At 69.9% G+C, this 54575-nt stretch carries 59 protein-coding genes and 3 pseudogenes (1 of these 62 cut by a window edge); 25 read left to right on the top strand and 37 right to left on the bottom strand.

Features of this window, described 5'->3' with window-relative positions:
• The 7 genes from ACWC21_RS08605 to ACWC21_RS08635 form a co-directional block, all read right to left on the bottom strand.
• Nucleotides 1-574: SMI1/KNR4 family protein (locus ACWC21_RS08605; RefSeq protein WP_450879496.1), on the bottom strand; the 574-nt coding region annotated here is incomplete at its 3' end.
• A 150-nt stretch (nucleotides 575-724) separates the two neighbouring features.
• Entirely contained in the window at nucleotides 725-2578 is a 1854-nt protein-coding gene (locus ACWC21_RS08610) for an RICIN domain-containing protein (protein WP_450879498.1), read from the bottom strand.
• Nucleotides 2575-4323 carry an amylo-alpha-1,6-glucosidase gene (locus tag ACWC21_RS08615; protein WP_450879500.1) on the bottom strand — a complete coding sequence of 583 codons (1749 nt, stop codon included), beginning with the start codon at nucleotides 4321-4323 and terminating at the stop codon, nucleotides 2575-2577. Before ACWC21_RS08615 ends, ACWC21_RS08610 begins: the two co-directional genes overlap by 4 nt.
• Before the next feature lie 110 nt (nucleotides 4324-4433).
• Nucleotides 4434-5276, bottom strand: coding sequence for a carbohydrate ABC transporter permease (locus ACWC21_RS08620; protein WP_450879502.1), 843 nt, complete (start codon nucleotides 5274-5276; stop codon nucleotides 4434-4436).
• A complete protein-coding gene (locus tag ACWC21_RS08625) occupies nucleotides 5273-6256 on the bottom strand; it encodes a carbohydrate ABC transporter permease (RefSeq protein ID WP_450879504.1) in 984 nt (327 codons plus the stop codon). The genes ACWC21_RS08620 and ACWC21_RS08625 overlap by 4 nt, the downstream gene beginning before the upstream one ends.
• Nucleotides 6257-6278: 22 nt before the next feature.
• Entirely contained in the window at nucleotides 6279-7520 is a 1242-nt protein-coding gene (locus ACWC21_RS08630) for a sugar ABC transporter substrate-binding protein (RefSeq protein ID WP_450879506.1), read from the bottom strand.
• 129 nt (nucleotides 7521-7649) lie between these two features.
• Complete coding sequence (locus ACWC21_RS08635) at nucleotides 7650-8687, bottom strand: LacI family DNA-binding transcriptional regulator (RefSeq protein ID WP_450879508.1); 1038 nt, start codon at nucleotides 8685-8687, stop codon at nucleotides 7650-7652.
• 319 nt (nucleotides 8688-9006) lie between these two features.
• On the opposite strand from ACWC21_RS08635, the gene ACWC21_RS08640 reads away from it, so the two are divergent.
• Nucleotides 9007-10008, top strand: a complete 1002-nt coding sequence (locus tag ACWC21_RS08640; protein ID WP_450879510.1) for a DUF6215 domain-containing protein — start codon at nucleotides 9007-9009, stop codon at nucleotides 10006-10008.
• A gap of 101 nt (nucleotides 10009-10109) precedes the next feature.
• On the opposite strand, the gene ACWC21_RS08645 is transcribed toward ACWC21_RS08640, so the two are convergent.
• Nucleotides 10110-11465, bottom strand: a complete 1356-nt coding sequence (locus ACWC21_RS08645) for a mucin-1 (protein ID WP_450879512.1) — start codon at nucleotides 11463-11465, stop codon at nucleotides 10110-10112.
• Nucleotides 11466-11646: 181 nt separating this feature from the next.
• Between ACWC21_RS08645 and ACWC21_RS08650 the strand changes: the two genes are divergently transcribed.
• The 4 genes from ACWC21_RS08650 (at nucleotide 11647) to ACWC21_RS08665 (ending at nucleotide 15997) form a co-directional block, all read left to right on the top strand.
• Nucleotides 11647-12666 (top strand): LacI family DNA-binding transcriptional regulator, encoded by a 1020-nt coding sequence (locus tag ACWC21_RS08650; RefSeq protein WP_450879514.1) that lies wholly within the window; start codon nucleotides 11647-11649, stop codon nucleotides 12664-12666.
• Between the two features lie 76 nt (nucleotides 12667-12742).
• Complete coding sequence (locus tag ACWC21_RS08655; RefSeq protein ID WP_450879516.1) at nucleotides 12743-14086, top strand: ABC transporter substrate-binding protein; 1344 nt, start codon at nucleotides 12743-12745, stop codon at nucleotides 14084-14086.
• A 64-nt stretch (nucleotides 14087-14150) separates the two neighbouring features.
• A complete protein-coding gene (locus ACWC21_RS08660; protein WP_450879518.1) occupies nucleotides 14151-15152 on the top strand; it encodes a carbohydrate ABC transporter permease in 1002 nt (333 codons plus the stop codon).
• Between the two features lie 2 nt (nucleotides 15153-15154).
• Nucleotides 15155-15997, top strand: a complete 843-nt coding sequence (locus ACWC21_RS08665; RefSeq protein WP_450879520.1) for a carbohydrate ABC transporter permease — start codon at nucleotides 15155-15157, stop codon at nucleotides 15995-15997.
• A gap of 134 nt (nucleotides 15998-16131) precedes the next feature.
• On the opposite strand, the gene ACWC21_RS08670 is transcribed toward ACWC21_RS08665, so the two are convergent.
• On the bottom strand, nucleotides 16132-16698 hold the full coding sequence (locus tag ACWC21_RS08670) for an isochorismatase family protein (RefSeq protein ID WP_450879522.1): 567 nt from the start codon (nucleotides 16696-16698) through the stop codon (nucleotides 16132-16134).
• Nucleotides 16699-16799: 101 nt separating this feature from the next.
• On the bottom strand, nucleotides 16800-18044 hold the full coding sequence (locus tag ACWC21_RS08675; protein WP_450879524.1) for an MFS transporter: 1245 nt from the start codon (nucleotides 18042-18044) through the stop codon (nucleotides 16800-16802).
• Nucleotides 18045-18185: 141 nt separating this feature from the next.
• On the opposite strand from ACWC21_RS08675, the gene ACWC21_RS08680 reads away from it, so the two are divergent.
• A complete protein-coding gene (locus tag ACWC21_RS08680) occupies nucleotides 18186-19121 on the top strand; it encodes a LysR family transcriptional regulator (RefSeq protein WP_450879526.1) in 936 nt (311 codons plus the stop codon).
• 71 nt (nucleotides 19122-19192) lie between these two features.
• On the opposite strand, the gene ACWC21_RS08685 is transcribed toward ACWC21_RS08680, so the two are convergent.
• Nucleotides 19193-19855 (bottom strand): response regulator, encoded by a 663-nt coding sequence (locus ACWC21_RS08685; RefSeq protein ID WP_450879528.1) that lies wholly within the window; start codon nucleotides 19853-19855, stop codon nucleotides 19193-19195.
• Nucleotides 19852-21027: a sensor histidine kinase gene (locus tag ACWC21_RS08690; RefSeq protein ID WP_450879530.1), complete on the bottom strand. Its 1176-nt coding sequence runs from the start codon at nucleotides 21025-21027 to the stop codon at nucleotides 19852-19854. Before ACWC21_RS08690 ends, ACWC21_RS08685 begins: the two co-directional genes overlap by 4 nt.
• Nucleotides 21028-21236: 209 nt before the next feature.
• Between ACWC21_RS08690 and ACWC21_RS08695 the strand changes: the two genes are divergently transcribed.
• Both ACWC21_RS08695 and ACWC21_RS08700 read left to right on the top strand, forming a co-directional pair.
• Nucleotides 21237-22157, top strand: a complete 921-nt coding sequence (locus tag ACWC21_RS08695) for an ABC transporter ATP-binding protein (protein ID WP_450879532.1) — start codon at nucleotides 21237-21239, stop codon at nucleotides 22155-22157.
• Entirely contained in the window at nucleotides 22154-22978 is an 825-nt protein-coding gene (locus ACWC21_RS08700) for an ABC transporter permease (RefSeq protein ID WP_450879534.1), read from the top strand. Before ACWC21_RS08695 ends, ACWC21_RS08700 begins: the two co-directional genes overlap by 4 nt.
• Before the next feature lie 232 nt (nucleotides 22979-23210).
• On the opposite strand, the gene ACWC21_RS08705 is transcribed toward ACWC21_RS08700, so the two are convergent.
• Complete coding sequence (locus ACWC21_RS08705) at nucleotides 23211-23960, bottom strand: TioE family transcriptional regulator (RefSeq protein ID WP_450879536.1); 750 nt, start codon at nucleotides 23958-23960, stop codon at nucleotides 23211-23213.
• Nucleotides 23961-24006: 46 nt separating this feature from the next.
• Between ACWC21_RS08705 and ACWC21_RS08710 the strand changes: the two genes are divergently transcribed.
• Both ACWC21_RS08710 and ACWC21_RS08715 read left to right on the top strand, forming a co-directional pair.
• Nucleotides 24007-25272, top strand: a complete 1266-nt coding sequence (locus ACWC21_RS08710; RefSeq protein WP_450879538.1) for an erythromycin esterase family protein — start codon at nucleotides 24007-24009, stop codon at nucleotides 25270-25272.
• A 4-nt stretch (nucleotides 25273-25276) separates the two neighbouring features.
• Nucleotides 25277-25566, top strand: a pseudogene (locus tag ACWC21_RS08715) (hypothetical protein); the annotation flags it as partial.
• 11 nt (nucleotides 25567-25577) lie between these two features.
• Here the strand turns inward: ACWC21_RS08715 and ACWC21_RS08720 are convergent.
• A complete protein-coding gene (locus ACWC21_RS08720) occupies nucleotides 25578-26180 on the bottom strand; it encodes a peptidase inhibitor family I36 protein (RefSeq protein WP_450879540.1) in 603 nt (200 codons plus the stop codon).
• Between the two features lie 195 nt (nucleotides 26181-26375).
• Here ACWC21_RS08720 and ACWC21_RS08725 point away from each other — a divergent pair, with 195 nt between their 5' ends.
• Together ACWC21_RS08725 and ACWC21_RS08730 are read left to right on the top strand one after the other, a co-directional pair.
• Complete coding sequence (locus ACWC21_RS08725; RefSeq protein ID WP_450879542.1) at nucleotides 26376-27251, top strand: helix-turn-helix domain-containing protein; 876 nt, start codon at nucleotides 26376-26378, stop codon at nucleotides 27249-27251.
• 7 nt (nucleotides 27252-27258) lie between these two features.
• Nucleotides 27259-27441, top strand: a complete 183-nt coding sequence (locus tag ACWC21_RS08730; protein ID WP_450879544.1) for a hypothetical protein — start codon at nucleotides 27259-27261, stop codon at nucleotides 27439-27441.
• A 31-nt stretch (nucleotides 27442-27472) separates the two neighbouring features.
• Here ACWC21_RS08730 and ACWC21_RS08735 read toward each other — a convergent pair whose 3' ends face one another.
• Nucleotides 27473-28066, bottom strand: a complete 594-nt coding sequence (locus ACWC21_RS08735; RefSeq protein ID WP_450879546.1) for an Rv1733c family protein — start codon at nucleotides 28064-28066, stop codon at nucleotides 27473-27475.
• A 95-nt stretch (nucleotides 28067-28161) separates the two neighbouring features.
• Nucleotides 28162-28710, bottom strand: coding sequence for a TerD family protein (locus ACWC21_RS08740; protein WP_450879842.1), 549 nt, complete (start codon nucleotides 28708-28710; stop codon nucleotides 28162-28164).
• A 226-nt stretch (nucleotides 28711-28936) separates the two neighbouring features.
• Here ACWC21_RS08740 and ACWC21_RS08745 point away from each other — a divergent pair, with 226 nt between their 5' ends.
• Nucleotides 28937-29650, top strand: a complete 714-nt coding sequence (locus tag ACWC21_RS08745; RefSeq protein ID WP_450879548.1) for an LmeA family phospholipid-binding protein — start codon at nucleotides 28937-28939, stop codon at nucleotides 29648-29650.
• A gap of 121 nt (nucleotides 29651-29771) precedes the next feature.
• Nucleotides 29772-30104 (top strand): cupin domain-containing protein, encoded by a 333-nt coding sequence (locus tag ACWC21_RS08750; protein WP_450879550.1) that lies wholly within the window; start codon nucleotides 29772-29774, stop codon nucleotides 30102-30104.
• Nucleotides 30105-30352: 248 nt separating this feature from the next.
• Here ACWC21_RS08750 and ACWC21_RS08755 read toward each other — a convergent pair whose 3' ends face one another.
• Nucleotides 30353-31282 (bottom strand): PhzF family phenazine biosynthesis protein, encoded by a 930-nt coding sequence (locus ACWC21_RS08755; protein ID WP_450879552.1) that lies wholly within the window; start codon nucleotides 31280-31282, stop codon nucleotides 30353-30355.
• 188 nt (nucleotides 31283-31470) lie between these two features.
• A complete protein-coding gene (locus ACWC21_RS08760) occupies nucleotides 31471-31764 on the bottom strand; it encodes a DUF1330 domain-containing protein (RefSeq protein ID WP_450879554.1) in 294 nt (97 codons plus the stop codon).
• Between the two features lie 207 nt (nucleotides 31765-31971).
• Here ACWC21_RS08760 and ACWC21_RS08765 point away from each other — a divergent pair.
• A pseudogene (locus ACWC21_RS08765) lies at nucleotides 31972-32073 on the top strand (IS5/IS1182 family transposase); the annotation flags it as partial.
• 107 nt (nucleotides 32074-32180) lie between these two features.
• Here ACWC21_RS08765 and ACWC21_RS08770 read toward each other — a convergent pair.
• Both ACWC21_RS08770 and ACWC21_RS08775 read right to left on the bottom strand, forming a co-directional pair.
• A complete protein-coding gene (locus ACWC21_RS08770; protein WP_450879556.1) occupies nucleotides 32181-32972 on the bottom strand; it encodes a class I SAM-dependent methyltransferase in 792 nt (263 codons plus the stop codon).
• 34 nt (nucleotides 32973-33006) lie between these two features.
• Nucleotides 33007-33420, bottom strand: a complete 414-nt coding sequence (locus ACWC21_RS08775) for a hypothetical protein (protein WP_450879558.1) — start codon at nucleotides 33418-33420, stop codon at nucleotides 33007-33009.
• On the opposite strand from ACWC21_RS08775, the pseudogene ACWC21_RS08780 reads away from it, so the two are divergent.
• Nucleotides 33379-33582: pseudogene (locus ACWC21_RS08780) on the top strand (PadR family transcriptional regulator); the annotation flags it as partial. The gene ACWC21_RS08775 and the pseudogene ACWC21_RS08780 overlap by 42 nt on opposite strands.
• Nucleotides 33583-33631: 49 nt before the next feature.
• Here ACWC21_RS08780 and ACWC21_RS08785 read toward each other — a convergent pair.
• Nucleotides 33632-34072, bottom strand: coding sequence for a tetratricopeptide repeat protein (locus ACWC21_RS08785; protein WP_450879560.1), 441 nt, complete (start codon nucleotides 34070-34072; stop codon nucleotides 33632-33634).
• A gap of 209 nt (nucleotides 34073-34281) precedes the next feature.
• A complete protein-coding gene (locus ACWC21_RS08790) occupies nucleotides 34282-34779 on the bottom strand; it encodes an ATP-binding protein (RefSeq protein ID WP_450879562.1) in 498 nt (165 codons plus the stop codon).
• 153 nt (nucleotides 34780-34932) lie between these two features.
• Between ACWC21_RS08790 and ACWC21_RS08795 the strand changes: the two genes are divergently transcribed.
• Nucleotides 34933-35298: an STAS domain-containing protein gene (locus ACWC21_RS08795; protein WP_450879564.1), complete on the top strand. Its 366-nt coding sequence runs from the start codon at nucleotides 34933-34935 to the stop codon at nucleotides 35296-35298.
• Nucleotides 35299-35355: 57 nt separating this feature from the next.
• Here the strand turns inward: ACWC21_RS08795 and ACWC21_RS08800 are convergent, their stop codons facing one another.
• The 6 genes from ACWC21_RS08800 to ACWC21_RS08825 form a co-directional block, all read right to left on the bottom strand.
• On the bottom strand, nucleotides 35356-35703 hold the full coding sequence (locus ACWC21_RS08800) for an STAS domain-containing protein (protein ID WP_450879566.1): 348 nt from the start codon (nucleotides 35701-35703) through the stop codon (nucleotides 35356-35358).
• Between the two features lie 283 nt (nucleotides 35704-35986).
• Nucleotides 35987-36328: an STAS domain-containing protein gene (locus ACWC21_RS08805; protein WP_450879568.1), complete on the bottom strand. Its 342-nt coding sequence runs from the start codon at nucleotides 36326-36328 to the stop codon at nucleotides 35987-35989.
• The gene (locus ACWC21_RS08810) at nucleotides 36325-37665 is read right to left on the bottom strand and encodes a PP2C family protein-serine/threonine phosphatase (RefSeq protein ID WP_450879570.1); all 1341 of its coding nucleotides are present in this window, start codon (nucleotides 37663-37665) and stop codon (nucleotides 36325-36327) included. The genes ACWC21_RS08805 and ACWC21_RS08810 overlap by 4 nt, the downstream gene beginning before the upstream one ends.
• Entirely contained in the window at nucleotides 37665-38468 is an 804-nt protein-coding gene (locus tag ACWC21_RS08815) for an alpha/beta fold hydrolase (RefSeq protein WP_450879572.1), read from the bottom strand. Before ACWC21_RS08815 ends, ACWC21_RS08810 begins: the two co-directional genes overlap by 1 nt.
• A 43-nt stretch (nucleotides 38469-38511) precedes the next feature.
• On the bottom strand, nucleotides 38512-38922 hold the full coding sequence (locus ACWC21_RS08820) for a (R)-mandelonitrile lyase (protein ID WP_450879574.1): 411 nt from the start codon (nucleotides 38920-38922) through the stop codon (nucleotides 38512-38514).
• 20 nt (nucleotides 38923-38942) lie between these two features.
• Nucleotides 38943-39959, bottom strand: coding sequence for a zinc-dependent alcohol dehydrogenase family protein (locus tag ACWC21_RS08825; protein ID WP_450879576.1), 1017 nt, complete (start codon nucleotides 39957-39959; stop codon nucleotides 38943-38945).
• A gap of 256 nt (nucleotides 39960-40215) precedes the next feature.
• On the opposite strand from ACWC21_RS08825, the gene ACWC21_RS08830 reads away from it, so the two are divergent.
• Both ACWC21_RS08830 and ACWC21_RS08835 read left to right on the top strand, forming a co-directional pair.
• Entirely contained in the window at nucleotides 40216-41100 is an 885-nt protein-coding gene (locus ACWC21_RS08830; RefSeq protein WP_450879578.1) for a helix-turn-helix transcriptional regulator, read from the top strand.
• A gap of 71 nt (nucleotides 41101-41171) precedes the next feature.
• A complete protein-coding gene (locus tag ACWC21_RS08835; RefSeq protein ID WP_450879580.1) occupies nucleotides 41172-41900 on the top strand; it encodes an SDR family NAD(P)-dependent oxidoreductase in 729 nt (242 codons plus the stop codon).
• 161 nt (nucleotides 41901-42061) lie between these two features.
• On the opposite strand, the gene ACWC21_RS08840 is transcribed toward ACWC21_RS08835, so the two are convergent.
• On the bottom strand, nucleotides 42062-42814 hold the full coding sequence (locus ACWC21_RS08840; protein WP_450879582.1) for a helix-turn-helix transcriptional regulator: 753 nt from the start codon (nucleotides 42812-42814) through the stop codon (nucleotides 42062-42064).
• A gap of 122 nt (nucleotides 42815-42936) precedes the next feature.
• Here ACWC21_RS08840 and ACWC21_RS08845 point away from each other — a divergent pair, with 122 nt between their 5' ends.
• The 5 genes from ACWC21_RS08845 (at nucleotide 42937) to ACWC21_RS08865 (ending at nucleotide 46926) form a co-directional block, all read left to right on the top strand.
• Nucleotides 42937-43485 carry a DUF2231 domain-containing protein gene (locus tag ACWC21_RS08845; RefSeq protein WP_450879584.1) on the top strand — a complete coding sequence of 183 codons (549 nt, stop codon included), beginning with the start codon at nucleotides 42937-42939 and terminating at the stop codon, nucleotides 43483-43485.
• Nucleotides 43486-43559: 74 nt separating this feature from the next.
• Complete coding sequence (locus ACWC21_RS08850) at nucleotides 43560-44018, top strand: hypothetical protein (protein WP_450879586.1); 459 nt, start codon at nucleotides 43560-43562, stop codon at nucleotides 44016-44018.
• 1 nt (nucleotide 44019) lies between these two features.
• A complete protein-coding gene (gene folE / locus ACWC21_RS08855; RefSeq protein WP_450879588.1) occupies nucleotides 44020-44673 on the top strand; it encodes a GTP cyclohydrolase I FolE in 654 nt (217 codons plus the stop codon).
• Nucleotides 44674-44840: 167 nt separating this feature from the next.
• Complete coding sequence (locus ACWC21_RS08860; RefSeq protein WP_450879590.1) at nucleotides 44841-45377, top strand: hypothetical protein; 537 nt, start codon at nucleotides 44841-44843, stop codon at nucleotides 45375-45377.
• A gap of 370 nt (nucleotides 45378-45747) precedes the next feature.
• Entirely contained in the window at nucleotides 45748-46926 is a 1179-nt protein-coding gene (locus ACWC21_RS08865) for a serine hydrolase domain-containing protein (RefSeq protein ID WP_450879592.1), read from the top strand.
• Nucleotides 46927-47007: 81 nt separating this feature from the next.
• Here ACWC21_RS08865 and ACWC21_RS08870 read toward each other — a convergent pair whose 3' ends face one another.
• The 8 genes from ACWC21_RS08870 to ACWC21_RS08905 all read right to left on the bottom strand — a co-directional run bounded on the left by ACWC21_RS08870 (nucleotide 47008) and on the right by ACWC21_RS08905 (nucleotide 53712).
• Nucleotides 47008-47160 carry a hypothetical protein gene (locus tag ACWC21_RS08870; protein ID WP_450879594.1) on the bottom strand — a complete coding sequence of 51 codons (153 nt, stop codon included), beginning with the start codon at nucleotides 47158-47160 and terminating at the stop codon, nucleotides 47008-47010.
• A gap of 93 nt (nucleotides 47161-47253) precedes the next feature.
• Nucleotides 47254-47964, bottom strand: coding sequence for an enoyl-CoA hydratase/isomerase family protein (locus ACWC21_RS08875; protein ID WP_450879596.1), 711 nt, complete (start codon nucleotides 47962-47964; stop codon nucleotides 47254-47256).
• A gap of 92 nt (nucleotides 47965-48056) precedes the next feature.
• Nucleotides 48057-49322, bottom strand: coding sequence for a cytochrome P450 (locus ACWC21_RS08880; RefSeq protein ID WP_450879598.1), 1266 nt, complete (start codon nucleotides 49320-49322; stop codon nucleotides 48057-48059).
• Between the two features lie 466 nt (nucleotides 49323-49788).
• On the bottom strand, nucleotides 49789-51132 hold the full coding sequence (locus tag ACWC21_RS08885; RefSeq protein WP_450879600.1) for a cytochrome P450: 1344 nt from the start codon (nucleotides 51130-51132) through the stop codon (nucleotides 49789-49791).
• A 52-nt stretch (nucleotides 51133-51184) separates the two neighbouring features.
• Nucleotides 51185-51793, bottom strand: a complete 609-nt coding sequence (locus ACWC21_RS08890; RefSeq protein WP_450879602.1) for a GTP-binding protein — start codon at nucleotides 51791-51793, stop codon at nucleotides 51185-51187.
• Entirely contained in the window at nucleotides 51765-52142 is a 378-nt protein-coding gene (locus ACWC21_RS08895) for a DUF742 domain-containing protein (RefSeq protein WP_450879604.1), read from the bottom strand. Before ACWC21_RS08895 ends, ACWC21_RS08890 begins: the two co-directional genes overlap by 29 nt.
• A complete protein-coding gene (locus ACWC21_RS08900; protein WP_450879606.1) occupies nucleotides 52139-52540 on the bottom strand; it encodes a roadblock/LC7 domain-containing protein in 402 nt (133 codons plus the stop codon). The genes ACWC21_RS08895 and ACWC21_RS08900 overlap by 4 nt, the downstream gene beginning before the upstream one ends.
• Nucleotides 52537-53712 (bottom strand): ATP-binding protein, encoded by a 1176-nt coding sequence (locus ACWC21_RS08905; protein ID WP_450879608.1) that lies wholly within the window; start codon nucleotides 53710-53712, stop codon nucleotides 52537-52539. Before ACWC21_RS08905 ends, ACWC21_RS08900 begins: the two co-directional genes overlap by 4 nt.
• 400 nt (nucleotides 53713-54112) lie before the next feature.
• Here ACWC21_RS08905 and ACWC21_RS08910 point away from each other — a divergent pair, with 400 nt between their 5' ends.
• Nucleotides 54113-54575: the 5' portion of an AAA family ATPase gene (locus tag ACWC21_RS08910; protein WP_450879610.1), read on the top strand. The gene runs 206 nt beyond the window's last position; only the first 463 of its 669 coding nucleotides appear in the window; the start codon lies at nucleotides 54113-54115; the stop codon falls past the right edge of the window.

A 54575-nucleotide genomic window follows, 5' to 3' on the forward strand; every position in this document is an offset into this window, starting at 1 on the left:
GGATGGTCGCGTTCACGAAGTCGGGGCTCCGCGCCCGGTCGGCGTGGAAGCGGCGGTACATGGCCTCCATGTACGCGCGGAACGACGGGTAGCGGTCCGGTGGTTCACCGCTCCAGCCCTTGTAGACGTAGAGCGCCCACTCGCCGTCCCGGTCGCTGTCGCCGGGGTCGAGCAGGGCGTGCGACATGTCGGAGTCGGTCTCCAGCCGCAGGGCCCGCTGCCACATCCCGGCCAGCAGGACGTCCTCCTCGCGCGGGTCGTCACCCAGATCCTCCTCGTACAGCGGGGTCATGCCGTACGGATCCCGGAACCAGTCGATGTCCGCGGCACCGCCGAGCCGGTAGACCGCGGCGGTCTGGTCCACGTGCCACCCGTCGCTCACGGCCAGGAACTCCCGGTACGAGGTCGGCAGTCGTCGCCCCAGCCGCTCCTCGGCCGCGGCGATCGCCGCCTCGTCCGCCCCCGGGCCGCCCAGGGGAACGGCGGGCCGTTCGCCGTCCTCGCCCGCGCGCGGAACCCATTCCTGTTGCCAACGCCCCAGGAACTCCTGCCAGTTGAAAGACTCTTCGCTCATGGCCGCATGGTGGCACCCGGCACTGACAACGACGCCCCACCTCTGTCTCCGCCCATCCCCGGCGACGGCTTGGGCACACGGACGGCCCCGAGCCCTCCGGACAGACGGGGGCACGGGGCCGTCCATGACCACGCGTGGCGGCGGGTCGGTTCAGTCCCTGCCGGTCAGCCTCCAGATCTGGTTCTTCTTGGTGCTCAGTGCGCTCGCGGAGTCGCAGGTCCACTGGTGGAGCTTCGCGCCGGCGGTGGTCGAGACGTTGCTGACGTCCACGCACTTGCCGCTGTGGACCGCGACCAGCTGGTAGTCCTGGCTGTTGCCGAGCGCGCTGACGGGGTTGAGGGTGAACTGCTGGTTCGTGGCGCCGTTGCAGGTGTACTGGATGATCGCGGCACCGTCCGCGGTGGAGGCCTGGGACACGTCCAGGCACTTGCCGCTGAGCTCGTTGACCACGGTGTACGTGTCGGTCTTGCCGCTCACCGGCTTGAGGTCGAGCATCTGCTGGTAGCCGCCCTCGCAGTAGTACTGCTGGTACTGCGTGCCGTTGGCGGTGCTGAGGTTGGTGTCGTCCAGGCACTGGCCGCTGTTCTCACTGACCGCGACCGTGGAAACGGTGGCGTCGGACGGCGGCAGGAGAGTGACGGTGTAGCCGTCCTTGGCGCTCGTCCACGGGAGGGAGACCGAGGCGGCGTTGTTGCTGACCGTCAGGGTGGTGTCGGAGACGGTCGTCGGTCCGGTGACGGCGGCGCCGCCGTTGTACGGGATGCGCTGGACGACGGCGCGAACCCGGCTGTTCTGCACCACCGACGTGGTGTTCAGGCCGGTCAGGTTCACGGTGACCGTACCGGTGTTGCCGCTGCTGCCGAGCAGCACCTTGGCGTTCTCGGCGGTGTTGTCCTTGGTCGCGAGGCCGTCGGTGCCGGTGCCGGGTGTGAGTTTGACGATGTTGCCGGTCTGGGAGCCGTAGTAGCGGTACATGAACCACTCCCCCAGCGGCAGGTACTGGCCGGCGCTGTTCTTGGTGAGCAGGTTCGCCTCGTAGTCGTGCAGGTTGGTGCCGGAGGCCCAGTTGCCGCGCAGGCCGTCGGCGCCGGCCCGCTCCAGGCGGCCGATGAACCAGGCACCGCCGCCCGGGGACTGCATGGAGAGAGTCGCGTACTCGTTGATCTGATACGCCCGGGTGCGGGTCAGCCCCGCGGCGGCGAGGGTGGAGTCGGCCCGGCCCACGTCGGTCGCCGGGTCCCCCGGCTCGTCGTGCCAGCTGTAGATGTCGGGGGCGACGTTGTTGGCCTTGACGTAGTTGAGGTAGGTGGTCCACCAGCTGTTGGAGGAGTTCGGCTGGCCGGCGATACTGGGGCCGACGATGAGCTGGGAGGGGAAGGCGGCGCGCACCCTGGCGTAGAAACGCGACCACATCTGCAGGTACTGCGCCTGCGAGGGTTTCCAGAAGCCGCTGCCGTCGGGCTCGTTCCACAGGTCCCACTCGACGGTCATGTTGTTGGCTTTGACATCGCTGATGAGCTGGGTGACGAAGTCGTCGAACTGCGTCCAGTCACCGTTGTCCCCGGGCCAGCCCTGGCTGGTGGTGCCGTCCGCGCCCCACAGGTCGTGGGGCAGCAGCACGAAGGTGCCGCCGAGGGCGGTGGTGCGCTTGTACTGGGCCAGGGTGGAGGCCCATCGGGTCTGGTAGTCGGCGAGGCTGGTGGCGTAGCCGCCGCTGTTGAGCTGTGCGCCTCCGGCCCGCATGAAGTGCCACTTGATGTCCTTGAAGAAGTGGTCCTGCGGGAGGGTGCCGTCCGGCGTCATCCCGTAGATCATGCCTGAGGCGTGGTACGCGGGGGCGCCTCCGGCGGTGGCGAAGTCGACGGTGACACTTGTGTCGGCGGCCTGCGACGGGGTGGCGGGCAGCAGCGTGGTGGCCAGTGCGGCCGTCAGCGCCGCGAGGCACGACGCCGCTCGGCGTCCGGTGCGGTTTCGCGTTCTGGGGAGTGTCCGGGGCGGGTTCATGCGCGGCTCCTTGATGAGTGGCGGTGGACGTGTGCTTCGGCGAGGAGGAGATAGCTGCTGGCGGTCCAGGTGTAGGCACGGTCGCGCTGGCCGGTGCCGGTGAGGGCGTCGAAGTTCTCGGCGAATCCGTTGGTCTCGCACAGGCCGCGGAAGCGGGCGCTGACGTCGTCCGCGAGGCGCTGGTGGCCGGCGCGGCGCAGGCCGTCCTCGATGAGGACCGTGGCGGGAGCCCAGATGGGGCCGCGCCAGTAGCCGTCGGAGAGGTAGTGAGGTGAAGTGGGGTGTTCGGTGGCCAGGCCGTGCGGGGTCAGGTGGGCTTCGATCCGTTCGGCCAGTACGGCGCCGATGTCCTCGGGCAGGTACTCGCCCAGCACCATGGGCATCAGGTCGAGGAGGCCGGCACTGGTCCAGGTGTCCGAGCCGCCGGCCGAGCGGGCGGCGAACCGGTCGCCGGTCCACAGCGTCTCCAGCATCGCGGCCTGCGTCGCGTCGGCCGTTCGTGTCCACCGTCGGGCCTCGTCGGGCTTCCCCAACTCGTTCGCCAGGGTGGCGAGCTCGTGCAGCTGCAGGGTGAGGAAAGCGGCCAGGTCGGCGGTGACGACCACGCGTTCGGGATCGAAGGTGGTGGCGTTGTCCCAGCCGCTGTCGTTGCCGTGCTGGTAATGGGGCAGGGCGGCGCCGGGCGCGCGCCGTGCGGTGAGCCAGAAGTCCGTCCAGCGCGCCAGTCTGTCGTACGCCTCGGCCAGTTGGGTTCCGCCGAGGGGTTCGGGGAGCCGATGGCGCAGGTGGCGAAGGGCCCAGCCGTGGATGGGTGGTTTGACGAAGTTGTACAGGACTTCGGAATGCGTGACCGAGTCGGGCAGGGCTCCGGCCTCGTCCTGGTGGTCGAAGGGCAGTGAGAACTGGTCCCAGGCCAGCCCGGGGGATCCGGGGGCCAGGGCGAGGGCGTTGAAGCAGTGGTCCCAGCTCCAGACCTTGTCCATCCAGTGCTTGGACATCAGCACCGCGCGACGGGTGACCAGGCCGGCCGGGCGTACCGTGGCGGACCACACCACGTACGCGGCGAGTTCGGCGGCGGGGGTGTCGGCGGAGCGCCACGGGGCGACCGCGTCGGCGAAGCCGGCGAACGATCGCCGTGCGGCTTCCGTGACCTCGCCGAACGACGTCGACCGCCGGTAGGGCTGTCGCGCGCTGTCGAGTTCCTCGACCGCGACCTCCCACGGTCCGTCGTCTGTGGCGGTGACCGTGAGACCGCGGTCACCGGCACCGAGGGCCTGGGCGCCGGACACCTCGGCGACCGTGCCGGACAGCACGGTGATCCGGTAGCGGCGGCCGGTCTCGTAGGAGGTGAAGGTGTGGGCGCCGTCCACCGGGTCGCGGTAGAAGTAGGTCCCGCTGAAGGGGGTGAGGGTCTTCGCGGCCGCGGTGACGTGCAGGTCCAGCCCTTGGCCCTGCACGCGTACGGTGTCCGGTGACTCGTAGGCGAGGTCGATGCGGCCGTCCGCGCCGGTCCAGCTGAGCAGGCCGGCTGTCGCCCGTACGACGGTCTCCGCCCGCTCGCCCGTCGCCGCGCCGAGGGGGACGAGACGCAGGACGGCGTGCATGCCGTTCTGGTGGGAGACGAGGTGGAGGTCCTCGGAACGTGTCTTCTCCGCCAGTACGGGAGAGATGCCGAACCAGGATCCGTACGTGCTGAACGGGATGTCGTGGACGGAGAAGGCCGGGCCGGGCGGGGCAGCGGTCATGAAGGCGGCACTCATTTCTTGGGCGGAGTGTTCGGCGGTCTGCCGGTCCGGGGCGCCGGTGCTCGCGCGGCGGCTCGCGCAGAGCGCCACCGCACCCGGGCGCTGCGGTGTCAGTCCTTGACGGCTCCGGCGGACACGCCGGCGGCGACGTAACGCTGGGCGAGGACGAGGATGACCGCGGCCGGAGCTGAGGCAACGACGGCGGTGGCCATGATGGCGTTCCACTCCTGGTTGTTGTTGCCGATGTAGTGGTAGATGCCGAGGGTGATCGGCTCGTGCGCGCCGCCGTTGACCAGGGTGTTGGCGAACACGAAGTCGGACCACGACCACAGGAACGCGAACAGGGACACCGTGACGACGGCGTTGCGGCTCATGGGCAGCACGATCGACCGGAAGGTGCGCCAGGTTCCGGCGCCGTCCACCCTCGCGGCCTGGAGCAGTTCGCCGGGAATGCCGGACATGAAGGCGGTGAAGATCAGCACCGCGAAGGGAACGGCCAGTGTGGAGTCGGCGACGATCAGGCCGGGCACGGACTGGAGCAGGCCGAGGCTGAGGTAGACGGCGTAGAAGCCCATCGCCATGATGATGCCGGGGATCATCTGGGCAGCCAGCAGGACGAAGCTGAGGATGCCGCCGCCACGCGGCCGGAGCTTGGCCAGGGCGTAGCCGGCCGGCGCGGACAGGGCGACGGTGAGGAGGACCGTGCCCAGGGCGACGACCAGGCTGGTGCCGAGGTAGGGCAACTGCTCGTGGAGGACGGTGCGGTAGCCGGTCAGCGTGCCGTGCGTCGGCAGCAGGTCCGGTGGGCTCTTGCGCATGTCCTGGTCGCGGGTGAAGGACACGTTGATCATCCAGTAGACCGGGAACAGCATGACCGCGGTCAGCAGGACGCCTGCGGTCGTTTTCCCCCAGGCACGGCGCCGGCGGTTCAGGACCCATGGTGAACTCGTCATGACAGCGCCTGCTTTCGCTGGGCCCGGACGTGGACCAGGCCGAAGACCAGGGCCGCGACCACGAGCAGGTTCCCGACGGCCGCGCCGGGGCCGAAGGCCGGGAGAAGATTGCCGAAGCCGAGCCGGTAGGACCAGGTGGCGAAGGTGGTCGACGAGTCCGCCGGACCCCCCTTGGTCATGATCCAGATGATGTCGAAGACCTTGAGCGTGTAGACCAGGCCGAGGAGCAGCGTGATGGCGGACACCGGGCGCAGCAGCGGGAAGGTGATGCGCCAGAAGCGGTGCCAGGCGTTCGCTCCGTCGAGGGCGGCCGCCTCGTACAGGCTCGCGGGGATGGACTGCAGGCCGCTGTGGAGCACGACCAGGTTGAACGGGACACCGATCCAGATGTTCGCGATGATGACCGAGGCCAGTGACCACGAGGGTGAGGTCAGCCAGTTCACCGGGCCGATGCCCAGGACGTGCAGGGCGGCGTTGACGATTCCGGAGTCGCTGTTGAGCATCCACGACCAGGTGGACGCCGAGACGATCAGCGGCAGCAGCCACGGCACCAGGAACAGGGCACGCAGGGTCGCCGACAGCCGGAAGTGCTGGTTGAAGAAGACCGCGAGTGCCAGGCCGATGGCGTACTGGAAGACCAGGCACACGGCGGTGAACACCACGGTGTGCAGCAGCGCCGGGGCGAAGGTCGGGTCGTCGAAGACGGTCCGGTAGTTCTTCAGGCCTGTGAAGGGCGCGTTGCCCTGGACGAAGGAGCGGACGGTGTAGTTGCGCAGGCTGAGGTCGATGTTCCGGTAGAGCGGATAGGCGTAGAAGAGGACGAGGTAGAGGGCAACCGGGGCGAGGAATCCCCAGGCGGCCCACTGCGGCGAGGTCGGACGGCGCCGTGCTCGCGCACGTTCCGGGGACGGGGCGGCGGTGGCCACCCCGTTCCGGGCCGGCGCGGGCCGGCGGTCCGGCAGTTGTGTCGTGTGGTTCATCTGCGGACCGGAAACTTCCTGGCTACTGTGCGGCCGACTGGGCCTTGGCGAACGCGTCCTTGGGTGACTCGGCCCCGCTGAGGGCGGACTGGACCGCCTTCCACATCTGCTCGGAGATCTTCGGGTACTTGGTGCCCAGGTTGTCACTGGTGCGTCCCTTGGCCGACTTGACCGCGTCCACCCAGGGCTTCAGCTTGGGGTTCGCCGCGACCTGCTTGTCCTGGACCTCGCTGGTGGGTGCCACATAAGAGAGCGTGGTGTCGGTGTCGTACAGGTTCCGGGTGCTGGTCAGGCAGTCCGTCAGCTTCTGGGAGGTGGCGTAGCGGCCCGTGTCGCCCTGGACGGGGATGGTGACGAACTCGCCGCCGGTGGGAGCCGCGGCATTCCCGCCCGAGGCGCCGGGGATGGGCAGGACGCCGTAGTCGAAGCCGGCCTTTTCGGCGTTGGCGAGCTGCCAGGTGCCGTTCTCCGCGAAGGCGTAGTCGCCGGTCGCGAACTCCTGCCAGCTGGTCGTCTGGGTGTTGTTGAGCACCGAGTTGGGGGCGTAGCCCTTCTTCAGCCAGTCCTTCCACAGCGACAGCGCCGAAACACCCTGGGGCGAGTCGAGTTCGGTCAGCTTCGCGCCCGCTCCCCAGAACCACGGCAGGAACTGGAAGCTGCCCTCCTCCGTGCCGATCGCGGAGAAGGTGATGCCTTTCTTGCCCGCCTTCTTCACCTTCGCCAGCGCCGTCGTCAGCGACTTCCAGTCCTTGACCGAGGCGACGTCCACGCCGGATGCCGCGAGGACCTTCTTGTTGTAGTAGAGGGCGAGGGTGTTGGCGCCGATGGGCGTTCCGTACGTCTTCCCGCCCGACTGTCCGGCCGCGAGGAGGTTGGGGTCCACCTTCGAGGTGTCCAGCTTGTTGTCGCCGGTCGTGGTGAGCACTCCCGCCTCGGCCAGCGTCGACACCACGGGGTTGTCGACGATGAGGACGTCCGCGGAGTTGTCCTGCTGCGCGGCCAGGAGCGCCTTGTTGCCCAGGTCGCTGGTGTCGAAGGCGGTCCGCTTGATCTTCACTCCGGCCTTGGCGCCGCACTCGTCCAGCAGCTTCACCCAGGCCGAGGTCTTGTCGAACTGCGGGTACGGGTCCCAGATCGTGTACGTGCCGCTGCCGGCGCCCTTGCTGTCGGTGCTGCCCGAGCCGGAGGAGCAGGCGGTGCCGACGACGGCGACGACGGTCGACACGGCCACGGCGGCGAGGAGTCGTCTGGAGGAGCTGTGCATGGCGGGTCCTTCGTTCTTGGCACGAGGGTGCCGTGGGAGGGGTGGCGTGGGGGAAGCGGGCACGCCGAAGGGCGGCGGGGGCCGGGTGCCCGGTACAAAGGAGAGAAGCGGCGGGGTGGTGACGTGCGGTCAGAGGTGCGGGGTACGGGCGGAACGGTTGTCACCGGCGGGCCCGGTGCTGGCCCGCAACGAGATCGGCGGCGTGAGGAGATGGTGCCGGGGGGAGGCGCCGGGATGGTCGAGCCGTTCGACGAGCAGGTCGACGGCTCGGCGGCCCATCTCCTCCGCCGGCACGTCGGCCGCCGTGAGCTGCGGGGTCACCGTCTCCGCCCACCTGCCGGCCACGACTCCGGTGACGGAGAAGTCGCGCGGCACATGGCGGTCCGCCTGGGCGAGTCCGCGGTAGAGGCCGCCCAGGGCGGCCTCGTTCAGCGTGACCAGGGCGGTGGTGGCCGGGTTGTCGTGCAGGATCCGCTCCACGCAGAGCTGGCCGGACGCCGCGTCGTCCCCGCAGCAGTACGTCCTCACGGCCAGCCCGCGCTCGGCCGCGGCCTTGGTGAAGCCCTCGAGTCCCCGGTGCGCGGACTCGTACCCCGCCCGCAGGAGCTGCTCGGGCCGGTTGACGAAGGCGACCTTGCTGTGGCCCAGGTCCGCGAGGTGGTGGACGCACGCCTCCACCAGCGCTGTGTGGTCCAGGCCGACCCACCAGCCGCCTTCCGGGTGGGCGGTGCGTCCGATGGCGACGGAGGGGAAGTCCAGCTCGGCCAGGTGGTCGACCCGGTCGTCCGCCAGCCTGATCTCCATCAGGATCGCGCCGTCGACGCGCCGCTCCCCCAGCAGCCGCTGGAACGAACGATCGCTGTCCACGCCGCTCGGGGACAGCAGCACGTCGTAGTCGTGCGCCGCGGCGGCCTCCACGACGCTGCCGATGAAGTCCAGCTGCATCCCGGTGTAGTGGTTCCCGGCCGGCGGGAAGACCAGACCGATGGTGCTGGTCCGCCCGTTGGCCAGGGCCCGCGCACTCGCGTTGGGCCGGTAACCCAGCTCGTCGATGACCCGCTGGATCTTCCGGCGGGTGTCCTCGGACACGGGCCGCTTGCCGCTGAGCGCGTACGACACGGTGCTCCGCGAGACACCAGCTCGCTTTGCGATCTCACCGATGTTCACGAGCACTCCTTGCTGTGAGCGGTCGAAGCGATCCAAGCCGTGAGCGGTCGAAGCGGTTCGACTTCTGCCTGCAGTCGATCAGGTACTGGCCATCGAACCGGTTCGCGTGCAGTGAAATTAGGAGCTGCCCGGACGGGTGTCAACGGCTCCTACCGAATTTTTCGCGGCGACCGTCGTCCGGCACGGTGCGGGGCCGGGGCCCGGCCCACCCGGGTTCACCGCCGCCTGCTCGCGTCCTGGCTTCGGCAGCCCTCGAAAGGTGCCCGGAACTGTGGCTTCCACCACGGCGGTTGCGGGCTTGTCCTGGTGAGATCACCAGGTGCTCGGATTACTCCTCCGTCTCCTGCCGCTCTGGGTCCGCGAGCCCCTGTTCATCGTGCTCGGATCGGTTCTCGGGGTACGCATCATGTATCTCGCCTTCCGCGACGACGACCTGGTCGCGGCCGGTCTCGGCGTGGTGTTCCTCGTGTTCACCGCCATACGCGTCCACATGGTGGTCCGGGCCCTGCGCGCACGCCGGAACCCGGGTCCGGCTCCCTTCGCGGACGAGGTGGCGCCCGATGCCGCCGGCCCGTCCGCGGAGGCCGGAACCGGGCCGCGTCCCGGCCCGCTCACCGCGGAGAAGGAGCCCAACGCGTGGGGCCAGGCCGTCGCTGCCGTGGCCGTGTTCGGGGCACTCGCGGGGGCACTGTGGGTCGCGCCGCACCTGATGCCGTCCGGCGACAGCACCTCGCGGCCGGCCTCGTGTACGGGCGGGGGTCACGAGGCACTGCCGAAGGTCTACATGAAGAAGCCCCGGCCTGCGACCGGTGAAGAGCTGTGCAAGGCGCTCAACCGGCCGGACCTGGCCAGGCTCCTCGGAACGCCCGAAGAGAGCGCGCACGGCGCTACGGGCACCAGCGACACCGCACCCCTGACCGATGGGAAGGTCGCCCGGCCGGAGGCCGAGGTCACGTTCGACACGTACACCGTGAACGTCTCGGCCACTTACAACGAGCTCTCGACCGGCCAGTACGTGAAACTGATGAAGTACGGTGACGAGACGGACGTCAGGACACTCACGGTTCTCGGCCGGCCGGCGGTCTTCTCCTCGGACCACACCATGAAGTTCGAGATCAATCTCGGCAGCGGCGGATCGGGCGGACCCGTCCAAGAAGGCCCCCTGGCCAGGACGCTGTCCGTGGCCCTCGACCGTCATGACCGGGGCGGCTACTACGACGTCACCGTATGGAGCACCTCCGGAGCCCTCCCCGACGACGGCGTCGTCCTCGGCATCGCCGAGAAGGTTCTGCCGACGATTCCCGAACGGGCTGTCCGGTGAGACGCCGAGGGCCGCATTCACTCCTGTGACGGAACGCGGTCGGCTTCTCCCTCACCCGGCAGGCGGCGCGGCCCGGGGCCGGACCCCCGGGCCGCGAACGGTCATGCCTCGCCGTGCCGTGGCCCCGGCCAGACGGCCGAGGCGTCGTCCCGTTCCGGTGAGGGGAGGCGTACCGGGCGTACCGGCACCGACCGGGTGCGGCCCTCACTGAGCACCGTCCAGGGCATGGGGTGGCCGGAGTAGCAGGTGGCGGTCAGCACGAAGACGCCGTCGGCGTACACCTCCACGTACTCACCCACGGTGAGGACGCGCAGAGCGGCGACCGGCTCGGCCAACCGGGCTTCCGCGACGCGCTTTCCGCCGGGACCCGCGACCCACACCTCCTCGCCGTCGTAGCCGACGGCGAGGGCCGTGCCGCCACCGTCCGGTCGTTCAGCGCGCAGGGCGATGTCCACTGGGCCCGAGACGGTGAGGTCGCCGACCGCGTGCAGTGAAGCCTCGCCGCCCGGCTCTCCGAGCCAGCGGTCCAGCCCGGGCCACCATTCGAGGCGCGGTGCCCCTTGTGCGGGCGTGACCAGGAGCTTGGGCTGGGCGAGCATGCCGCGGCACGGGGCGCCGTCGTCGGTCAGGCCGACCCGGCGGGGGGCCGTGTGCAGGACGACACGTGAACCATCGGGTGCGCCGATGACCCGGGGGGCGTACGAGCCCGTGGGGCCCAGGGGGCCGCGCCGGGTCCAGGGGCCGCGCAGCCGCGGGGCGGTCCATGCCTCGAAGCCGCGGGTCGCGCCGATGGACCCCAGCAGCAGCCAACTGCCGTCGGCGAGACGTTCGAGCACCGGGCACTCCAGCTCGTCGACGTCTCCGGGCGCGATGAGCGGCGGGTGGACCGTCCAGTGCTCCAGATCGTCGGAGGTCGCCCAGGCGACGCAGCCGCTGACGCCGACCGGGAGCGAGGCGTCACTGGCGCAGACCACCATCACCCAGCCGTCCGACTCGTCGTCGGGTACCACGAACGGGTCGCGCCAGCCCATGCGTTCACCGGTGCGGTACCAGCGCGCGTCGGCTTCGGCCACCGGGCCGGTGCCGTGCCGCCGCCAGCCGGTGCCGTCCGTGCGGACCGAGTACGCGAGGCCGACGGACTGCAGGGGCCAGCCGCCCGGGGTGAGACCGGAGACGCCGGTGTAGAACATCGCCATGCCGCTCCCGTGCCGGATGGGGTGCATGGTCCACACGGCCTGCTGGTCGAAGCGTCCGGGCAGGCCGTTGCCGAAGGCGACGCCCTGCGGTTGCCAGCCGACCAGGTCGGAGGAGGTGGCCCGGCCGTACGACGTCTCCATCCGCAGGTGGTCGAACTCGTCCGTCCACGGACCCTGCAGATGCAGCACCACATAGGCGCCGTCGTCGTCACGGAGCAGGGCGAAGTCGTTCACGCAGAGGCCGGGCGGGGCGTATCGCATGCGCACTTCCTGTCGGCTGGGCAGCGCTCAAACGCGTGCGCTGTTCAAAGATACAGAACGTCTCGGTTGAGAATCGGCCCAAGTAAATCTGAACGCAAACGCTTGCGCAACGACGAGGGCGGGTCTACGGTCGCGTCACCCACAGACAACACCGAGGTGAAACAACGGGAGGTAGTGCGCCTTGACGGTCAGCATCACCGACGTCGCCCGCGCCGCCGGCGTCTCCGCGTCCACCGTGTCCCGCGCGCTGCGCGGAAGGCCGGGCGTGTCGGACGAGGTACGGGCCCAGATCGCGGCCGTCGCCGCCTCGCTCGGCTACACCGCCTCCCGGTCGGCCTCCAGCCTGGCCAGCGGCCGCACCTACACCATCGGCGTGATCGCGCCCTACATCGGTCGCTGGTTCTTCGGCACGGTGCTGGACGCCGCCGAGAAGGAGTTCAGCGCCGCCGGTTACGACGTACTGCTGTACAACCTCGGAACGCCGGAGACACGCAAGCGTTTCTTCACCAAGCTGCCCGTGCGCAAGCGGGTGGACGCGGTGCTGTCCCTGCTGATCCCCGACGAGGACGAGGCGGCGGTGCTGCGTTCGCTCGGGGCGCCCTTGGCGACGACCGTGGGCGGCCCCCGGGACGGCTTCGGGGTCGTCGGCATCGACGACCACGCCGGCGCCACCAGCGCCGTGCGGCACCTGGTCAACCTCGGTCACCGCCGGATCGGCATGATCTCGGGAGCCAGTGAGCCGCTGCACTGGACGACCCCGGTCGAGCGCCGCCAGGCGTTCCTGGACGTCCTGGCCGACGCCGGTATCGCGCACGACCCGGCGCTCGAGGCGGACGGGGGCTACACGGTCGATGGCGGCGAGCGGGCCATGACCGAGCTGCTGAGCGCGTCCCGGCCGCCGACAGCCGTGTTCGCCCAGTCCGACGAGATGGCGATGGGCGCGCTGCGCGCACTGCGCCGGCATCGTCTGAAGGTCCCGGACGACGTGTCCGTCGTCGGTTTCGACGACCACGAACTCGCCGAGGTGATCGGGCTGACGACCGTCGCCCAGCCTGTCGCGGGCCAGGGAGCGCAGGCCGCCCGGCTGCTGCTCCGGCAACTCGACGACCCCGGCACCGAACCGGAGGGCCACGTGCAGATGCCCATCCGGCTGGTGCTCCGCGACACCACCGCCCCGCCCCGCCCCCGCGGCCCCCAGTGATCCGCGGCGCTCACCACGCCCGTTCCGCCACCACCACCCTCATCTGAAACCGACGCACGTACGGAGGCAGCCCCCTATGAACGCCCGACGCAGAAAGTTCCGTCACGCGGCCTGTACGAGCCTCGCCCTCGCCCTGCCCCTGGCGGCACTGACCGCCTGCGGCGGGAGCGGCGGTGCCGAGGCATCCGCCGAGGCCGGCAGCGGAAAGGGCACCGTCAGGGTCTGGGCTCACCAGGGGCAGAAGAGCGAGGACGCCGCCCTGCAGAACGCGGTGAAGTCCTTCAACTCCGCCCAGAAGGACATCAAGGTCCAGCTGAGGCTCATACCTGCCAACGACTACACCAAGACCATCACCGCCACGGACGCCTCCCAGCTGCCGGACGTGCTGGAGTTCGACGGCCCGACCATGGCGAACTTCGTCTACAACAAGAAGCTGGCCCCGCTGGACTCCTACGTCTCCGGGAAGACCCTTGCCAACGCCACCGATGCCGCCAAGGCCCAGGGGGCGATCGGCGGCAAGCACTACGGCCTGGGCATGTACGACTCCGGACTGGGTGTCTACGGCAACAAGAAGCTGCTGGACGCCGCCGGGGTGAAGTACCCGACGGGTCTGTCCGACGACTGGACCGCCGCGCAGTTCACCGCCGCGCTCAAGGCCCTCAAGGCCAAGGACGCCGACGGCAAGGTCCTCGACATCCAGGAGGGCAACGGCCTGGCCACCGAGTGGGGCACGTACGGCTTCGCACCGGTCGTCTGGTCCGCCGGTGGCGCCCTGCTGAAGGGCGGCAAGGCGTCCGGTGCCCTCGACGGCGCGGCGGCGGTCTCGGCGCTGAGGACCTTCCAGTCCTGGAAGCCCTACGTCGACGCCAACACCGACGGCAACGCCTTCGCCAAGGGGAGGGTCGCGCTCAGCTGGGTCGGCCACTGGATGTACCCCGCCTACAGCGCGGCCCTCGGCAAGAACCTGGTCGTCCTGCCGCTGCCCGACTTCGGCAACGGCCCCAAGACCGGGCAGGGTTCCTGGTCGTGGGGTATCGGCGCCGGCACGAAGAACGCCAAGGCGGCCGGCGCCTTCCTCGACGCCCTCCTCGACGACACCAACGTGCAGGCCATGACCAGCGCCAACGGCGCACCGCCCGCCACCAGGAGCGCACTCGCCAAGAGCCCGCTCTACAAGAAGGGCGGCCCGCTCCAGCTGTTCGCTCAGCAGCTCGCCAAACCCTGTGGTGACGCGCACATCACCAAGTCCTGCGTCGCCGTCACCCGGCCGCTGACCGCGGGATACCCCACCGTGACGGCCCGGTTCAGCGAGGCCCTCAACGCCGTCTACGGCGGTGCCGACCCGAAGCAGGCCCTGTCCAAGGCCGCCCGCGCCATCGACCGGGACTTCTCCGACAACGCCGGCTACCAGATCCCGTAAGACGCATCGGTGGGGGCGGGACCGCGTGCGCCGCCGGCCGCCCCCGCCGGGAACAGGACTCCTCTTGAAATCCGTCGGATCCGTACCCGCGGCCGCCCCGGTCGGCCGCGGGCAGAGCCGGCCCGCGCCGGCTCCCGCCGCCTCGTCCGCCCGCCCCGCGTCGCGCCGCAACGGTGGCGGGCTCCACGGGCTGCTGATGGCCGCTCCCGCGGTCGCCGGGCTGATCGCCTTCGTCGCCATCCCGTTCGTGTACGCGGTGGTCCTCTCGTTTTACAACGTGCGCCTCAACTCCCCGTTGCAGCCCACCTTCTTCGGGCTGGAGCAGTACCGGCGCCTGTTCACCGACCCGGACCTGTCGGGGCCCTTCCTGCGGTCCCTGCTGAACAACCTGACGTTCGCCGTGGTCGTCGTGCCGTTGCAGACCGGTCTTGCGCTGGCCCTCGCGATCCTGCTGAACCGGAAGCTGAAGGCGATCGGATTGTTCCGATCGCTGTTCTTCCTGCCGGTGGTGTTCCCGATGGCGCTGGTGGCCGTCGTCTGGCGGCTGATCCTGGCGCGCAGTGACCAGGGCATGCTCAACTCCGTTCTGCACGCGGTGAGTCTGGGCAACTGGGGTGCTTTCGACTGGCTCGGTGACGCGGCCACCGCGATGGCCTCGGTGATCGTGCTGTCGGTATGGCAGGGTGTGGGCTTCCAGATGGTCATCCTGCTCGCCGGCCTGCAGCAGATCCCGGATGAGCTGTACGAGGCCGCCCGGCTCGACCGTGCCTCGCGCCGGCAGCAGTTCCGCCACGTCACGCTGCCGGGAATCCGCGGCACCCTGACCTTCGTCGCCCTGCTCACCTCCGTCCTCTCCTTCCGGGTCTTCGACCAGGTCTACGTCCTCGTCCGGGGCGGCGGGCTCGACGAGGACGCGACACGGACCGTGATGTACCAGGCGGTGACCACCGCCTTCGACCAGAACAACGTCGGTCAGGCGGCCGCGATCACCGTGGTGTTCTTCCTGATCGTGGTCGCCCTGACCCTGATCCAGCGCCGCGTCGTCCGGCCCGACAACGAGGACTGACCATGGCCACGACCCGCACGCCCGTGCGCCGCCTGCTCGACTACACCGTCCTGAGTCTGCTGGCGTTCGTCTTCTCCCTGCCCGTCCTCTACCTCTTCCTGGGCAGCCTGAAGCCGTCCGACGAGGTCCTGAACGGCCTGTCCGGCTTCCTGCCGACGCACCTGTCCTTCCACAACTACGCGGCTGTCCTGGACAGCCTGGACTCCGGCAGCACCGGCTACTTCTGGCGCTTCATGGGTGTCTCGCTGCTGGTCGCCTTCGCCGTCGTGACCGGAGGACTGTTCGTCAACTCCATGGCGGCCTACGGGCTTTCACGGCTGGAGTGGCGGGGCAGAAGGGCCGTCCTCACCCTGGTCCTGCTGTTGATGCTGGTCCCGTTCGAGTCGGTGGCCGTACCCCTCTTCTACCTGTTCAACGACCAGCGCGACACGCTCTACATCCAGGCGGTTCCCTTCATCGCCAACGCCTTCTCCATCTACCAGTTCCAGACCTTCTTCCGGAAGATCCCGCCGAGCATCGAGGAGGCCGCCCGTCTCGACGGTGCGGGTCCCTGGCGCACCTTCTTCGCCGTCATCGTGCCGATGTCGAAGCCGGCGTTCGCCTCGGTGGCCATCCTCACCTTCCTCACCCAGTGGGGCTCCTTCCTCTGGCCGGTCCTGATGGTGTCCGACCCCTCGGTACGACCGCTTCCGCTGGAGATGAGCGTCTTCCAGGGACAACAGCCGCCCGACTGGGGGCAGATCCTCGCCTTCGGCGTCCTTCTGGTCCTGCCGGTCCTGGTCGTCTTCGCCTTCTTCCAGCGCTGGTTCGTCCAGGGCGTCGCCAGTTCCGCGGTCAAGGGCTGACGCCGGGCGCGGCTGGTTCGACGGGGGCGACGGGGGCGGCGTGGGAAAGGCGGCGAGGGCGCGCGTGCCGGCTCCTCGGCGTCGGGCGGGACGACCGGTCCACGGGTGTCGGCGCCCGCGGCCGGTCCGCCGGCTCAGCCTTCGTCACCCGCCGCGAAGGTCACCTCCGCCGTGTCGACGGTCCCTGCGCTGCGCCCGGGCGCGCTCTGCCACCGCCAGTAGAGATTGGTGTGCGCGATCACCTGGTCCGGGGTCGGCGCCCCGTACTCGGTGAGGTCCTCCGTCGTATGCGCGTCGGCGACCAGCGTGACATCGTACCCGCGCACGAAGGCCCCGTGGAGGGTCGAGCGGATGCACGCGTCGGTCTGGGCGCCCGTGACGACGAGCCGCCCGACCCGCCGTTCGGCGAGCAGCGCCTCCAGCCGGGTGTCCTCGAACGAGTCGCCGTACGTCTTGTGGACGACCGGCTCCGCGTCATGGCGAAACAGCTCCGGCACGTACTGCCAGGTCTCACTGTCCCGCTCGAGATGGTCGTCGGAGTGCTGCACCCAGATCACGGGCACGTCCTCCGCGCGTGCCCTGCCGACCAAGGTGTCGATGTTCGCGATCACGCCGTCGCGGTTGTGGGCGCCTGCCATCACCCCGTTCTGGACGTCGATGACGAGCAGCGCGGTGTTCGGCCGATCGGGCAGGGTCGTCATGAAAACCTCTTGTTCCTCGTCGTGGGTCCTTTACGCCCCACAGTAGGCCGGGCCACTGACAGCGGCACCGGGCCGCACGGCGGCGCCGGCGTGGCGGTCTGTCAGGTGCGGCTCGGTGCCGGCTCGGGCTCGGGCAGAGGTGCTGCCTCCCGGCGGGGCAGCAGCAGCGGGGTCGCCAGCAGCAGGACGCCGGCCAGACCGATGGCTGCGCGCGGGCCGAGCAGGCCACCGAGCACCCCCCAGACGGCCGTCAGGAGCGCGGTCGCGGCCTTGGTCGTCACCGTCCAGGCGGACAGCGTGCGGGCGACCCGGTCGGTCGCGGTGCGCTCGAGGCGGTATGTGGCGTAGACGGGGTTGAACACCCCGCAGCTGAAGATGAGCGCCAGTTCGACGCCCATCACCAGCAGCAGCCCTGCGGTGCCCGGGCCGATGAGGGCCAGGCCGACCGGCCAGACCGCGCGCAGCGTCCCGGTCACGGCCATGACCTGGTGCCGGCCGAACCGGGTGACGAGCGGTCGGGCCAGCCGTGACCCGAGCAGCCCGCCGATCGAGGGCGCGGCGAAGGCAAGGCCGTACTGCCACGGTGCGAATCCGAGCCGGCCGAGCATCAGGACGGCCAGCAGCGGCTGGACGGCCATCACCAGGCCGTTGAACAGGGCTGTGTTGAAGAACAGCGGACGCAGCGTCGCATCGGCGAGGATGTACCGCCAGCCGTCGAGCAGGTCTCCGGCCCGCATGCGCGCCGTCTCCCCGCGCTCGGGCCGCGGTTCGTGCCCGCCCGACGCGCGGATGCCGAGGGCCGAGAGCAGATAGCTGACGGCGTCGGCCACCACCGTGGCCACCGGACCGAGGAGCCCGATCGCCGCGCCGCCGAGCGGTGGCCCCACGATCGTGGTCGTCCAGGCCGTGGACTCGAACCGGGCGTTGGCGACGAGCAGGTCCTCGGCAGGCAGCAGCGTCTTCAGGTACGCGCCGGATGCGGCACGGAAGGTGATGTCGGCCGCCGCGACGACGACCGAGACCAGCAGGAGCTGCAGGAACGTGAGCGCGCCGAGCGCGAAGGCGGTGGGGACCGTCAGCAGCGCCGCGAATCGCACCAGGTCCATCGCGATCAGCACGGGCCGCTTGCGGCGGAACTCCACCCATGGGCCGAGCGGCACCGCCACGGCCGCGCCCACCGCGGTCCCGACCGCGGAGAGCGCGGCGACCTCGGCCGGGCCGGCGTGCAGCACCCGGACGGCGATCAGCGGGAACGCGCCGAAGGCGAGCCAGGTGCCGAGCGCGCTGGTCCCGTACGCTGCCCAGAGCCACCCGAACGGCCGCCCCAGCCGATGCCCGCTCCTCATGCCCGGCCCACCCCGCCTCTCGCCCCTCGCCGCACAACCGCCTCGCGATCCGGGGCAATCAAAGCGAGCCTTCGACCGGGGAAGCAAACAACCGCAGGGCCCCCGTCCACAACCAGCAGTTGTGGCAATAGGGTGTGAGGCATGGACCTCGACACCGTCCGGACCTTCGTCGCCGTCGCCGACGCGGGGCAGTTCCAGGAGGCCGCCGCCGAGCTGGCGGTGACCCAGCAGGCCGTCTCCAAGCGCATCGCCGCCCTGGAACGCAACCTCGGTGTGCGGCTGTTCGCCCGCACCGCGCGCGGCGCCGAGCTCACCATCGACGGGCAGGCGTTCCTGCCCCACGCGCGCGAGCTGCTGCGTGTCGCCGAGCGCGCGGTCGCGTCCGTGCACACCGGCCGCCGTCCGCTGCGCGTCGACGTGATAGCCTCACGCGTCGCGCCGTCGGGCCTGATGCGCGGCTTCCACCGCGCGTACCCGGAGATCGAGCTCGACGTGGTGATGCTGTTCGACGTCGAGACGGCCGTCGACGCCATCCGGTCCGGTGCGATCGACGCGTCCTTCCGCGCCGTCGCCGCGCCCGGCCGGCCCCTCCCCGACGACATCGAGACGGTCCGGGTGCTCGACGAGCCGCACCAGCTGCTCACCGGCCCTGCCCACGCGCTGGCGGGTGCCCGCTCGGTGAGCCTCGCCGAGCTCGCCGGGCACCGGATCTGGATGCCCGGCCTCGTCCCCGGCACCGAGTGGACCGCCTACTACGACGACCTCGCCGCCGAGTTCGGCCTCACCATCGAGGCGACGGGTCCCAACTTCGGCTCCGACGCGCTCCTCGACACCGTCGCCGACGTCCCGGCCCTGGCCACCTTCACGACCGAGCTGACCCGCCTCGTCTGGCCCGCCGGCCACGGCCTGCGCCGTATCCCGGTGACCGGGCCGACGCCCGTCTACCCGCACTCGCTCCTCTGGCACCGCGACAACCCGCACCCGGCGCTGGCCACCCTCCGTGCCCATCTCGCCGCCGCGGCGGCCGGCCACGACGTCGCCGGCACCTGGACGCCGAGCTGGGTGCTTCCCCGCTGAACGCCGACGGCGCCGCGATCGTCGGGGCCGGTCCGGGGACCGTGGAGCGCAGCCGTGGGTCCGGGCGTTCGTCAGCGGGACAGTTCGACCAGGCCCGTCTCATAGGCGGTGATCACGAGCTGGACACGGTCTCGGGCGCCCAGTTTGGTGAGCAGGCGCGACACGTGCGATTTGGCGGTGGCCACCGTGATGAAGAGGTCCTCCGCGATCTCGCTGTTCGACCGGCCGCGTCCGACCAGGGTCAGTACTTCCCTTTCTCTCTCGGTGATGCCCTCGACCCCCCGTGCGCAGCGCTGCGGAGCAGGCGCGGGGCGCCCGACGAAGTCCGCGATCAGACGCCGTGTCACGTTCGGGGCGATCAGTGCGTCGCCGGCGGCGACCACACGGATCGCCGCGAGGATGTCGTCCAGCGCCATGTCCTTGACCACGAAGCCGCTCGCGCCCGCGCGGAGCGCGCCGTAGACGTGGTCGTCCTCGTCGAAGGTGGTCAGGACGAGGACGCGGGTCGTTGCCTGACCCGCCGTGATCAGGCGGGTGGCTTCGATCCCGTCCATGCCGGGCATCCTGATGTCCATCACCACGACATCGGGGGCGACGTCCTTGACCAGCCGGACCGCCTCGGTGCCGGTGGCGGCCTCACCGACGACCTCCAGGTCAGGTTGGTCGGCCATGATCACGCGCAGCCCCGACCGTACCAACGGCTGGTCGTCGGCGAGTAGGACCCGGACGGTCATCGGGCCTCCCCCGGAACTCCGACGGGTTCGGGCAGCGGCAGCCGGGCCGCGACCCTGAAACCGCCCTCAGGGCGCGGTCCGGCGCTGAAGTGGCCGTTGAGCAGGCCGACCCGCTCGCGCATGCCCACGAGGCCGAAGCCGTGGGCCGTTGCGTCGTCGGCGGCGCCGCGCCCGTCGTCGACTATTTCCACCGACAGTTCCTCGTCCTTGTAGTCGACGGCCACCCGGCAGTGCTCGGTGCCCGCATGGCGGATCACGTTGGTCAGTGCCTCCTGCACGATCCGGTAAGCGGACAGGTCGATGTCGGCCGGCAGGGGCCGCCGGCTCCCACTGACGCACACGTCGACGCGTACTCCCGCGTCCGCGGTCGCCGTGATCAGCCCATCGATGTCCGTCAGGCCCGGCGAGGGCGCGAGGGCCGCCTGCCCTGAGGCCGGGGCGTCCCGGTCGGCGTCACGGAGCGCCACCAGCGTGCGCCGAAGGCCCGACAGGGTCTGTCTGCTGGTCGCCTCGATGGTCTGCAGTGCCTTGCGGGCCTCGGCAGGCTGCGTCTGGATGACCCGGCTCCCCATGCCGGCCTGGATGGCGACGATTCCGATACTGTGCGCGATCACGTCGTGCAACTCCCTTGCGATCCGCAGCCGTTCGGCGATCACGGCCTCGGCCACCTCCTTCGAACGCAGCTCCACCGCGTGCTCGCGACGCTCGCGGCCGAGGAGACCGACCATGCAGGACACGACCACCGCCAGGACGGCGATCACGCTGTTGAGGGTCAGGTCGTCCCCGTGCGCGAAAACCCCGATGACCAGGAGCTGCACAACGAAGGCGACGGCGACGGCGACGATCGAAGCCCGTCGCGCACAAGTGACGACGATGAAGCCGAGGATCAGGTCCACCGAAAGGTACGACAGGAACTGGCCCTGGTACATGACCGCCGGGCCGGGATGGACGGAACTCGGGGTGCCGACCACCACAGCGGTGGATCCGACGAGCGCCATGAGCAGCGCCGCCAGCGGCATGCGTCGTACCAGGCCCACGAGCAGGCTCACCGCCAGCAGCGCCCCGACACCGTGGACGGTACCTGACGCCCGAGGCGCGCCTCCCACCAGCAGCCCCAGCATGAGGAGGTAGGAGGCACCCCCCGCCCAGGCGACGGTCTTCGCTCTCGTCATCGGCGGCGGGCTCTCTCGGGAACAGGTCCGCGGCACACGGCGCGCACGGGCAACAGGGCGATCTTCACGGGGTTCACGCCGCGAGACTAACCGGCCACCGTCCGCGTCACATCAGCCCGGGGACGTACGCCCACGGGCCAACCCCGGCCATACGATTGCCGCCCACGGCCACATGTCCGCCCGGAGGTCCTCGCGGCAGTGTGGGTGCCGTGATCGAAGTCAACGAACTCACCAAGCGCTACGGCGGCAGGACGGCCGTCGACCGTCTGTCCTTCACCGTGCGGCCGGGCCGGGTGACCGGCTTCCTCGGCCCCAACGGCGCGGGCAAGTCCACCACTCTGCGTATGATCCTCGGGCTGGACGCGCCCACCACCGGCGCCGCCACCGTCCAGGGCGTTCCCTTCCACCATCACCCCCGCGGACTGCGGCACGTGGGTGCTGTCCTCGACGCCGGGCAGGTCCACGGTGGCCGAAGCGCCGCGGCCCACCTGGCCGCGCTGGCCCGCGGCAACGGCATTCCGCGGCGCCGGGTGGACGAGGTGCTTCAGGAGGTGGGGCTGGCCGACGTGGCGAACCGCCGCATCGGCGGCTTCTCCCTGGGCATGAAACAGCGGCTGGGCATCGCGGCCGCCCTGCTCGGCGATCCGCCCGTGCTGATGTTCGATGAGCCCATCAACGGCATGGATCCGGAGGGCGTGCTCTGGGTGCGCGGGCTCTTCCGGCGCCTGGCCGGCGAGGGGCGCACGGTGTTCCTCTCCAGCCACTTGATGGCGGAGATGGAGAACACGGCCGACCACCTGGTCGTCATCGGCCGGGGCCGCCTCATCGCCGCCGAGTCGGTACGGGAGTTCGCGGCCCGTGGCACCCGTAGCAGCGTCGTGGTGGGGACGCCGCAGGCCATGGAGCTGGCAGCCGTGCTGACGGCGGCGGGCGCCTCGGTCGGCCCGGCGGGCTCGGCCGGCGCCGGGAAACTCGCCGTGGCCGGACTCTCCGCGGACCGGATCGGGGCGCTCGCCTTCGAGAACGGCATCAGGCTGAGCGAGCTGACCAACCGTACCGCCTCACTGGAGGCGGCCTTCATGGAACTGACCGCCGACAGCGTCGAATACCTGGCAGGACGGCCCCGATGACCACACTGTCCGCCGCTCCCCCGGCCGTCCAGGCCGGCGGACCGCCCGCCCGCTTCCGCGACCTGCTCGCCGCCGAGTGGATCAAGATGCGGTCCCTGCGCTCCACGTCGTGGACGATCGCACTCACCGCCCTGTTCGTCATGGGGTCCGCCGCCGTGGCCACGGTCGCCGACCACGCGGCGGGCTCCGGCCCCGCCGACTTCCTGCCCTACGACGCCTATCCGCAGGCCGGCGCCTGGATGCTGATGCTGGTCGCCTGCAGCTCCGGCGCCCTCACCGTCGTGAGCGAGTACAGCAGCGGTCTGATCCGTACCACCACGGTGGCCGTCCCCGCCCGCGGCTCGGTCGTGCTGGCCAAGGCGGCCGTCGCCGCCGCGCTGTGGACCGTGGTCGGAGCGGCCGTCTCCACCGGTTCGTTCCTGGTCTCCCAGGCCGTCCTGTACGGACGGCACGCCGGAGTTCCGATCACCCACCCCGGGGTCTTCCGGGCGCTGGCCGCATCCGCGTTGCTGGCCCCGGTCTGCGCGCTGGTCGGTCTGGGCCTCGGCGTTCTGCTCCGGCACGCCGCCGCGACCGTCGTCACCGGCGTGTTCGTCCTGCTGATGCTGCCGACCATGTTCTCGGAGAGCCATCGCTGGTCGGCGGACATCAGACACGCGATGGTGTCGACCGCCTGGAGGCGCCTCATCGAGAACTGGGGGCCCGATCCCGGATCACTGGGCTACACCGCCACGGTCTCCGGCTCCTGGGTCGTCTACGCCCTCTGGCCGCTGATCACAGTCGCACTCGCCGTGCTCGTCGTGAGGCGCCGCGACGTGTGAGCGTGCCTCCGGGCCGCGGCCACCGCGGTTCGCGCCCGAAGTCCTGCGGCTTCCGGACGACTGCTCGGCCGGCGCGGTCCTCCGTCCGCCCGCCGGAGCAGTCCTCGGACGGAAGCCGGACGGCCTGCTGCACGCGCCCCTCGCCGGACGGCGGGCCCCTCCCCCACGCCTACGGCCGGTGGAAGTCGCCGGACGGCCGGATCCGGTCCGTGGCCGAGGGGCGGGAGTACGGTCACTCAGCCGGCCTCCGGGCGGGGTCGTGCGGTCGGCAGCCGAGGTAGGCGTCCAGTGCGGCCGCGCCCGCGAGCATGGCGCGGCCGCGGGCAGCGAGGCGGGAATGCCAGTCGCCCAGCATCGATTCAAGGGGTGCGACACCTCCGGCGGAACGGACTTGGGCGATCAGCGGGGCGATCTGCACCAGCAGGTATCCGCCCCGTCTGAGCTGGTGGACGAGCAGCGCGTCACGCACGTCGGCCGCGCTGTAGACCCGGTAGCCCGTCTGCGGGTCGCGGCGCGGTCGGAGCAAGCCGGCACGTTCCCATGTGCGCAGGGTGGCCGGGCGGATGCCGAGCCTCCTCGCCAGCGGGCCGACGTAGGTGTCGCCGCGTTCCTGCGGTACGGGACCGAGGTCGTGGAGCGCGCCTTCCACAGCCTCCAGGGTGCGGCGGTCGTCGAGTAGCTGGGCGTGACTTTCGTCGATGAGCCGGAGAGCCGCCACCGTCGTGCCCCGGTTGATCGACTGCATGATCGACGTGGCTGTCCGGTGACCGTGCCCGGGCACGAGAGCGAGGAACGCGCGCAGCGCCTGCACGTGCAGCGGCGTGTAGGTGCGATAGCCGTGCTCAGTGCGTTCGGCGCCCGGCAGGATCCCGACCGCCTCGTAGTTCCTGATCGCTTGCGTGGACAGACCGTGCCCGCGCGCCAGGTCGACCGGCCTGAGACGACCCCCGTGTTGAGGCTTTCCGCTCACATCTCCGCCCATACCGCCCACAAGTCTCAACCGTCGGTTCAACGATACCGTTGAGGCCATGACTGCTGCTGTCGAAGGCACCGCCCACATCGCGGACGCTGCTGGCGTCATGGGATTGCTCCCCACCCGGCCGCGGTTGCTGGCCCTGGGTGAGCCCACCCACGGCGAGGACGTTCTGCTCGAGATGCGCAACGATCTCTTCCGGCAACTCGTCGAGCAGGAGCACTACCGGACGATCACGATCGAGAGCGACTGTATGAGGGGCCTGCTCGTGGACGACTACGTCACGTCGGGTACGGGCACCCTGGACGCGGTCATGGAGCGCGGCTTCAGCCATCCGGAGATCGGGCTCGGCACGTCCGCGGCCAACCGCGAACTGGTGCGCTGGATGCGGGCGTACAACGACGGCCGCCCCGAGCCGGAGCGGCTGCGTTTCGCCGGACTCGACGGCCCGCTGGAGATCACCGCCGCCGAAAGCCCCCGGAACGCCCTCACCGCGCTCCACGACTACCTCACCGCTCGGGTGGACGCCGATCTGCTTCCCTGCACCGCCGAGACTCTCGAGCACCTGCTCGGCACCGACGACCGGTGGACCGATCCGGCCGCGATGCTGGACCCCGCCCAGTCCGTGGGGCGGTCGGCCGAGGCCGAACGGCTGCGGCTGCTCACCGACGACCTGGTCACCCTGCTCGACACTCAGACACCGCAGCTGCTCGCGGCGTCCTCGTCGGACGACTGGGAACGGGCACGGATGTACGGTCGTACCGCCACCGGACTGCTGAGGTACCACTTCTGGATGGCCGACACCTCACCGAGCCGCATGGCGCACCTGCTCGGCGTGCGGGCCTCGATGATGGCCGCCAACCTGCTCGCTGTCGCCGAGCGCGGCCCGGCGCTGGTGTACGCGCACAACGCGCATCTGCAGCGGGAGAAGAGCAGCATACGGATGGGCGGCCCGCCGGTGGAATGGTGGAGCGCCGGGGCGATCGTCAGTGCCCGGCTGGGCGAGGACTACGCCTTCCTGGCCACGGCTCTCGGCACGATCCGCCACCGCGGGGTGAACGCCCCACCCCCGGACACTGTCGAGGGGCTTCTGTACGCGCTCCCGGAGGACCGGTACGTCGTCGACCCCCGCCGGCTGGCCGCGGTCCTCGGCGACACGACGCCCGCTCCGCGCGAGTCCCCCTGGTTCGGCTACTCACCGCTGGACCCGGCCCGTGTGGCCGGCAGTGACGGGATCGTATTCGTCAAGGACGTCCCGTCGAGCCAGGTCGTGTCCGCGAAGTGGTCGAGTCGCAGGTCTGTTCGTGGTGCGTCGTCATGAGTTGACTACAGTGCGGACTCACCGGCACGCCACCGGAGCCCGAAAAGGGGGCAGGACTTGGCCCTCGCCTTCACCCTCACCGCCGGCAACGTCAACGACTGCATCCAGTTCGAGCAGGTCATGGCCCGCATCCGCATTCCGGATGCGGGCCCGGCCGTCCCCGGACACGGCAGGGGCGACAACCGCTTCAACAAGCTCGAGCACAACAAGGTCCTGGCCACCCGCTACGACGTACGAGCCCGCCACCACCAAGCCCTGGTCACCCTCGCCTGCCTACGACCCTCGCTCCCCTGACATTGCACGACCTAGCAGACCTTCACGTACCAAACGGGGTGCCAGTTGCCATTGGCATCCCACGAGTTCTGGCCTGCAGGCGGGGTCTGGAAGACGAGGTCTTTGTGCTTGCCGTACATCCGGGCGACCGTGCCGGGCGTCTGATTGTTCCACCACGACCCGCCGCTGTTCCAGCCGTCGGGAATCTCCCAGTAGGTGTTGCACGAGGAGTGCTCCCAGACGGTGCCCTCGTAGTTCGCCTTGGGCCAGCCGCAGAAGTTGGTGTAGTCGCAGTCGGCGGCGTCCGACGGGCGCGTGGTGGTCCGCAGGTCGCGGGCGTATTTCTCGCCCGGGACGGCTACCAGGACGAAGCCGCCCGGGACGTTGATGCGGTTGGCGGAGACCTGGGTACCGCCCGTCCGGGCGAGGTACCGGTCGACCTCCTTCTGGAGCGCCGCGGTCTGCGCGGTGGTGAGCCCGGCATGCGCGGCCTGGGCGGCGTACCGGCTGCCGGCGGCCGTGTCGGTGGCGGCGCTGGACGCCCCGGCTGCGGCGACGAGTGTTAATGCCAGGCTTGCGAGGACGACGATCGGCCGCCTCGCTCCGAAGCTCGGGCGGGTGTGATGAGTGGTCACTGGTCTGCCTCCCCTTCGCCGACCGGTGGCGGTCGGCGGAGCTGCCATGGATGAGGGCACGTCCTTCGGCGATGCCCTGGTGAGACTCTGCCTGCCGGGAGTGCGTCCTGGATTGTAGAAAAGCGACTCGTGCCCTGCCACAGGTACCGAAGGGCGTACGGTGGTGAGTGGCATAGACGCGTCATTTCTGGGGGAATGGTCGTGCTACCAACGGCATCTGACGACCGGCAGTTGGTCCGCGGGCTGCCGAGCCCCGCACTGCGCGGGGCGGTGCTGGGCTACCGGGGGTTCCGCTTCGAGGCGCGCACGCCGCGCCGCAGACTGCTCGTTCCCGATGGAGTGGTGAAGGTGATGCTGGGCTTCGCCGCTCCGGTCGATGTGATCGACGCTGTGGCGTCGCACCGCTTGGTTGCTGCCGCCTCCCTGGTGAACGGACTGCGCAGCACCGCCACGATCGGCCAGCACCGGGGACTCCTGCACGGTGTCACCATCCTGCTGTCACCCCCGGCGGCCTACCGGCTCTTCGCCGCCCCTGCGACCGAGTGGGCCCAGCTGCCCCTGGACCCGTCCGACCTCCTCGGCCCCGGTCTCACGGAAGTGACCGAGCGGTTGGCCGAGTGCCCCGACTGGCCGGGCCGTTTCGCTCTGCTCGATCAGGCGCTGGCCACGCGGCTGGACACCGGCCCCGTCTGCCGCCCCGAGGTGGCGTGGGCCTGGGAGGAACTGCGGCGCAGCGGCGGGCGGACACCCGTGGAGGAACTCGCCGGCAGCACCGGCTGGAGCCGCCGCCACCTCGAGCGGTGGTTCCGCGAGCAGATCGGGCTCACCCCCAAGGGAGCCGCCCAGGTGCTGCGCCTGCAGTCCGCACTCCGACTGAAGCGGGCCGGGACGCCTTGGGCCATGGCCGCGGCCGGAGCCGGCTTCTACGACCAGCCGCACTTCTCGCACACTTTCAAGACCATGATCGGCTTGCCTCCCGGCAGGTTCCATGACGAACGCTCCACCGGCAACCCAGATGATCTCCTCGACTTCCTCCCCGAACAGGTGACCAGTATCCTGCTCGCCCGGTGAGCAATGCGTGCAAGACGGGGATCGCAGCCCCCGCGGTGGCGCGTTCGCCCTCGTGGTGAACCCGCCGGGCGGCCGGCCGGTCCTGTCGATGGTGGCCACGCTGCTCATCGCCGCCGGCCTGTACGTCCGCTGGAACACGGCCGGACGGCCCAGCGGCACCGAGGATGTCGAGGCGCAGGCGGAGACCTGAACCGGGGGCCCGGGCCAGGCGAGGTGGCGGATCAAGCCGTCGCGCCACCCCGCCGGGTGCCGAAGCGCTCCCACTCCAGCGCCCACTGCCTCATACGCCGCCGGTCCAGCAGGGCACGTGCGGCCCGCGCGGAGCCCCAGACCGCGCATCCCGTGGCCATCGACGCGCCCACGCCTACCAGGGAGGACTTGAGCATCGCGTCGTACCTGCCCGGAGGCTCGGAGACCGGCTCCCCCCGGGAACCGGTCCACACCAGTACACGGCTCCCCGCCGGAGTGTGCGCGGGCACCGCGGCCCGCCCTGTTCGCGTCCGGCCGTCAGGCGTCCACCACCGGACCGTCGCGTCGGCGTTGCTGCTCACGTCGGCGTGCGTGAGCGCCGTATCCCTGGCGTCCTCGAGCAGGACGGCCATGATCTGCCTGCGGCCGAAGCGGTCCTCCTCGAAGCTCCGGTCCGCGACCATCGCGGCTGTCACGCCCGCGGTCACGCCACCGAACACGCCCAGGGTCCACGCGACGAGCATCAGCCACGCCTCGACCAGGTCACTGGTCCGCCGCAGAGGGCTGCGTCGCCACCGCCACAGCCTCGTACGCGCCGTCGGGTCTCGTCGGGACCTGATCGCCAAGGTCGGCACCCCCATCTTCGAACAGCAGCGCTCCCGTCAGACGCTGTCCGGAACCGTAGGGAAAGCGGCCGCTGATCGAAAGACCTGGAGAGCGGTCAATGCTGCGGGCTGCCCATTTCCGCGGTGAAGAGCACCGGGTCGCTGTCGAAGCCCCGGATCATCTCGTGCATCCGCCACACTCCTGCGGAGTCCCGGGTGAACTCGGCCACCGTCGCCGCTGTGGCGTCGGCGACGCGCGAGAAGTCGTCCGCGATCAGCTGCCGGTATCCCTCGACGACGACCACCCCGCCGTTGGAGATGTCACCGAACGTGCGGGGACCGCCGTCCTGGTGGATGGCCACCCCGACCACCACCCGCCCGTACGCGGGTGAGAGCCGGTCGAACTCCAGGACCATCACCTCGACGAACCCGAAGCCCATGCCGGTCTGGCTGTGCCGGCTCATGTTGATGGTGCCGTCCGGCGACCGGCTGTCGTAGTGCACGACATACGCCGGTCGCCCGTAGGGGTCGTCGGCCGGGTATGTCGCCGCGATGATGTCGAGGTGCCGGGGCGGCTCCCCGTACGGGCTCGGATCCCACTTCAGCCGTACCTCGACCTTGCCCAGCCTCTGGCCCTCACCGCTCACCTTGCCGCTCCCCCTCAGCACCACCGCGAGACCTTCCCGCACGGTCAAGTATGTTCTTCTGACGCCCTTTTGATGCGCGCCCGACGGTCGACATCCGACGCAGAACGAGGCAGTACCTGCGGGTCAAGAATGACCGAAACCCGTCGCCCGGCTCGACGAGGCTGTCGCGCGAGCCGCATGCCGTGCATGATCGGTGCCCTGACTGATCGTGTACAACCAAAGCTGGAAGTACGGGGGAATCGGCATGAGACGTCGCTGGGTCAAGGTCTTGGCGATCACAGTGGTGGTGCTGGCCGTCCTCTTCACCATCGCGGACCGAGTCGCCGTGCACTACGCCGACAAGGAGGCCACCCGCCTGGCCGCAGAGAAGTACGACTATCAGAACACCACCGACGGCCACCTCGACGTGTCGATCGAAGGATTCCCCTTCCTGACTCAGGCGCTCAACCAGACGTTCGACCACGTCAAACTGACGGCGGCCCAGTTCACCATCGACACCACGAACAATGCTCAGGGCGGCTACCTGCCCGTCAAGCAGCTCCAGCTCGACCTGCACGGTGTGCAGGTGACCTCCCTGGCTGCACGCAGTGCCGATGCGAACCTCGTCACAGGCACGCTGACGCTCTCGTACGACGCACTGTCCGGCGTGGTCACACGGCTGGCCGGCAACGGCGGCCCCATCCACATCTCACCGGCCCCGGGTTCGACCGGTCAGGCCGCGCGGGTCAAGGTCACGGGCATCGTCGGGGGACGGGAGCTGAACAGCACGGGCACGTTGCTCGCCCAGGGAACGGAGATCTCCGTGAATCTCCCCGATGCGCGACAGCCGACGGCCACCTGGCGGGTCCAACTCCCCGAGAACGTGGGCTTCACCGAGGCGCGTGCCGCTTCGGACGGCGTGCGGATCAGCATGGTCGGTCACCTGGTGAACCTCGGCTCTTCACACTTCACCAGGTGAACCGACCTCACTGGTGAACGGCTCGCCCCCGTCCGAACAACGGCGGTGACGGTGCTCAGGAACGCGCGGGTGGCGGCCCCGGCCTCAGCCGGCCTGTCCCGTCGGCCGCACCGTGATGTGGTTGGGCACCCCGAGCCCGTTGCAGCATCGCCACGCCCAGCGTGACGAGGGCTTCTACGTGCTGGCGGGAACTTTCCGGTTCACCGTCGGCGAGGACCAATACGACGCCGGGCCGGGCACCTGGGTCATCGTGCCGACCGGGGCGCCGCACACGTTCGCCAACGTCGGCGGCGAGAACGCGGTCATGCTGAACACCTTCACGCCGGACCTGTATGTGCAGTACTTCCGCGACTTCAAGGCCATGATCGATTCCGGGCAGCCGGTCAACGCCGAGACCATGGAACCGCTCTGGATGAGCTACGCCACCGAGATCTCGAACGAATACGCCTCGTGAAGCGCCTTCAAGACGACCGCTACGGCGGCCCGGAGGTGGTGCGGCTCGCTGGGTTCGAGCCACCACGCCCGGGTCCGGATGATGTTCTCGTCCGCGTCCGAGCGGCGGCTTCCGACGCGCTGGACTGGAAGCGCAACGGCGAGATGAACCGGTGGACCTTTCGTACGAGCAGGCCGCCGCCCTGCCGACCATGGGCGTGACCGCCCACCAGGCCACGGCGGAAATCCGGCCCGGGCAGGCGGTCTTCGTCAACGGATGCCTGGGCGGGGTGGGCCGGGCCGCCGCCAGGACACGCCCTGGTCGTCGCCTCCGTGTCCGTCGCGGACCACCGCCAACCCGCCGACCCGGGTCGTGATGCCCGCCGGCCCGCGTCGGGCCGAAGCGAGCACGCTGGCCGGTCGACCGAGGGTGTCACCCTGCTCCACCTCGATCGCGACCGCCTGCACCCCTGTCGTGTCGAGCAGGTGCGCGGCCAGGCAGCCGGTGCTGTTGGCGTTGGCGACGTCCTCGTCGACACCGATCGCCGGCGCGAACATGCGCGCCGCACCCGGTCGGTCGCCCACCGGCGGTACGTACACGAAACAGCCGAGGAGCCCGTACCGCCGGCACGCCGCTGTCAGCCTACCGAGGTGTGGGCAGACTCGGAGCAGCGCCGACCGGTCGTGGACCGGTACCAGCATGCGTGCTGCGCCGGGCGCGGCGATCCGTGGCACGTCGGTGGGATGCGGATCGTCCGCGGAGAGCCCGAGCGCGGCGACGATCGCGGCGCGCTCCTCCGGTGCCGGGTGACGCAACGTCACGAGGCCCTGGTCGAACCACACCTCGATGCCGGTGGGGCGGCGGATCGCGAAGGTGTCGAACGTGCGCCCGCCTGTGTGTTGGCGGTCGTTCAGCTCGCCCAGCGCGGTGCGGGTCAACCGGACGGCCTGCGCGGCAACGGTACCGTGGCCGCAACCGGACAGTTCGGCGGTGGCGGTGAAGAACCGGACCGGCCAGCCACCGTCCGGCGTCCGCCCCGGGCCGAGGAACGCCGCGTGCGAGGTGCCGGCCGCAGCAGCGACCGCACGCCGGTCCGCGTCCGCCGCCGCCGGGTCGTCGGCGGCGACGGCCGTGGGGCTGCCGCCCCGGCCGTCACGCCGCACACACGCATCGACCACCGTGACATCCGGCCAGGACATAGGCCCACCTTTGACGCTCGACGAACCGGCAACCGCGAACGGCGTCCGCCGTGAGCCGGGGCCGGCCGCAACGGCCGACCGAACGCGCCCCGAGCGTACCGGCCTGCCCCGGCCGGTGCCGTCCTGCACCGGACAGTGGATGACGACCGCTCCGCCGGTGCCGTGGCCCACCGGTGCTCCCCAACCGGTCAGTCGATCCCTTCGATGATGCGGAAGTCGCGCTCGAAGCCGTCGGGAAGGGCCACCAGCGCCTTCTGGTACGCCTCGCTCTCGTATGCCGCGACGGCCTGTTCAAAGCTGTCGAACTCGATCACTACGACACGTTGCGTGATTCCGGCCTCGTGGGCGACGACTCGACCGTCACGGGACAGGGTGCGCCCGCCCGCAGCCCGGACAGCCGGGCCCGCCAGCTTGAAGTAGGCGGTCAGCCTCTCGGGGTCGGAAATGGCGGGGTAGACACTGACCCAGTAGCCGTTGGCCACGGAAAGCCTCCTGTGTTCGGCCGGACACGTCCGACTGCGCATGGACACTCAGATCGCTCGATCCCGGCGGCGGCCCAGGGGGCCGAGGTTCTCAGATGTCTCCGTCGAGGTCATGCCTCGATCCTTGCCGTTCGAGCCGGCCTCGGCCATGGCCTGAAGGACAGCCTCCGACACATTCTCGCCATATGCCGGTGCGGCTTCGCCAAGGCCGTCCACCGGCGCCGCAACCTCGTCGAGCACTGCTTCAACAAGCTCAAGCACAACAAGGCCCTGGCCACCCGCTACGACAAACGAGCCCGCCACTACCAACACTGGTCGTGGGCGCCGGGAGGCCAGGGCGGCCAGCCCCCGTGCGGAGCGCGGCAGCCGACGACGCCGGGGCGCTGCCCATCGGTGGGCGCCGAACGCCGAACGGACTACCGAGTGCCTGTCCGATCATCCGATTGTTGGACTGTCCGTGGGGGATGGGGAGATAGCTGAGGCGGCGGACGTCGGGCCACGAAGACGAACTCCTTCCCCGGTCGGTCAGGCGCATCGCGAACGTCCTCCACCACGTAGCCGTGGGTGACCAAGTCCCGCTCGACCTCCTCCCGCTCGCGGAAACGCAGCGTCGAATCCGACGTCAGCGTCTGTCCGTCCGCGGCGAACACGAAGGTCCAGCGGAAGGTGACCAGCGGCAGGCTCGTCCGGACCGGCTCGACCCAGCTCTCGACGGAGCCGGCACCTGGGACATCCGTCACGCGGTGGGACCTCTCACGGGTCCACTCCTCCCAGGCGCGTCGGGCCGGATCTCGGGTCTCGAAGACGAGATGTCCACCGGGACGCAGTGCTTCGTAGGCTCCCCGCAGCGTCTTTTGCCACGCAAGAGGATCAGCGATGGCCTGGGCGACATTCGCTGTCATCGTCACGAGGTCGACCTGCAGCGGCGGCAGGTCCGCGGCGTCACCGCAGATCCAACGCACGTGCTCACTGCCTGGCTTGGCCCGTGCGACGTCGATGGACGCCGAGGCGGGATCGACACCGACGACCGAGATCCCACGGCGGGCCAGGAGAAGTGCGAACACTCCCGTACCGCAGCCGATGTCCAGCACTCGGTGCGCCCCGAGGCCTTCCGCCATCCGGAGATAGGCGTCGAGATCGCTGCGATCAGGGTCGAGAGCATCGTGGATCGCGGCGAGCCGGGCGTGCCCGAAGCATTCGTCAGCCATGCCGGAGAACGTAGGCGGAGCCGGACCCGGGTGGCTACTTGGTTTCGCCGCCCCACAGCGGCGACGCCTCCCCGGCCTCAGCCGACCCGCGCCGACGAAACCCCGGCCGGCTCCTTGCTCCGGGCCCGCCCAGCACCACCACGAGGGCCGCGCACTGCACAGCCATGGCGAGCGCCAACGCCAGGCGTACGCCGGGCAGACCGAGGCCGGACAGGCCGTGGACCAGGGGTAGTTGGACGGCGGTGCCGAGCACGGTGATCCTGAACAGGGGTGCCGCTCCCCCGCTGCCTTCGAAGACGCCGCCGAGCGCGATGAAACAGGCCATCAGCAACAGGTAGGGGCCGCTGCAACGCAGGAACAGCACGCCCTGGTGGGCGACGTCCGGTCCGGCGCCGAACACGGCCATGATCCAGGCCGCTTCAACACGGTCCCGGCCTTCCTCCGGCACCTGGACGATCCCACCGAGCAGGCCGCCGTACTGCGTTGCCGACTGGACTTCCTGGAGACCCCGTCGAGCTTCTTCTACCGGGCGGGCCGGCCGGTGCCCGCGGAGAAGGCCGGGGACCTGTTCCGGGAAGGCATGCTGCGCGTCGCCCGGGCCGTCGGCGCACGGATCGCCGGCCCCCTCCCGATCGTGCCGGGAGCGGGGCCGGCTGCCGTCAGTCCATTCGGTCGTCGTCCGGGAACTCGCCCACGAACGCACCCGCCATGCGCAGCCAGGGCTCCGCCTCGCGATGGCGGCCCTGCCGTTGCAGGGTGCGGCCCAGCATCAGGTGGGCGTAGTGCTCCACCGGATCGCGCTCCACGATCTCGCGCAACTGCTCCTCGGCGCGCCGCAGTTGTGCGGAGTGGTAGTAGGCGCGGGCCAGCAGCAGCCGGGGGCCGGACTGCTCCGGGGCCTCCTCGACGACTGCGGCGAGCAGCTTCGCGGCGCCGATGTATTCCCTGGCCTCGAACAGCAACCGCGCCCGTTCCCAGCGTTCGGCGGTGGTCTCCTCATGCGTGGCTGCGACGCCGTTGTCGAACAGGTGCAGAGCGCTCGCCCATCGGTCGGGCGCGACTCCACCGGTCGCCGGGTACGTGTTGAAGCCGTCGGTCATCGTTCCCGCCACCTCTATTTCGTTTATTTTTCAACCATCCGCTTGCAACACGCCCTCCCCCATCACTATTCCGCTTCGGCCGGTCCCGCGACGGCAGCGATCCCTGTCGCCCGCCGCGTGGGACAGGGGACGGGGAACGTCGCCGCCGACGTCGTGGATCGCACCGCTCTTCGTGCTGAGGCCCGTCCACTCGCCGAACGGCGGTGTCCTCACGGGTGCCGACGACCAGGTCCGGCGATGTCCTCGTCGGGTGCGTGCAGGGCGATGCGGGCGGTGATGCGCTTGCCCACCGGTTCCCGCACCACCTCGAACCCCTGGGTGACGGCCATCACGATCTCCAGACCGTGCTGTCCCACCCGGTCCGGGTCCGCCGTCCGCGCCACCGGCAGCGCCGGATCGCCGTCCCACACCGTCACCTCGACCAGATCCCCGACGATCCCCAGCTCCATCAGCACCGGTCCCGGCGCGTACTTGCGGGCGTTGGTCACCAGCTCGCTCACCACCAGCCGGGTCAGATCCATGGCACGGGCCGACACCGGCAGCCCCTGCTCCGCCTGGACCCGGGCCAGGAACCGGGCGGCCATCCGACGGGCCTCGGCGATGCAGCCGCCGTCGCCCTCCAGAGCCACCGCGGTCCGGACCGGCTCAGCCTCCGGCGTGGCGCCGTCCTCACTCACAGGCACTGCTTCCACAAAGGCCGCCCTCATCCTTCACCCCCGGCATCTACCCGCCGGCTCATACCCCACGCCTGTCCGGCCCGCCCGACCAGACCCGCACAGGCCCTTTCGACCCCGTAGTATGCGGGTCAGCCTGCCGGGAGAACCGGACCGTAAGTATCTCCGACAGTGCCGAGGGGAAGCGTGGCGGACTCCGACAAAGCGTACGAGCCCTACCGTCTGTCGGTCGTGTCCACCGTCACCGACGGCATTCGCGTGCTGACCGTGGCCGGCGAAATCGACCACGACACCGCCCAGCCCCTCCGCCAGGCCCTGGACCTCTCCGGCCTGGGTTCCCCGCCACGTGTCGTGATCGACATGCGGCAGGTCACCTTCATGGACTCCGCCGGCATCAACCTGCTCGTCACCGCCCGCCGGGCCACGACCGGGCAGCACGGCTGGCTGCGCCTGGCAGGCGCACCCGAATCCGTCATGCGTACCCTGCGCATCGTGGAACTCGACACGATCATCGACTGCTACCCCACCCTGCGCGACGCCCTCCAGCCCTGAGCACCCCGCCCCTGTCATGGGCACCGTGGTCGCAGCGAGCCGGGAAGCGCGGTCCGGTCAGCCTGTGGGCAGGGGGAGACCGACTGCGGCGCCGCCGGAACCCGTGGTCAGCAGGTCGTAGGTCTCGGTCAGGTGCAGCAGACGTGCCGGCTGGTGCCGGAGGCCGGTGACAAGGAGCCGGCCTCCTTCGGCCAGCAGACGCCGGCGCAGCTGCAGCAGCAGGTTCAGGCCGCTGGAGTCCATGAAAGGTACGCCGGACACGTCCACCTGCAGCGTCTTCCCGCCGAGCGGTACGGCGAGCGTGGCCCGTACGAGTTCGGGGCAGGCGCCGAGGTCTATCTCTCCGGCTACGGTGATCACGGTGCGTTCGGCGTACTGCTGTGTGAGCACGGCGAAGTCGGTCATGGTTCGCCCCTCGATTCCGGGGTCGAGCCCATAACGCCCCGTGGCCTGAGGCATCAAGCGCGTGGCGAGGGCCACGCATGGTCGAGCAAGCCACCCGTACCGCGTCCCGGCCACCGATGTGGCCCGAGGGCGGCGCGGGGCCTCTCACAGAACCAGGCTGGTCAGCTGTCAGCGTCCCACAGGACAGGCGGTTTGTCCCAACTCCGCACCACAGTCACCGTGCCCGCCGTGGTCGGGGCCGTCCCGAGCAGCCGGCCGGTGGGTGTCGCCGGCCGATGAGCTGTCAGGTCACGGGCGCAGGCGGCTCACGGCCGTCGCGCAGGGTGAAGATCTGGTCGAGGCCGACCATGGTGAGAACCCGCAGGAGGGTGGGCGGAACAGCGGTCAGAACGATGTCCGCGTCGGCGGCCTGGGCGTGCTGGCGTGCCGCGAGCAGGGCGGTGATGCCGCTGGAGTCGCAGAACTCCAGACCGGACAGATCGAGGGTCAGCACCTGGCCGGGCTCCAGTGCGAGGGACTCGGCCTGATGCCGTAGCGCGGCGGCCTGCTCGTAGTCGAGTTCGCCGGCCACCCGCAGGACGGGGCCGTCGGCGGCATCGTGGTGGGTGATGTGCAGCGGGGTCATCGTGGGTGCTTCGTTGCCGGGCGGTTGTCGGACCGAGTTGCGGGGATACCGAGGGCGAGCAGAGCGGTGTCGTCGTTGAGTCCGGCGCCGAAGCCTTCCAGCAGCTCCGTCAGTGCGGTGATCACCGCTTGGGGGGCGGCGGGCGCCTGGGCGGCGGCGAAGGCGAGCAGAGCCTCTTCGCCGAAGAGGCTGTCGCGGGTCGGGCCGGTACGGGCTTCGGTGAGGCCGTCGCTGTAGAGCAGCAGGGTGTCGCCGGGAGCCAGGGTGGTTGTGGCCGTGGCGATCGGGGCTTTGGGCAGGGCACCGATGAGCAGGCCCCCGGGGGTGGGCAGGAAGTGGGCCCGGCCGTCGGCCCGGATGACGAGCGCCGGGGGATGGCCGCCGGAGCCGAGCCGGACCGTCATGCTGCCGTCGGCGCCGGGTTCCAGTACGCCGAATACGCAGGTGCAGTAACGCGGGTTGCCGCCCGCCGTGTACCGCTCGTGCAGGACCGCGTTCAGCGTGGTCAGCGCGGCGTCCGGCTCGGGGTCGTGGTGGGCGGCGGCACGCAGGGTGTAGCGGGTCAGCGAGGTCAGGGCGGCGGCCTGGGGGCCCTTGCCGCATACGTCACCGAGGAAGAAGGCCCAGCGGTCGCCGTTGACGGGGAACAGGTCGTAGAAGTCGCCGCCGAGTTGGTCGGGAGAGGCCGCGTGATAGTAGACGGCCGTTTCCAGCCCGGGCAGCGTCGGCAGGGTGTCGGGCAGGAGGGACTTCTGCAGTACGGCGAGCGCGTCGGCCAGTCGTTCCCGGTCGGCCTCGGCCTGCCGGCGGGCCTGCTCCGCCTCCGCGTGTGCCCGTTCGGCATCGGCGCGGGCCCGTTCGGCGTCCTGGCGGCGGCGGAGCAGTTCCTCCTCGTACGCGCGCCGGTCGGCGGCGTCGAACACGGTGGTGCGGATGAGCAGGGGCTCGCCTTCGCCGCCGTACTTGACCACGGAGGAGACCAGCACCGGCAACCGGCCGCCCCGGGCTTGCTTCATCTCCAGGGCGATGCCGCGCAGTTCGCCCTGCATGCGCAGCAGTGGCGCGAAGTGCGTCTCGTGGTAGAGCCTCCCGCCGACGGTCAGCAGATCCACGAAGCGCTTGCGCCCCACCACGGCCGGGCGTTCCAGGCCCAGCCAGTTCAGCAGCGTGGTGTTGATCTTGGCGATGGTGCCGTCCATGAGTGTGGACAGGTAGCCGCAGGGGGCGGATTCGTACAGATCCTCGACGCTGTCCTCCAACAGTGCGGTGAAAGCCGCGTCCGTGTCCTCGTCGTCGCCTGTCTCGGGCGGCTCGGGTACGCCGTCCGTGCGGCACATCACGACCGGCTCTGCAGGAAACCGAGGATCGCCTCGACGGTGGCTTCCGGGGCGCTCAACTGGGGGCAGTGCCCGGTGGCGTCGAGGGTGACCAGGCGGGAGGAGGGGATCGCGGCGTGTACGTAGGCGCCGACCGCACGCGGCGCGATGGCGTCCTGGGCACATTCCAGTACCAGCGTCGGCACGTCCACGCTCTTCAGATCGTCGCGGCTGTCGGACAGGAAGGTGGTGCGGGCGAAGACGCGGGCGATGTCCGGGTCGGTGGCGCAGAAGCTGTTGGTCAGCTCCTGCCCGAGCTCCGGCCGTTCCGGGTTGCCCATGATCACCGGGGCCATGGCGGAGGACCAGCCCAGGTAGTTCGACTCCAGGGAGGCCAGCAGCTCGTCGATGTCCTCCGCGCTGAAGCCGCCGTGGTAGCCGTCGTCGTCGATGTAGCACGGGGAGGGCGCCACCATCACCAGGGACCCGATCCGCTCCGGCGCGGCCTGCGCCGCCAGCACTCCGATCATGGCGCTGACCGAGTGCCCCACGAACACCGCCCGCTCGAGGTCCAGCGCCGCGCAGACCTCGGTCACGTCCCGGGCGTAGCCGTCGAGCGAGGAGTACCGCTCCTCGCTCCAGGCCGATAGGTCGGACCCGCCGGAGCCGACGTAGTCGAACAGCACCACCCGGTACCGCTCGGCCAGCGCCGGCACGATCAGGCGCCACATGTTCTGATCACAGCCGAACCCGTGCGCCAGAACCAGCACCGGCGCGTCGGTGGGACCGGTGACCGTCACATTGTTCCTCCGGCGAACATCCATGCGGGACATCCTCTCACCTGCCCCGAGGAGCTCGAGAGGGTGGTCATTCGACGGCCGGGGCGGCGGCGTACTCCTCGTCGGTGACGGGGGTCAGCCAGTGCACGACGTCGTGGTCGGTGTCGCTCTCGTTGATGGCCAGGTGGACCATCAGCCGGTTCGGTGCGGCGCCGTGCCAGTGCTCCTCGTCGGCCTCGAACAGGACGCGGTCACCGGGACGGATGACCTCGACCGGTCCGCCCCGGCGCTGGCACAGGCCGACCCCCTCGGTGACGAAGACGGTCTGGCTCAGCGGGTGGCGGTGCCAGTGGGTGCGCGCGCCGGGCATGAAATGCACCAGGTTGGCGGTGACGCGGGAGGGCTCGGGCGCGGCGGCGACGGCGTCGATGAAGACGTCGCCGGTGAACCAGTCGGCAGGGCCCTTGACGGTGTCGATCGAGCTCCGGGTGATCTGCAAGGTCGTTCGCTCCTCTGCGGTCAGGGCTTCAGGAGTGCCTTGATGGCGCGGCGCTCGTCCATCGCCTTGTAGCCCTCGGCGACCTGCTCCAGGGGCAGAGTGAGGTCGAAGACCTTGCCGGGGTCGATGCGACCGGTCAGGACGCGGTCGATCAGGTCGGGCAGGTAGCGGCGCACGGGAGCGGGGCCGCCGCGCAGGCCGACGTGGGAGAAGAACAGCTCCTGACCGTCGACCTGCACCTCGTGGGGGACACCGACGAAGCCGACGCCGCCGCCCGGGCGTGCCGCCTGCAGAGCCTGCCGCATGGCCTGGGCGGTACCGACGCATTCCAGCACCGCATCGGCACCTATCCCGTCAGTGAGGTCCTTGATCCGCGCGACACCCTCGTCGCCGCGCTCGGTGACGATGTGGGTGGCACCGAACTCCTGGGCGAGCTTCTGGCGGCTCTCGTGGCGGCTCATGACGATGATCCGCTCCGCACCCCTCTCCTTCGCCGCGATCACCGCGCACAGCCCGACCGCTCCGTCACCGACCACCACGGCGGTGGAGCCGGGCTCGACATCGGCGGCCTCGGCGGCCCACCAACCGGTGCCCATCACGTCGGAGACGGCCAGCAGGCCCGGCCAGAACTCCTCGCCCGGCACCTCCTCGGTGGCGACCAGCGTGCCCTGGGCATTGGGTATGCGGACGTATTCGGCCTGGCAGGTGCTCATGAACTCGCGGCTCAGGCAGTTGGACTGGAAGCCGTGGCGGCAGTTGGCGCAGGTGTTGTCCGAGGTGGCGAACGAGCCGACGACGAACTGACCGGGCTCGACCGCGGTGACCTCGGCTCCCACCTCCTCCACGAAGCCCACGTACTCGTGGCCCATCGGGTGAGCCCCGTCGGTCGAGTCCAGGCCACGGTAGGGCCACAGGTCGGAGCCGCATACACAGGTGACCGCCGTACGGATGATCGCGTCGGTCGGCTTGAGGATCCTCGGGTCGTCCAGGGTCTCGAAACGCACATCGCCGGGGGCGTGGATCACTGCTCCGCGCATGAGGGAAGTCCTTACGTGCTGAGGGGCGGGCCGCTTGTGCCCGTGTGCGGTTGCGTGCCGGGCGGGCAAGGGCGACGCCGCTGCCGCCGTCCTTGCCTCCCGGGCGGGCACGACCGGCGTGGGGCGACATTGCGCCGCGGCCGAGAAGTGCCACACCTCTTCAGGTAACCGGTTTTCCGCCCGGGCAACGAGTTACCGGTGAAAGGTGTACCGCCAGTACATCCCTCCGGCGCCGGGCAGGCCGTACGGTCGAGGTGTGGACAACCGTGACGAGGTCCGCGAGTTCCTCACCTCGCGGCGAGCGAAGATCACTCCGGAGCGGGCCGGGCTGCCTGCCGGTTCCCGGCGACGCGTGCCCGGTTTGCGCAGGAGCGAGGTGGCGGCGCTGGCCGACATGAGCGTCGAGTACTACGCGAAGCTGGAGCGGGGCAATCTCGCGGGCGTCTCCCCGTCCGTGCTCGAGGCCGTCGCCCGGGCGCTGCAGCTGGACGACGCCGAACGCGCCTATCTGCTTCATCTGGCCCAGGCCGCCGACGGCTCCGACGCCCTCACCCGCCCCCGGCGCCGTACCACGCCGCACTGGACACCGCATCGCAGTCTGCAGTGGACCCTGGACGCGATCACCGCGGGGCCCGCCTTCGTCCGCAACGGCCGGCTGGATCTGCTCGCCGCCAACCAGCTCGCCCGCGCCTTCTACGCCGACGTCTACGCCGGCCGCCACCACGCGAATCTCGCCCGCTTCAACTTCCTCGACCCCGCCGCCCGCCGCTTCTACCCCGACTGGGAGCTCTTCGCCGACATGACGGTGGCCATCCTGCGCACGGAGGCCGGCCGCAACCCCCACGACAAGGACCTGCACGATCTCGTCGGCGAACTGTCCACCCGGAGCGAGGAATTCCGTAGCCGCTGGGGTTCCCACAACGTCCGTCACCACGGAACCGGCGTCAAACGGTTCCGCCACCCGGCCGTCGGTGACCTCACCCTCGCCTTCGAGGGCCTGGAGATGGCCGCCGAACCCGGTCTCACCCTGACCGTCTACACCGCTGAACCCGGATCGCCCTCCGAGGAGGGACTGCGCCTGCTGGCCTCCTTGGCGGCCACCGAGGAGGCCGGTTCACCCGCGCGGCATTCCACCGGCTGAAGGACTTCAGGAGAAGATCACGTGCGAGGAGAAGCCATGCGCGCCGACGGCGCCCCATCGGGGGCGTCCTCTTGAGCCGCATCCTGGTCACAGGTTCCGCCGACGGCCTCGGACGTGCCGCGGCGCGGTCACTGCTGTCCGCGGGCCACGAGGTCGTGGTGCACGCCCGGAACCAGCAGCGCGCGGCGGCCCTTGCCCCGCTTGCCGACCGTGGAGCAGACATCGTCGTGGGCGACTTCGCCCAGCGTGACGCCGTACGACGCCTCGCCGCCGAGCTGAGTGGCGCGGGGCCGCTCGACGCGGTCATCCACAACGCCGGCGTGTGGAGCGGGCCCGCGGTCATGCCGGTCAACGTCGTCGCGCCGTACCTGCTCACGGCCCTGCTGCGGGGGCCGCGGCGGCTGGTGTACCTGAGCAGCAGCTCACACTTCGACGGACGTCCCTCGCTCGACGGTGTCGACTGGCGGGGCCGCAGCGCGGGGTCGTACTCCGACAGCAAGCTGTTCGTGACGGCCCTCGCGGCCGCGGTGGCGCGACTGCGCCCCGGTGTGCTGAGCAACGCGGTGGACCCGGGCTGGGTGCCGACCAGGATGGGCGGCCCCAACGCACCGGACGACCTGGAACTGGGCCACGAGACCCAGGAGTGGCTGGCCTCCGGCCACGACCGCCAGGCCCTGACGACCGGCGGGTACTGGTATCACCGCCGACTGCTGCGACCGCACCGCGCCGTCCACGACGAGGCGTTCCAGGACCGTCTTCTGCGGACGCTGGCCGAGGAGACGGGCACCGCGCTCGACTGATCACGGGGGCACGAGCAGTGCGTCAGTCCGCGTCGTGCGTCGGCCTCCGTCGAGCGTGCTCCCGTTGAGGATCGGGTCGATGCCGGCGCGGAACTCGACCCGGTCGTCGTGCTCGCGCAGTCGGGCGGCGTCGTCTCGGGGGGGCGCCGGTCATCGGCCCCTCAGCCTTCCGCCGCCGCGTGCCCGTCGTGGTCGGTGGCGCCGGGGGCGAGCAGAACGCAGCATTCGCCCGGCTGGGGAGCCAGGACGGCCTCGACTCCGTTGACCCCGAGGCCGTCGAGGTAGCCGCAGAGGAAGGCACGGTTCATGCCGCACACCAGGTCGGGGGCCTTCGCCGCCAGCGGGTGGAACGGGCAGTTGCGCAGCCGGAGCCGGGTCGGGGTCTCCCGGACGGGTTCGTAGCCGTACCGGTCCAGAAGCCGCTCGCAGGTGGTCAGCCCGCGCTCGGGACCCAGGCGGCCCGGGCGGATCTCCTCCCGGGCCGCCTCGCCCATCCGCCGGCCGCGCTGTTCGGCGGTCCGCACCGCTGCCTGCGCGGCGCTCTCATCGGCCCCCTCGGTCAGGACTGCGTCCAGGAGAAGGTCCGCCAGCAGTTCGTGACGCCGGTCGGGGATGCTCACGGTGATCTGGGCGTCGGTGGGTTCGTAGACCTTCGGCTGTCTGCCCACCTTGCGGATCCCGCCGGGCGTGCCGTAGCGAGCGTGCAGCAGGCCGGCGTCGACGAGTTTCTCGAGATGGAAGGCGGCGAGTTTGCGGGATATGCCGACGCTGGCGGCCGCCTCGTCCCGGGTGACGGCACGCCGCGCACGCCGGATGAAGAGGAACATGCGCCGCCGGGAGTCCTCGCTCAGGACGCTCACGGAGTCGATGGCGGTGTCGGCCGCGTCGGCATGCGGTGTCGGGTCGGAAGCCACCCGCACACAGTAACTCCCACCAGCGTGGGCACAAGCGTTCCCGCGCACGCATTCTCCTGGTTGTCTTGACGTCCCCCATGAATAAGACCAAGATTTGTTGGTGAAACAAGTGGGAGGTTGCGATGACCGATGAGTCACGGCTCCAGGCGAAGCGCCCGGTCAGCGCCTCGCTCGCCGGCCCGTACGGGCACCCGTTCCACCCGATCCTGGTGACCGTGCCGATCGGCGCCTGGGTGACCAGCCTGGTGTTCGACATCGCTTCCCATGTCGTGCACCGCCCGGGGTTCCTGACCCAGAGCTCGGAGTGGTTGATCGCGGTAGGTGTGATCGGAGCCCTGCTGGCGGCCATGGTCGGGTTCCTCGACCTCTTCGCGATTCCCAGCGGCACACCGGCCTTTCGAACCGCACTGGTGCACATGACGCTGAACCTGTTGGTGACCACCGCCTACGTGATCAACTTCCTGTGGCGCCACAGCAGCTACGGCTCCGGCGGCAGCGTCGGCCCCGGCCCGCTCGTCCTGTCCGCGGTCAGCGTGGCGGCCCTGGGCGTCTCGGGATTCCTCGGTGGCAAGCTCGCCTACCGCTACGGCGTACGGGTTGCCGACGAGAACACCCAGGCCGAGGGCTACACGCCCGACCGCAGCGAGCGGGACTCCCGCTCGACCGTGTGACCCGTACCGGGCACCCTCCACGGCGGCCGGTGCCGTCCGGCCGCCTTCGACACCTTCGCACTCGGGAGTTCCGCATGGACATCGCCGCACTGATCGCCTGGGTGGTCACCGCCCTCGGCGGCTTCTACATGCTCGGCACCTGGATCCAACGCGGCGGAATCCGGCAGCAGCAGTCCGGTACCAGCCGTCTGCCGGCACCGGTCGTCTTCGGGCACTTCGCGCTGGCCGCGATCGGCCTGGTGGTGTGGATCATCTATGTCGTGGCCGACAAGAGCGCCCTGGCCTGGACCGCCTTCGGTCTGCTGCTGCCCGTCGCCCTGCTCGGATTCGTGATGCTGGCCCGCTGGATTCCGGTCCACCGCGGCCATGCCACGGCCGGGGCGGCATCTGCCGCCACGACGGCCGGGGGGACCGAAACCGCCGTCCCCGCCGAGCGGCACTTCCCGGTGCCGGTGGTGACGGCACACGGCCTGTTCGCCGTGGCCACCCTCGTGCTGGTGCTGCTCACCGCTCTGGGGATCGGTGGCAGCTGACATGATCGAGCGTCCTGACCGCGGCATCGCCCGAACAGACGTCGACGGCCGGCCGACGGCGCCCGCGCGCCCCGCCCTGCGGGTGGTCCACGAGCCCGGCGGTATCGACCTGGCCGCCGCGGAAGCGGCGGCCGGCCAGTTCCTCACCGCACTCGGCATCCCCACCTCCTCCGAGAGCCTGCGCGGGACACCGGGACGGATGGCGCGCGCTTACGCCGAGCTGTTCAGCCCGCGTGCCTTCGACCTCACCACCTTTCCCAACGACGAGGGGTACGACGAACTGGTCCTGGCCCGCCGGATACCGGTGCGCAGCGTCTGTGAGCACCATCTGCTGCCGTTCGTCGGCACCGCCCATGTCGGCTACCTGCCGGGGGCTCGCATCCTGGGCCTGTCCAAGCTGGCCCGTGTGGTCGAACACTTCTCGTGCCGCCCGCAGGTCCAGGAACGCCTGACGAAACAGGTCGCCGACTGGCTGCAGACCCACCTGGAACCCAAGGGCGTCGGTGTGGTGATCGAGGCCGAGCACTCCTGCATGACGCTGCGCGGGGTCCAGGCCACCGGTTCCAGCACCATGACCTCCACGCTGCTGGGCCTGCTGCGTTCCGACGCCCGGTCCCGCAGTGAATTCCTCGCCCTGGCGGGCGTGGCCTCCTGACCACCACGGCCAGCTTGCCGGCCCGGTACCGGGAACACCTTGGCGACCACCGGCAACGCCCTTACCGGGCAGGTGACTTGATGGTCAGGAAGCGGCCGGTGAGCCAGTCCTGGCGGGGTATCCGGGAAACGACAGCGCTACGCCGAGTTTCTCAGGAGGTACATGCCGTGCACGCCTTGAGGCGCTGGTTCGATCGCAGTCTCACCGCCCAGGCGGTCATGCTCTTCCTGATCGCGGTGGGTGTCACCGCCCTTTTCCGCCGGGACGAGCATCCGGTGTCGTGGATGCTTCACAGTGTGTTGTACACCGCCATCGCCGTGTCGATGGTGGCCGTGCAGCGGCGCCGGATCAGCCGCGCCGTCGGGACCGACCCGCAAGGGGTCGCCGAGCTCAACCGCAAGATCCGGCGTCGTGAGGTGCCCAGCGAGCCCGAGGAGCAGGCGGCCATGCGCCGGCTGGTCGCCGAGCAACTGGGGCGGATGGAGCGTGGTGGCCGCTGGCTGCCGTACTGGCTGGGCTTCATGGGCCTGATCGCGGCCGGCATGCTCGCTCTCGGGGTGATCGCCGGTTCCTTGACCTTTCCGCTGGTCTTCACGCTCTGCGTGATCGGCTTCTGCTGCTGGATCCCCTGGGTGCGCCGCCGCTCCTTGGATCGCTGCCGCTTCATGCGCTCAGCTCTGCAGGGCCGGAGCGAACGGGTGTAGACATCGCTCGCCCGACGAATGCCGCCGTTTCTCCGTCTTCCTCGCCCACCAGGTGCCCTGCCACCGGCTGTGACCGAATTCCGCTCGTCCGCCGGTAGTACGCCCGGTCCTTCGCATGCATGATGCCTCTCGGCGCAGCCCCGGCGAAGATCACCCTGCAGATCTTCCCGCTTCCGTACGCAGAGAGGCTGTGCAGACAACCATGCTCTCAGCACGTCGGCACCAACGACGCCCGGCCCCGGCGAGGCGGGGCTGGACAGTCGCCCTGGCCTGCGCCGTGGCCCTCGTCGTCCCTTCGGCTGCCGCGCTCCCCCAGGCCCAGGCAGCGACCCGTTCCACCGTCACCCCTGCCGCGTCACACCGGCCGGCCATGGACCGGGCGCGCCTGGCCACCGCGCTGCGGGCCATCCACACCGCGGGCATGTACGGCGCCTACGCGGCCGTGCGGGACGGTGGCAGCCTGTGGCGCGGTGCCACAGGTGTCGCCGACCGGGACACCGGCCGTCCCGTGACCCCGGACATGGAGCAGCGGATCGGCAGCATCTCCAAGTCGATGACCGCCGTCGCCCTCCTCCAGCAGGTCGCCGCCGGACGCCTCGACCTGGACGCACCCCTGTCCCGATACCTTCCCGGCCTGGTCCCCGGGCAGCGCGGTGACCGGATCACCGTACGCATGGTGCTCAATCACACCAGTGGTATCGCGGATTACGTCCGCTACGCCTTCCCCTCCTTGCAGACGATGTCCACGAGCAGCCTTGACGAGAACCGCTTCCATCACTTCACCCCCGAGCAACTCGTCCGGATGGGAGTGCAGGCCCCGGCGACCGGTTCACCCGGGGAGAAATGGTCGTACTCCAACACGAACTACATCATCGCGGGTCTGCTGCTCGGCAAGCTCACCGGTGAGGATCCCGAGCGCTACATCACGCGTCACGTCATCCGCCGGGCCGGTCTGCGGCACACCTACTTCCCCACCGGCCCTCGCATCACCGGTCCGCACCCCAAGCTGTACGAGTCCTTCTACGGACTGATCGACCCGCCGCGCGACTACAGCGTCTACGACATGTCATGGGCGGGAACCGCCGGCGCGGTCGTCTCCACCATGGCGGACCTCGACCGCTTCTACCGGGAGCTGTTCACGGGCCGGCTCATCCCCGCCGCCCAGCTCGCCGAGATGGAGAGGACGGTGCCGGTGACCGACGCCGAGGGCAAGGTGGTGGCCCACTACGGCCTCGCTCTCATGCGGTTCGACTGGCGTTGCGGTACCTTCTGGGGCCACGACGGGGTGGTGTTCGGCGCCGAGACATGGGCGATCTCGAGTCCGGACGGCCGACGGCAGATGGCCCTCGCCTACAACCTGTCGAAGTACGACAAGCTCGGACCGGACGGCAAGGTGCCCGCGGGCCCCATCGACGACGCCATCAACGCGTTCATAGGCACGTCGCTGTGCAGTCCGGCCACCGGTTCCCCGGCCCTTCGGCCGGCCGGCGTGGACCACGCCCTGGCGCATGCCTTCGAACGGGGGGTCCTGTCGGACGCCGGGCGCTGACGGACGCGGAACGCGGAGGAAGGAAGAAAGGGGCCACTGACCCGCCCGAAACGGCCGACGGCCTTGCCGGACACACCCTCGTCAGGACCGGCCGGGCCGCTCCGGCTCACCGCCGTCGGCATCGAAGACCCTGGTCCAGGTGGCCCCGCACCGGCAGCTGGAGTACTCGATCAGTTCGCCTTCCTCCGACACGCTCAGCCCCTGAGCGAGTCGTACATGCACATGATCACCCATGAGGAGCCGCTCTCCTTGACGCCATCTGTGGTCGGCCTCATCGTGAGGGGCCGGCGGCGTCGCCGACAATGCCGCGCATCACACGGTTCACCGTCACTGACCCCGCACGGCCCACCTTCTGGTGACCGCCGCCGTCAGCAGCTCCGCGTCGTAGTAGCCACCGACGGAGAGCTGCGCCGCGTTGGCGCGTGCGGCCAGCATGGCCTTGGTGATGCGCATGGTGGTGGGGTCCCGGCGGACGAGCGGCTTGACCAACCGGGCGACGGCGTCCTCCAGATCGCCGGTGGGCACGACCTCGTGCAGGATGGAAAGCCGTTCCGCCCTCGTCGCGTCGAACTCCTCTGCTGTCAGCAGCAGACGGCGCACCCAGGCCTGTCCGGCCTCTGCGGGAAGGCGGTCCAGAACTCCGCCCCAGGCCGGCGGGACCCCGAGCCCGACCTCCGGCATGCGGAAGCGACAGCTCTCCGCCCCGACACGCAGATCGCAGAAGACCGCAAGACCCAGGCCCGCCCCGATGACATCGCCGTGCAATTGTGCGACGGTCACCACCCCTGACCTCGAGAGGGCCTCACAGACGCGTTGAGCCTTGGTGGCGAGTGCGCGGAGCGCGGTCCCCGAGAGATCCTCGGCGAGCAGTTCGGGAAACTCGGAGCGATCTCCTCCCTGACAGAAGTGATCTCCGGCGCCGGACAGCACCATCACGCGGATCGTCCGGTCGTCCTCGAGCGCCGTCAGCACCTCGAGAAGTTCGGTGAGGACCTCTCCGGATATCGCGTTCCCGGCCTCCGGCCGGTTCAGCTGCACCCGGAGCAGTTTCCCTTCGTCGGTTACGCGAAGACTCTTGTACTCGTTCCACATGGCGATTCCGTTTACCGTTCCTGATGTCCGTCGGTAGGTCACGCGAGGGCCAGTTGCAGTGAGGTCAGGCGCCGAAAGGCCACCCGCGCCGCCCACTGCGGGGGAGCGCTGAGCCGAAGGCGTTCGGGGCGCTTGAGCAGTGAGGTGAGCAGCACCTCGGCTTCGAGCCGGGCCAGAGCGCTGCCGAGGCAGTAGTGGATGCCTGCGCCGAAGCTCAGATGACGGTGCTCCTGGGCCCTGGTCCGCCGGCGCACGTCGAAGACCTCGGGATCGGCGTACCGGGCCGGATCGTGGTGCGCGGCACCGACCATGAGCATCAGCATCCCGCCCGCTGGTACCGGCATCCCACCGAGTTCCGTGTCCGCGGACGCGACGCGGCTGATCATGTGAATCGGTGCGTCGTAGCGCAGCGCCTCCTCGATCGCGTCCGGTATCGATTCAGGATGTCCGCGCAACAAGTCCATTTGCTGCGGATGCTCGAGGAGGAGACGGACCGCACCGGACAGGACATAGGAGGTGGTCTCCAGCGCAGCGAGGATCATGAAGATCGCCAGCGACAGGACGGCTTCATCAGCGACGCTGCGGGTGGGTTCGAGCCCGTCCCAGGTGCTGAGCCAGGACGAGACCGGATCATCGCCGGGAGCATTGCGACGCTCCTCGACGAGATCGGTGAAGTAATGGCGCAGTCGCCCAGTCGCGGTGTCGGAGAGAGCCAGCTGAGTCGGCGTCGGAAAGAGCTCCTGTGTGTGCACTTGGTCGTGGGTGAGAGAACGCAGGAGTCCGTAATCGGCTGAGGGAATTCCCATCCATTCGCCTATGGTGATGACGGGGAGTTCCTCACTGACAAGGCTGACGAAATCGGCTGGGTCATGACGCAGTCGGTCGGTGAACCGATCGAGCAATCGCTCCACCGTGGTCTCTATCGACGGACGAAGCGCAGCGAGTGAGTCCTGGTGGAACAGATTGCCCAGCGATCTCCGCCTGCGCGTGTGGTCGGGAGGGTTGAGCATCGGCAGCGAAACACTCATCTGCAACGACGCGGGAGAACTCCACCGAGCCGCATCGGCTTGACCGGTACGCCATCCGCGGTCCGGGACCTTCCAGAACTTGTCTCGCAACACCTGGTGACACAGACGGTAGGAAGTGACCAGATATCCGCCCCACGGTACTGGAAAAACTTCCCCCATGTTCATGAGCCGCTCATAAGCAGGCAACGGATCAGCTTGGCCCTTGCTTGTACGTAAACGGGCGAAGAGCGAGACCACCTCCCTCCGATCGACGGCAGCAGTTGCTGCAGTGGACACCAAGGTGACTCCCTCTCGCAATAGCACACATTATCGGCCAGTCGTACATACCCTCGCATTCAAACGGCCATGCCGACACGAAAGCCTGACACCTGTTAGGCCGATCACGCCCCCTGCCGGTTTACGAGACCCGACTTTTCGGTTTGAGGTGCTTTACGCGCGTGATTTGCTGCGGAAGCATCCCCTCCGGTTGATTTCTCCCCGTCCGCTCCCTATTGCACCGGGTAGTACGTAAGGGGACGTACAGGCAGTTCGCCCGGGGCTGGTGGCGTCTCAGCGCTCCTGGGTGATAAATGCCGCACCCGAGCGGCCGTCGGAGGAGGGGCGGTGCGCGCGGCCCCGCACGCGGACCACAGGGTGTGACCGCGGCGGGGCCGGGTGCGGTGGCGAGGCGGGACGGCCGGGTGTCGCGGAAAGCCGTCATCCACGGCCTGGAACGGCCGTCGCTTCGGTCAGGTGCGCTGCTTCACACGCGGAACAGATCCAGGAACTGCTTCCACATCCCTTTCTTCGCCGGAGTCCGGTCAGTCGCGGCGGCCGCCTCGGGCGCTCGGACGCCGTGGGGCGCAGGCTGCCGGGTGGCGGGCGGAAGTGCCGCTGCCATTCGGGTCGCCGGAGTCGGGCTGAACCGGACGGGCAGGTCGGCCAGCGCCCGGTGGAACGGTCCCGGGCGCCACTGCAGTTCGTGAACGGGCACGGCGAGGGAGACGTCCGGCAGCGCGTTGAGAAGCTGCTCGATCGCAGTGCTCGCGACGACCTGGGCGGCGCCCCGCGCCGGGCAGGCGTGCGGCCCGGCCCCCCAGGAAAGATGGGCTCCCCTGCTGTCTCCCTGGCCGGCCGCGGTGAGGGCGAGGTCGCGGTTGGCACCGGCGAAGCTGATGACGACAGGGGTGTTCGCCTCGGCCACCACGCCTCCGAGGTCGACATCGCGCAACGGATAGTGGGTGGCGTAGTTGGCGATCGGCGGGTCGTTCAGCAGCACGTGGTCGAGTGCCTCGTCGATCTGCATGCTGCGCCCGTCGCCGCCCTTCTGCGAAAGGAGCCGGAGCAGCGCGTTGGCGATGAGGTTGCGTTCGGGTTCCACGCCTGCCCCCATCAGCATCACCAACTGGTCCTTCAGCTCCTCGTCGTTGAGCCCGGCGGGATGCTGGATGAGCCACGAGGTCATGTCGTCCCCCGGCTCGCGGCGCTTGAGACTGATCAGCTCCATGAGCGCGGCGGTGAGGTCCTCGTTGGCGCGCATGGCGTCTCTGCCGTCGAAGATGGCGGACAGCGCACTGGTGACGGTGTCGCCGATGTCGGCCGGGCAGCCGAAGAGCTTGTTGAACAGCAGCAACGGGAGCAGCTTCGCGTAGTCGTGGATCAGGTCCGCGTGGCCCCGCTCGCTGAACTTGTCGATCAGGTAGGCGGCGATCGGTTCGACGTCGCGGCGGATCCGCGTGACATTGAGGCGGTCGAGGCTCTCGGTGACCGCCTTGCGCAGCCGCAGGTGCACGGCACCGTCGGTGAACAGGCAGTTGGGCCGGTAGCCCATCATCGCCAGGACGGGGCTGTCGAGTGGGACCCGTCCCTCGTTGAGCGCGGCCCAGCGGCGTGCGTCACGCGCGAAGAGCGAGGTGTTCTGCAGCACCCGCAGGGCCATCTCGTGCCCGACGATCAGCGTGGCGTCGACACCGGGAGCGAGTTCGACCGGACCGGCCGGGGCGTGCTCCCTGATCTGGTCGTAGACCTTCTGCGGGTCGGCGGCGAAGGTGCCGTCGTACATCGGGCATCTGGCCGGGTGGGAGGCGCCCGTGTGGTAAACGTCCATGTCAGAGTCCTTTGCAGGCCCGGACGACTGGGTCCGGGCCGAAGATGGCGGATCAGGCTGCGCGGTCGAGCAGATGGCGGACCAGAGTGATCAAAGCCTGCGCGGAGGATTGCTGGTCGCGGGCGTCACAGTGGATGACAGGTGTGTCGGGGAGCAGATCGAGCGCCTCGCGGATCTCCTCGGCGTCGAAGTGCTGGCCCTGCTCGAAGGTGTTGACGGCGATCGCGTAGTCGAGGCCGTACTTCTCGATCAGGTCGATCACGGGGAACGACTCCTCCAGACGCGCGGGGTCGACCAGTAGAAGGGTGCCGAGCGCGCCGCGGGCCATGTCCTCCCACAGCTGCACGAAGCGCTGCTGACCGGGAGTGCCGAACAGGTACAGGACCAGTTCGTTGCTCAGGGTCAGACGGCCGAAGTCGAGGGCCACGGTGGTGGTCACCTTGTCCGGCGCGCCCCGCAGGTCGTCGACGTGCAGGGAGGCCTTCGTCATCTTCTCCTCCGTGCGCAACGGAGTGATCTCCGACAAGGACCCGATGAAAGTCGTCTTGCCCACGGCGAAATGCCCCACGACCAGGATCTTCGCGGCGGTGCGCACTTCTTCCGACACGTAGATGGAGCCGTTCGCCCTGGGCTCAGCCGATGTTGAGGTTTTCCAGTCCATGCAGGACCTCCAGGAGGATCGCTCTGTCGACGTGCTGGGCGCGAGCCGGTGCGGCCCGCTGCAGGAGATGACCCTGTTCGGATAAATCGGTCAGCAAAAGACGGGTCACACCGACCGGCAGCCCGAGGTGGCCGGCGACCTCGGCGACGGAGAGGTAACCGCCCGCGCACAGCTCCCAGATGGCCCGCACCTCGGGGCCGGCGCCGAGCGGCAGGCTCCGGCCGGGTGCCAGTTGGACCAGTGTGTGGAGCGCCAGCCGGTCCTCAGCCGGAAGACTGCGGCCGCCGGTGATGACATACGAACGGACGAAGTCGCTGGTGACCGGAGCGTCCTCGCCGGGCCTGGTCATGCGTCAGCACCGGTGTTGAGGCGGGGCATGGCGCTCAGCCCACTCTTCATCGCGCTCGCCGTCTTCTGCATCCGCATCGACATCGCCTCCATGTCGACGTCCAGCGCTGCCGAGACGGCCAGGTAGGAGCCGCTGCCCCCGGCGATGAGAAAGATCCATCCACCGTCGAACTCGATCAGTGTCTGCTTCCAGACACCCTTTCCGCCGCCGACGAAGGGCGCGACGCTCCGGCACAGGGACTGGATGGAACTCATGGCGGCGGCGTTCCGCTCGGCGTCGTCGCGCAGGATGTCCCTGGAGCGTTGCATCAGCAGTCCGTCGGCCGAGACCAGGATGGCGTGGCGGGCCCCGCGCACCTCGAGCACGTCATCCATCACCCACGACAGGTCGGGATTCACTGGTTTCCTTCCTCGATGTCCGATACCCGCCCGAGTTGTGTTCCGCGTGCGAAAGCCCCGAGACGCGTTGCCGTTTCCTCGCTGTGCTGCACCGGTTCGGGTGCCTGCTTGGCGGTCGGCTGCTCGACCACGGCCCGCCGTCTGCGCCGGGGCAGACCGCCGGTCGTGTGCCCGACGACGAGCGACGGTCCCCGCACGGGGGTCGGCGCGGGGGTGACCGGTGCTTCGTCGAGGCTGACGTACGTGGCCGCCTGGGGCTCCGGGGCATCCGCTGTCAGGAGGTTCTCGGGCACGCGCAGGACGGCCCGTACGCCGCCGTAGGGAGAGACCTTGTCGACCGAGACGAAGAACCCGTAGCGGGCGGCGAGCATGCCGCACACGGCGAAGCCGAACTTGGGCGGCTCGCCCAGGCTGGTGATGTCCACGGGTCCCTCCGCGGACAGCAGGCTCATGGCCCTGGCCTCGGTCTCGGGGTCCAGGCCCAGACCGGCGTCGTCCACGATCAGGCACACGCCCGTGGGAACGGACTGGATGTTGATCTCGACGGGGGTGCCGGGGGCGCTGTACTTGGTCGCGTTGTCCAGCAACTCGGCCAGCACCATGGCCACGGGTTCCACCGCCTTGCTGGTGATGGAGACGTTGGCCTGCGAGTGGACCGTGACGCGCCCGAAGTCGCGGATGCGTCCCTGGGCACTGCGAGCGACGTCGTACACGGTGGCGTTGTGCTCGCGCCGTCCCAGCCAGCCGCCGCACAGCACCGAGATGCCCTTGGTCCGGCGGGCGAACTGGTTGCCCATGTGGTCGACCTTCATCAGGTCGGCGAGGACCTCGTTGTCGTCGCCGTACTTCTGCTGCAGGTCGTCGAGCGTGGCCAGGAGTTCCTCAGCGAGGGTGGAGAGCGTTCCCGCCGCCGACTTCACGGTGGCCTTGGTCGCCGACTCGGAGTCCCGTCGCACCTCCTCGAGTTCGTTCGCGTGCCGGGCGATCTGGCCGGCATGCGCCGCCTGCATCTGGCCGTTCTGAGCCTGCGCCACGGCGAGGTTGGACTGCAGACTGCCGTTGTGCGCACGGAGTTTGATGTTCGTTCTTCGTGCCCGGACCACTGCGAAGACCGCAGCGATGAGCACGACAAGCAAGATCCACAGGAGTGGATCCTCGATCAATGACGTCATGAGACTCTCTTCAAGTCGCCTCGCGTCGGGAGCCTGACCGTTGACGGGACCCCGGGGTGTCTCGGCCCCATGGGGCCGCGGACCGCCGGCGGACCAACAGTTACTCCTTCGCGATGGGGCCCTAGAGACTGTTCCGCGTACGCGTGTATGACGCGCCGTCAGCCCACTAAAATTGGGATGATCGTATCAGCAGCCACACAGTCAACGGGCGTAGAGCAGACGGTATTTGACGACCTTCACAAAGGTCTCTCACCTCGTCATGATCGACGGCGCGTCCCTCTACGCGCGTGGCCGGACGGCGGACACCATATCGGCCAGGCAGGCACTTACGCTGCGTTTGGCCTGAACCAGCTGCCGCGGTTCTTTTCGGGACGCGGTCGCGGTGCCGGATGGGAGAGGTATGCAGCCCGGACAGTCCGAAAAGGTGACCGGCGCCGCAGAGCTTGCGGCACGGCTACGGCACGTCTACTGGATCGGCGGCGGGAGCGGTGCGGGCAAGTCGACGATCGCCCGCCGGCTCGCCGACCGCCACGGGTGGCGGCTCTACTCGACCGACGACGTGATGCGGGACCACGCCGGGCGGACCACACCCGAGCAGGCGCCCTTCCTGCACGCGTTCATGGCCATGGACATGGACGAGCGCTGGGTGAACCGGTCCCCGCACGTCATGCTGGAGACGTTCCACTGGTTTCGAGGCGAGGGTTTCGACCTGATCGTCGAGGACCTTCTCCGCCTGCCGCAGCAGCCATGCGTCATCGTCGAGGGCTTCCGGCTGCTGCCGCACCTGGTGAAGCCTCTGCTCGCCGCCCCTGAGCACGCCGTCTGGCTCCTTCCCACCCCCGACTTCCGCCGGGCCGCCATCC

It is taken from the genome of Streptomyces sp. NPDC001348, assembly GCF_053597535.1.

Excerpts from the sequence above, each read along its gene's own strand:
- ACWC21_RS08645 (WP_450879512.1), bottom strand. The coding sequence starts at position 11,465 with ATGCGATACGCCCCGCCCGGCCTCTGCGTGAACGACTTCGCCCTGCTC.
- ACWC21_RS08785 (WP_450879560.1), bottom strand. The coding sequence starts at position 34,072 with ATGACCGACGGCTTCAACACGTACCCGGCGACCGGTGGAGTCGCGCCC.
- ACWC21_RS08630 (WP_450879506.1), bottom strand. The coding sequence starts at position 7,520 with ATGCACAGCTCCTCCAGACGACTCCTCGCCGCCGTGGCCGTGTCGACC.
- ACWC21_RS08725 (WP_450879542.1), top strand. The coding sequence starts at position 26,376 with ATGGTCGTGCTACCAACGGCATCTGACGACCGGCAGTTGGTCCGCGGG.
- ACWC21_RS08615 (WP_450879500.1), bottom strand. The coding sequence starts at position 4,323 with ATGACCGCTGCCCCGCCCGGCCCGGCCTTCTCCGTCCACGACATCCCG.
- ACWC21_RS08610 (WP_450879498.1), bottom strand. The coding sequence starts at position 2,578 with ATGAACCCGCCCCGGACACTCCCCAGAACGCGAAACCGCACCGGACGC.
- ACWC21_RS08675 (WP_450879524.1), bottom strand. The coding sequence starts at position 18,044 with ATGAGGAGCGGGCATCGGCTGGGGCGGCCGTTCGGGTGGCTCTGGGCA.
- ACWC21_RS08685 (WP_450879528.1), bottom strand. The coding sequence starts at position 19,855 with ATGACCGTCCGGGTCCTACTCGCCGACGACCAGCCGTTGGTACGGTCG.
- ACWC21_RS08620 (WP_450879502.1), bottom strand. The coding sequence starts at position 5,276 with ATGACGAGTTCACCATGGGTCCTGAACCGCCGGCGCCGTGCCTGGGGG.
- ACWC21_RS08655 (WP_450879516.1), top strand. The coding sequence starts at position 12,743 with ATGAACGCCCGACGCAGAAAGTTCCGTCACGCGGCCTGTACGAGCCTC.
- ACWC21_RS08770 (WP_450879556.1), bottom strand. The coding sequence starts at position 32,972 with ATGGCTGACGAATGCTTCGGGCACGCCCGGCTCGCCGCGATCCACGAT.
- ACWC21_RS08845 (WP_450879584.1), top strand. The coding sequence starts at position 42,937 with ATGACCGATGAGTCACGGCTCCAGGCGAAGCGCCCGGTCAGCGCCTCG.
- ACWC21_RS08865 (WP_450879592.1), top strand. The coding sequence starts at position 45,748 with ATGGACCGGGCGCGCCTGGCCACCGCGCTGCGGGCCATCCACACCGCG.
- ACWC21_RS08710 (WP_450879538.1), top strand. The coding sequence starts at position 24,007 with ATGACTGCTGCTGTCGAAGGCACCGCCCACATCGCGGACGCTGCTGGC.
- ACWC21_RS08665 (WP_450879520.1), top strand. The coding sequence starts at position 15,155 with ATGGCCACGACCCGCACGCCCGTGCGCCGCCTGCTCGACTACACCGTC.
- ACWC21_RS08885 (WP_450879600.1), bottom strand. The coding sequence starts at position 51,132 with ATGGACGTTTACCACACGGGCGCCTCCCACCCGGCCAGATGCCCGATG.
- ACWC21_RS08895 (WP_450879604.1), bottom strand. The coding sequence starts at position 52,142 with ATGACCAGGCCCGGCGAGGACGCTCCGGTCACCAGCGACTTCGTCCGT.
- ACWC21_RS08680 (WP_450879526.1), top strand. The coding sequence starts at position 18,186 with ATGGACCTCGACACCGTCCGGACCTTCGTCGCCGTCGCCGACGCGGGG.
- ACWC21_RS08690 (WP_450879530.1), bottom strand. The coding sequence starts at position 21,027 with ATGACGAGAGCGAAGACCGTCGCCTGGGCGGGGGGTGCCTCCTACCTC.
- ACWC21_RS08850 (WP_450879586.1), top strand. The coding sequence starts at position 43,560 with ATGGACATCGCCGCACTGATCGCCTGGGTGGTCACCGCCCTCGGCGGC.
- folE (WP_450879588.1), top strand. The coding sequence starts at position 44,020 with ATGATCGAGCGTCCTGACCGCGGCATCGCCCGAACAGACGTCGACGGC.
- ACWC21_RS08745 (WP_450879548.1), top strand. The coding sequence starts at position 28,937 with ATGAGACGTCGCTGGGTCAAGGTCTTGGCGATCACAGTGGTGGTGCTG.
- ACWC21_RS08625 (WP_450879504.1), bottom strand. The coding sequence starts at position 6,256 with ATGAACCACACGACACAACTGCCGGACCGCCGGCCCGCGCCGGCCCGG.
- ACWC21_RS08905 (WP_450879608.1), bottom strand. The coding sequence starts at position 53,712 with ATGACGTCATTGATCGAGGATCCACTCCTGTGGATCTTGCTTGTCGTG.
- ACWC21_RS08700 (WP_450879534.1), top strand. The coding sequence starts at position 22,154 with ATGACCACACTGTCCGCCGCTCCCCCGGCCGTCCAGGCCGGCGGACCG.
- ACWC21_RS08790 (WP_450879562.1), bottom strand. The coding sequence starts at position 34,779 with ATGAGGGCGGCCTTTGTGGAAGCAGTGCCTGTGAGTGAGGACGGCGCC.
- ACWC21_RS08755 (WP_450879552.1), bottom strand. The coding sequence starts at position 31,282 with ATGTCCTGGCCGGATGTCACGGTGGTCGATGCGTGTGTGCGGCGTGAC.
- ACWC21_RS08800 (WP_450879566.1), bottom strand. The coding sequence starts at position 35,703 with ATGACCGACTTCGCCGTGCTCACACAGCAGTACGCCGAACGCACCGTG.
- ACWC21_RS08705 (WP_450879536.1), bottom strand. The coding sequence starts at position 23,960 with ATGGGCGGAGATGTGAGCGGAAAGCCTCAACACGGGGGTCGTCTCAGG.
- ACWC21_RS08815 (WP_450879572.1), bottom strand. The coding sequence starts at position 38,468 with ATGGATGTTCGCCGGAGGAACAATGTGACGGTCACCGGTCCCACCGAC.
- ACWC21_RS08805 (WP_450879568.1), bottom strand. The coding sequence starts at position 36,328 with ATGACCCCGCTGCACATCACCCACCACGATGCCGCCGACGGCCCCGTC.
- ACWC21_RS08825 (WP_450879576.1), bottom strand. The coding sequence starts at position 39,959 with ATGCGCGGAGCAGTGATCCACGCCCCCGGCGATGTGCGTTTCGAGACC.
- ACWC21_RS08670 (WP_450879522.1), bottom strand. The coding sequence starts at position 16,698 with ATGACGACCCTGCCCGATCGGCCGAACACCGCGCTGCTCGTCATCGAC.
- ACWC21_RS08810 (WP_450879570.1), bottom strand. The coding sequence starts at position 37,665 with ATGTGCCGCACGGACGGCGTACCCGAGCCGCCCGAGACAGGCGACGAC.
- ACWC21_RS08870 (WP_450879594.1), bottom strand. The coding sequence starts at position 47,160 with ATGGGTGATCATGTGCATGTACGACTCGCTCAGGGGCTGAGCGTGTCG.
- ACWC21_RS08890 (WP_450879602.1), bottom strand. The coding sequence starts at position 51,793 with ATGGACTGGAAAACCTCAACATCGGCTGAGCCCAGGGCGAACGGCTCC.